Genomic DNA, 56,138 nt, shown 5'->3' with positions numbered 1-56,138 from the left:
TCGGTGGCGGCGACCACGAGGATCGCGCCGTCCATCTGGGCCGCGCCGGTGATCATGTTCTTGATGTAGTCGGCGTGACCCGGAGCGTCGACGTGCGCGTAGTGGCGCTTCGGCGTCTCGTACTCGACGTGCGAGATGTTGATCGTGATGCCGCGCTGGCGCTCCTCGGGAGCGGAGTCGATCGACGCGAAGTCACGCTGGACGTTGGTCGCGGACGGGAACTTGTCCGCCAGAACCTTCGAGATCGCCGCGGTGAGCGTGGTCTTTCCGTGGTCGACGTGACCGATGGTTCCGATGTTGACGTGCGGCTTGGTCCGCTCGAACTTGGCCTTAGCCACTGTGGGTCCTCCTCAGGACTTAGGTGCAAGCATCCGCATCCGGGCGGCCGCACGGGGCGGCACGAGGACAGGAGGACTTGCGGGGGTTTTGTGTACGTATGTTACCGGCAGTGGTCGTGCGGCCGTCCCGCTGCGACAGGGGGCGCGCTGCACTCGGCAGCAAACCCGCACGACACTACCAGGCCGCCGCCGTTCCGGGGAACGGCGACGGCCCAGGGGCGGAGCTACTCGCCCTTGTTCTTCTGGACGATCTCCTCGGCCACGGCCTTGGGGACCTCGGCGTAGGTCTCGAACGTCATCGAGTAGACGGCGCGGCCCGAGGTCTTCGAGCGCAGGTCTCCGATGTAGCCGAACATCTCGGACAGCGGGACGTTGGCCCGGATGACCTTGATGCCGGTGGCGTCCTCCATCGACTGGATCATCCCGCGACGCGAGTTGATGTCGCCGATGACGTCGCCCATGTACTCCTCGGGAGTACGGACCTCGACGGCCATGAGCGGCTCGAGGAGGACCGGCTGCGCCTTGCGCGAGGCCTCCTTGAACGCGATCGAGCCGGCGATCTTGAACGCCATCTCGGAGGAGTCGACGTCGTGCGCCGCTCCGTCGACCAGGGTCGCCTTCACGCCGACCATGGGGTAGCCGGCGAGCACGCCGACCTGCATGGCGTCGCGGATGCCCGCGTCGACGGAGGGGATGTACTCGCGCGGGACGCGGCCACCGGTGACGCCGTTGACGAACTCGTAGGTCTTGTCGGCCTCGACCTCCATCGGCTCGATGGTGATCTGGACCTTCGCGAACTGGCCGGAGCCACCCGTCTGCTTCTTGTGGGTGTAGTCGTACTTCTCGACCGTGCGGCGGATCGTCTCGCGGTACGCGACCTGGGGCTTGCCCACGTTGGCCTCGACGTTGAACTCGCGCTTCATGCGGTCGACCAGGATGTCGAGGTGCAGCTCGCCCATTCCCTTGATGACCGTCTGACCGGTCTCCTGGTTCTGCTCCGTGCGGAAGGTGGGGTCCTCCTCCGCGAGCTTCTGGATCGCGGTACCGAGCTTCTCCTGGTCCGCCTTCGTCTTGGGCTCGATGGCGACCTCGATGACGGGCTCCGGGAAGGTCATCGACTCGAGCACGACCTGCGCGGCCGGGTCGCTCAGGGTGTCACCGGTGGTGGTGTCCTTGAGGCCGATGACGGCGTAGATGTGGCCGGCGGTGACCGAGTCGACCGGGTTCTCCTTGTTGGAGTGCATCTGGAAGATCTTGCCGATGCGCTCCTTCTTGCCCTTGGTCGAGTTGATGACCTGGGCGCCGGAGTCGAGCTTGCCCGAGTAGACGCGGACGTAGGTCAGGCGACCGAAGAACGGGTGCACGGCGACCTTGAACGCGAGCGCCGAGAAGGGCTCGGTCGAGTCCGCGTGGCGCATGATGACCTTCTCCTCGTCGCGGACGTCGTGCGCCTCGATGGCGGGGACGTCGAGCGGGGAGGGGAGGTAGTCCACGACAGCGTCGAGCATCGGCTGGACGCCGCGGTTCTTGAACGCCGAGCCGCAGAGCACCGGGTAGATCTCGGAGTTGACGGTCATCTTGCGGATGGCGCCCTTGATCTCCGCGACGGTGAGCTCCTCGCCGCCGAAGTACTTCTCGAGCAGCTCGTCGGAGGTCTCCGCGACGGTCTCGAGGAGCTTCTCGCGGTACTCCGCCGCCTTGTCGGCGAGGTCGGCCGGGATCTCCTCGATCTCGTACTTCGCGCCGAGCGCGACGTCACCCTTCGAGTCGCCGCGCCACGTGAGCGCGCGCATCTCGACCAGGTCGACGACGCCCTCGAAGGAGGACTCCGCGCCGATGGGCAGCTGGATGACCAGCGGCTTCGCGCCGAGGCGCTTGATGATCGTGTCGACCGTGTAGTAGAAGTCGGCGCCGAGCTTGTCCATCTTGTTGACGAAGCAGATGCGCGGGACGTCGTACTTGTCGGCCTGACGCCAGACGGTCTCGGACTGGGGCTCGACGCCCTCCTTGCCGTCGAAGACGGCGACGGCGCCGTCGAGGACGCGGAGCGAGCGCTCGACCTCGACCGTGAAGTCGACGTGACCGGGGGTGTCGATGATGTTGATCTGGTTCTTGTTCCAGAAGCAGGTCGTCGCGGCGGACGTGATCGTGATGCCGCGCTCCTGCTCCTGCGCCATCCAGTCCATCGTCGCGGCGCCGTCGTGGACCTCGCCGATCTTGTGCGTGATACCCGTGTAGAACAGGATGCGCTCGGTGGTGGTGGTCTTGCCGGCATCGATGTGGGCCATGATGCCGATGTTGCGGACCTTGTTCAGGTCGGTGAGCACATCTTGTGCCACGGAGTTCCTCCGATAGGTGATGGAGCCAGCGCACCGGGTTCATGGCCGAATGGCTGGGATTCTGGTGGTGGCGGTCGCCCGGTCGCGGGGATCGGGCGATCCGCCGCCGGGACCGGGCCCGCAGCGGTGACGCCGCGGGCCCGGTGGTCGCGGTCGCCCGGAGGCGGCCGCGGGGTGCGCTACCAGCGGTAGTGCGCGAAGGCCTTGTTCGACTCGGCCATCTTGTGGGTGTCCTCGCGACGCTTGACAGCGGCGCCCAGACCGTTCGACGCGTCGAGGATCTCGTTCATGAGACGCTCGGTCATCGTCTTCTCGCGACGGGCCTTCGCGTAGCTGGTGAGCCAGCGGAGCGCGAGGGTGTTGGCGCGGTGGGGCTTGACTTCGACCGGGACCTGGTAGGTCGAGCCACCGACGCGGCGGCTGCGGACCTCGAGGGTCGGGCGGACGTTGTCGAGCGCCTTCTTGAGGGTGACGACCGCGTCCTGGCCGTTCTTGCCGGCGACGCCCTCGAGGGCACCGTAGACGATGCGCTCGGCGAGGCCCTTCTTGCCGTCCAGGAGGATCTTGTTGACGAGCTGGCTGACGATGGGGGCGCCGTAGACGGGGTCTGCGACGACGGGGCGCTTGGGAGCGGGGCCCTTACGAGGCATTACTTCTTCTCCATCTTCGCGCCGTACCGGCTGCGAGCCTGCTTGCGGTTCTTGACGGCCTGGGTGTCCAGGGCGCCGCGAACGATCTTGTAGCGGACACCGGGGAGGTCCTTGACGCGACCGCCGCGCACGAGCACCATCGAGTGCTCCTGCAGGTTGTGGCCCTCGCCGGGGATGTAGGCGGTGACCTCGGTGCCGTTGGAGAGCTTCACGCGGGCCACCTTGCGGAGGGCCGAGTTCGGCTTCTTGGGCGTGGTCGTGTAGACGCGCGTGCAGACGCCGCGCTGCTGGGGGTTGGCCTTCAGGGCGGGCGCCTTGGTCTTGGTGACCTTCGGCGTGCGTCCCTTGCGGACCAACTGCTGAATCGTTGGCACTGGTTTTGCTCCTTGAATGCTGCACGGTGACAGCGGATCGATGGTCGACATTCGGCCCTCCCGTCTCCGGGAACGGCCGAGTTCATCTGGACCCGACGCACCCCGCGGCCCCGCGAGCGGGACCGGGAGGGTGAGGGGTATGCCGTGGGGGCCGCCCGATCGGACGAACCCGCGGATCCTCGCGGACCCGGTGGAGCGAAGTGCGGCGACCGCATCGACCCGGAGGCACGACACGAGCGCACGGCAAAGCGCACACCCGAAGAATATTACGGGGAGTGACGGGGCCGGTCAACCGAGCGGCGTTCGCCCTGGGAGATGCCGCAGCGCCGCGCTGAGCCGCGCCGGGACTCCGTCGTCACTCCCGCTCGTCGCCCTCCCAGCCCCAGTGGGGGCTGCGGCCGCCGGCGTCGCGACGGGCCAGGAGCAGGAGGAACACGAGCTGGACGGCGGCCGCGAGCACGCCGGTCGCGATCGCGAAGACAGTGGGCGCGTGGTCGAGGATCCAGCCGAGGATCTCCCCCGGCTCCTGGCGGCCGAGCCCGTAGAGCGCTCCGCCGGTGACGAGGAAGAGCAGGTAGACGACGACCCCGGTCAGCAGCGACGGGCCGAGGACGCGGTGGACGGCGGGACGGGCGGCGAGGGTCACCATCGCGACCAGCACGGCGACGACGCAGACCGCCACCGACACCGGCCCCAGCAGCGGACCGGCGTCGCGCTCGGGCACGACGTCCTGGTCCAGCAGGAGGCTGAGGACCCCGAACGCGCAGACGACCAGGGCGAGGTAGAGGAACGCGGCGAAGCCGGCCAGCGCGAGGCCGTAGCCCAGGCCGGCTCCGCGGCCCTGCCCCTGCCCCTCCGGAGTCACGACTGCGCGGCCGCTTCGCGCTCGGCGTTGCGGCGCTTGACGCCCCGGGCACGGCCCGCGATCGCGGCGCCGCCCCAGACGCTCGCCTCCCGGCCGAGGACGCCGGCGGCGAGGACCGCCGCGAGTACGGCGGGATCGCGGACGTAGTCGAGCGCGAGGGAGCGGTCGATCGGCAGGGCGAGCGGTCCGACGGCGCTCCAGCCGCCGACCAGCGCGGCCGCGGCCGTGAGGAGGGCGACGAGGAAGCCGCCGAGGACGTAGGCCCACCAGCCCGCGCGGTTCACGACCAGCACGATCAGCGCCAGGCCGACGAGGAACGCGGCCACCGGGGCGAGGAAGAGCGCGGTCGGCGCAGCGTCGAGCGCGAGGGCGACCGGGTCGCCGCCGACGCGGTCGACCAGCAGGCGGATCGCCGTCAGGGCGACGAGGTACAGGACGGCGAAGACCGCGGTCGTCAGTAGGGCGAGCGCGAGGCCCGCGAGGCGGTTGCCGGAGCGCCGGACCGGCTCGGGCTCGGCCTCGACCGGCCCGAGGGCGCTGGGGGCTGACGCCGCGACGGCCGGGGCGACGGGCTCGACGGTCGGCTGCCGGCCCGTCACGGGTTCGGGCCAGACGTACTCCCGGGTCGGCTGGGGTCCGGTTCCGCCGGACGTCTCGGTCGCGGAGGGGATCCGCGTGGTCTCGGCGTCGCTGCTCCAGGTCACCCGGACAGCATAGGCACGCCTTCCGCCGCGCCCGGTGCGCCGCGCGGCTCCCCGTCGACGGGGGACAGCGCCGACCGTCTACTCGAGCGGGTGGAGGAGGCGGTGCAGGAACTGCCGGGTGCGAGTCTCTCGCGGCTCCCGGAGGATCTGCGCAGGGGCGCCCCGCTCGACGACCACGCCGTCGGCCATGAAGACGACCTCCGAGGCCACCTGCCGGGCGAACTCGAGCTCGTGCGTCACGACGAGCATGGTCCAGCCCTCCCCCGCCAGCTCCCGCATCAGCGAGAGCACGTCGCCGACCAGCTCCGGGTCCAGCGCCGAGGTGGGCTCGTCGAAGAGGAGCAGATCGGGCCGCAGCGCGAGCGCCCGGACGATGCCCACGCGCTGCTGCTGACCGCCGGAGAGCTCGAAGGGGTAGGCGCTCCCCCGGCCGCCGAGGCCGACGCGCTCGAGCAGGCGCTCCGCCTCCGGGACCACCTCGGACGCGGGACGGCGCTGCACTCGCAGAGGCCCCTCCGTCACGTTCTGGAGGACGGTCAGGTGCGGGAAGAGGTTGAAGTGCTGGAAGACCATCGCGGAGTGGTCGCGCAGCCCGGTCAGCGCCTTCCGTCCGACGCCGCGGTCGAAGTCGAGGACGCTGCCGTCGGCGAGCTCGACCACCCCGCCGTCCGGCACCTCGAGGCTGTTCAGCGAGCGCAGGACGGTGGTCTTGCCCGAGCCGGACGGCCCGATCAGGGCGACGACCTCGCCGCGATGGACCTCCAGGTCGATGCCGCGCAGCACCTCCACTCCGCCGAACGACTTGCGGAGGCCGCGGGCCGTGAGCACGGGCCGGGCGTCGGTCGGAGTGTCAGCGGGCGACATAGCGGTCCAATCGCTTCTCGAGCAGGCCCTGGCCGCTGGAGAGCACCAGGCAGATGAGCCAGTAGATCAGAGCGGCCTCGAGGTAGAGGAGCATGAACTCGCTCGACGCGGTGGCGATCTTCTGCGCCTGCCGGAAGAGCTCGGTCACCAGGATGAGGGAGGCCAGCGAGGTGTCCTTCACCAGCGAGATGAAGGTGTTCGACAGCGGCGGGACGGAGACGCGCGCGGCCTGCGGGAGGATGATGCGCCGCAGCGAGAGCGAGCGGCTCATGCCGATCGTGTGCGCCGCCTCCCACTGCCCCTTCGGGACGCTGAGGATCGCCGCGCGGATCACCTCCGCCGCGTAGCCGCCCACGTTGAGGGCGAACGCGATGGTGGCGCTGGGCCAGGGGTCGATCTTCAGTCCGAGGCTCGGCAGCCCGTAGAAGATCACGAACAGCTGCACCAGGAGCGGCGTGCCCCGGATGACGGAGATGTAGGCGCGCGCGATCCAGGAGAGGATCCGCACCCGCGAGAGCCGCATCAGGGCGACCGCCAGCGCGAGCACGAGCCCGATGGCGAAGCTCGCCAGCGCGAGCGGGATCGTCCCGACGATGCCCCCGGAGAGGATCGGCCAGAACGACCGGAGGACGAGGTCCATTGTGTTCTCCCGCCTTCGCGGGAGGATCCGCGGTCGGCTCGATCGGGTGGTGGCGTCGGGGGCGGATCATGTCCGCCTCCTGGGGAATGCTGGCACGCTTCGCGCCGGGGCGGGCGCCCTTGCGGGCAGACCCGCTGCGTGAGCCGCTCCGCCGCTCCCCCGCGACGGGACCGCTCACGCACGAAACGGCCCCTCCCGGAAGGGGAGGAGCCGTCTCGAGGTGGGGCTACTGGGAGACGTCGGCTCCGAAGTAGCGCTCGGAAATGGAGGCGAGGGTGCCGTCCTCGCGCAGCTCGTCGAGGGCGGAGTCGACGGCCTCGACGAGGTCGTCCGAGCCCTTCGGGAAGGTGAAGGCGCTCTCGGAGGTGTCGTCGGTGGTGACGGCGACCTTGAGGCCCGCGGCCTGGTCGGGGTAGGTCGTGGACCAGTCGAGCCAGGTGAGGCGGTCGTTCACGGTCGCGTCGACGCGGCCCTGCTCGACGAGGGCGATAGCCTGCGCCCAGCCCTCGACGCCCTCGACCTCGGCGCCGTTCTCCTGCGCGACGGTGTACCAGTTGCTCGAGAGCGACTGCGCGGTGGTCTTGCCGGAGAGGCCGGCGAGGTCGGTGATCGAGGTGTCGCTCGAGGGGACGATCACGACGCCGGGGCTGACCGAGTACGGCTCCGAGAAGTCGTACTTCGCCTCGCGCTCGTCGTTGATCGAGACCTGGTTCGCGATCACGTCGAAGCGCGCTCCGTCCAGGCCCGCGAACATGGCGTCCCACTGCGTCTCCTGGAAGTCGGGCTCGACGCCCAGCTTCTCGGCCACGGCGGTGATCACGTCGACGTCGTAGCCGGTGAGAGCTCCGGTCCCGCCGTCGGCGTGGAAGGAGAAGGGCGGGTAGGTGCCCTCGGTGCCGATGGTGAGCTTCCCCGACTCCTCGACCTCGGCCAGGGTCAGGCCGGAGCTCGCGGAGGCGGTGCCCTCGCCGCTCGAGCCGGAGACCACGTCGTCGGTCGAGGCGGGCGCGCAGCCGGCGAGGACCAGGGCGGCGGCGGCGGCGGTCGTGCCGAGCAGGACGCGCAGGGAGGTGCGGGCGGAGAGGGTCACGGTGTTGTCCTTCGGTGCATCACGGAGTCGTGGCGGTCCCGCTGCGCCGGATGCGGCGCGGGGATCGACGAGGGGACGGGTCGTCCCGGGGCGGACCGCTGCTCGGCGGAACCGCCCGGAGTGACGATAACCAGTGGAGGGGGCGGCCCTATTCCCGGATGTCGCCGTGTGACGCCGGGAGTCCGGCCAGGAAGTGCTCGGCACCGGCGACCTCGTCGCTCGTGAGGCCCGCCGCCGACTCCGGACGCACCAGGTGGAAGGGGGTGCTCTGCTCGCGGGCCCAGTCGTAGGCGTCCTCGTGGAGGTTGTCGTCGATCCACACCACGGCGTCGATCGCGCCGCGCTCGGCGGCCGCCTCCAGCCACACCGCGACGGGCTGGAGCTTGCCCGTCCGGCCCGGGAACCGCGGGTCGCGCGGGAGGCCGCCGTCGAAGACGATCGCCTCCGTGCCCGCCGGCAGCCCGAGGTCCTGGGCGAGGACCCGCGTCAAGCGCGGCGGCCAGGTCGTGGCCCACACGATCGTGCCGACCGCGGCCAGGCGGGCGACGAGCGCCGCCCGCTCCGGCTCGAGCTCCAGGCGGTGCGAGCCCGAGGCGCGATCGCTGCGGACGGAGGGGTTCAGGACGCCGTCGACGTCGAGCAGGATCAGGGCGGCCATGCCTGTCACCGTAGCGGCGGCGGGGCGGATCGCGCGAGGAGCGCTAGCGTGACGGGATGCCTCCGTCCCTCCTGCTGCCGGGAGGCCGCACAGCTGTGCTGGGGCCGGATCCCGTGCGGCCGGAGGCGCTGCTGCTCACGGTCGACGGCGCGGAGCAGTCGCTGATCGATCCGGGCGATCCCCGTGCTCTGCACCTCGAGTACCTCGCGCGCCTCGGCGCGGTGGTCGACGCCGCCGCCCCGCCCGGCGAGCCGCTGCGCGTGCTGCACCTCGGAGCCGGAGCCCTGGCCCTGGCCCGGTACGTCGCCGCGACCCGGCCGGGCTCCGAGCAGCTCGCGGTGGAGAGCGCGGCGGGACTCGTGGAGTTCGTGCTCGAGCACGCGCCGCTCCCCCGCGGCGCGCGCGTCCGGCTCCTCACGGCCGACGCCGCAGGGCCCCTGCCGCCCTGGAGCGCCGACCTCGTCGTGCTCGACGTCTACGACGGGGACGAGATACCGGAGGCGTTCTACCGCGCGTCCGTCCTCGCTCCGCTCGCCGCCCGGGTCGGCGCCGACGGGCTCCTCGCGGTCAATGTCGCCGACGACGCCGACCACCGGAGGCTGGACCGCCTGCGCGGGGTCGTCCGGGAGCTGCTCCCGGTCACCGCCGCGGTCGGATCGACGGCCTTCGTCGAGGGGCGCACCGGCGGGAACGCGATCCTGCTCGCCTCAGGCTCGGCGCTCGCCGACCACGTCGCCGGCCGCCTGCTGCGCGCCGGCCCGCACCCGGTCTCCGCCGCGGCGGATGGCGACGTCGTGGTCGCCGAGGTGGCGGTAGAAGTCGACCCGTGAGTCGAGAGTGACGCCGGTCTCGAGGTACTTGGCGCGGATCCGCTTGATGTAGGTGCGGACGGTGTGCTCGGCGACGCTGAGGTCGACTGCCACGGTGCGGACCGCGGCACCCGCTCCGTAGGCGCGCATCACACGGCTCTCCTGCGGGCTCAGCACCGGGCGGCGCTCCTCGCGCCCGTGCACGAGCCGGTGGCGGGCGGTGTCCGAGATCCAGGTCCGGCCGGAGGCGACCGAGACGACCGCCGCCGCGAGCTCGCTGGGGTCGTCGCCCTTCCAGACGTAGGCCGCCCTCTCCCGTCGCAGCACGGCCCGCACCGGCTCCAGGGAGTCGGAGGAGGAGAGCACGACGAGGCCGACGGTCCGGGCCGCCGCACGCTCGAGGGTGTCGGCCACCTCCTCGCCGGGCACGCCGTCCAGGTCGAGGACCGCGATGCGGTCGACGCCCTCCTCGTCGTGGGAGAACTGCGGCAGCAGCTGCGCGAGCAGCGCCTGCAGCGCGGCGCGCTCGATCGCTGGTCCGTCGACGACGGCCAGCGTGAACCGATCGAATCCGGTCACGGGGGTCCCCTAGCAGGGGCAGGTTCGGGTCCGCCCCGGCTGCACCGTAGCGGTCCGCGACGTCGTCGTGCACGTGATGGGACATTCCGTCTCAGTGGGAGGACGCCCCCAGAGCACTCCGGATCGGCTCACGGAGCGCGTGGAGGACCACCCGCGGCACCGTCTCCGGCTAGTGTCCCTCTCCATGGACGACAGCGCAGAGGGCTCCCGGCGGGCCCGGAGGATCCCCGCGGAGCAGGTCCGCAGCCGCATGATCGCCACGGCGCGCGACGTCGTCTCCGACCACGGCCTCACGGTGAGCTTCGCGCACCTGCCCATGGAGGAGTACATCCGCCTGGCCGGCGTGCCGCGCAGCTCCGTCTACCGGATCTGGAGCACGCGCGAAGAGTTCGTGGCCGACCTGGTCGGCGAGGTCTTCGTGCGGGACCGGTACGCGGAGGGCGCCGATCCCGAGGCCCAGCAGGAGATGCGCGAGGTCTACGAGCGCTCCACCGATCTGCTCTCCACGGCCGCCGGCCGCCGCCGGGTCGCCTGGGAGACCATCCGCATCGGCGCGCGGGCCAATGCCGAGTCGCTCCGCCGCTCCGCCGACTGGTCGTCGTACAACGCGCTGCTCGCCTGCACCTTCTCGATGGAGGAGGGGCCTGCACGCGACGCCGTGCGCGCCACGGCGAAGCGGATCGAGGGCATGCTCACGCGCCGGATGCGCGACTTCTACGAGGAGACGCTGCAGGTCTTCGGCGGGACGATGCGCCCGGGATTCACGACGCTCCAGCTCGCCCACCTCACCGCGATCGTGATCGACGGGCTCGCCCACCGCGGCCGGCTCCTCGACGACGACCTCGACACTCCGGTGACCGCCCCCGGCCTCGACGGCGAGCCGGTCGAGTGGACCCTGGCGGCCTGGACGATCCGCTCGATCGTCGACGGGATGCTGGAGCCGGTCGCGGAGGACTGAGCGGACCTCGCGACCCGGATCACTCGTCCGGTTCGGTGAACCCGTCGATCAGCAGCAGCACCGACACCACCGCCAGCGACGGTCCGTCGGGATCGGCCGGGTCGAGCGGGCCGGTCACCAGCTCCGGTGCCGCGATCCGCGCGATGCACAGACCCTCGATCAGGGCCGAGACGGCGGAGGCGAGAGCGGCGGCGCCGCGGTCCGGGCGCAGCCGGAGCCCCGCCTCGGCGAGGGTGTGCTCGTAGTACTTCGCCATGTTGTCGATGAAGTGCAGCTGGCGGGACCGCAGAGCGGATCCGATGGCGGTCCGCGCCGGCTCCTCGTGCGAGCCCACCGCGCCGGCGAGAGCGATGAAGTTGCGCCAGTGCTGCGACGAGAAGACGTTGTCGACGTTCGCGTCGACGGCGACCCGGACGGAGGCGATCAGGGCCTCGCGGCGCTGCGCCGGGGTCGGCTCGGGGTCGAGGCTGCGGTGGAGGTGGGAGTTCCCGGCCCGCAGGGACGGCTGGTCGAGGCGGGTGGCGAGGACCCGCTCCGGGATCGCGGCGATCAGCTCGTCGTAGAACGACTGGCGAGTGGGCCAGATCCGGTACACGGTGCTGCGCGGAACACCCGCCGAGCGGATGACGTCCTCGAGGGGCAGGTGGGCGACTCCGACGCGCAGGCCCTCGGCGCGGACGACCGCGAGAGCGGCGTCCAGCAGGCGGGTGCGGACCTGCTCGCGGGTCAGGCGGGGAGGACGCGCCGCCTCCTCCGCATCGAGGGGGTCGTCGCTCATCAGGCCTCCGGCGCCGGGATGCACGGAGGAGCCTCCGACATCTACTGTCCAGCCGAGCGTACCCGGAGGGAGCGCGGAACGTGAGAGGAGATCGGAGACGGGCGCGGCCCGCGCATGCGGCTCGGGTGCCGCGCGGGCCGCGCTGCCTGTCCCCCAGGCGGCCTCCCCATGGGCCGGTCCGACCGTATGCTTCCCGACAGACGTCCGTCAACTGACGCGACATGGTGTCTCCTCGGCGGTGTCCGCCGACCCGTCACTACGACCGCCTCCGGGACTCCTCCGCCGCCGGGAGCGCCCTCGCCGCGGTCTGCGCTCGAGAGGCGTGCGGAGCGGACAGCTCGCCCGCGACGACGTCCGACACGACGCCGGTGGCGTGCTCGACGAGGTCGAGGTTCCGGGTCAGCCGCGCGTGGTGGCACGGGCTCGCGTCGACGTCGACCACGAGCTTCGCGAAGCGCAGAGCATCGCCGAGCCGCGCGAACGGCGAGAGCTCGGCGACGAGGGACGGCACGTCCGCCGCGGCGAGGTAGGTGTAGCGGCAGGTCGAGACCACGTAGTCGTCGACTCCGGCCGTCGCCGATCCGGTCGCGACCATGATGTCGCCGAGGTCGACCGGCGCGGTGGCGAGGCCGAGCGCCACCGCGGCGGTCACCTGGATGTCACCCACCAGCGCCGTCACGTGCACGCCGGCGGGCCAGGGCGGCAGGGAGCCGAGCTCGGTCGATCCCGTCCGCAGGCCCTTGCCCGCCGCCGAGGCGAGGGCGTCGATCATCGGCACTCCCGTGCACTCCCCCGCGTACTCGGCGTCCTCCGAGACGGCGTCCCCGCAGGAGGCGAGCATCGCCGAGACGCTCAGCCGGCTCTGCGGGTCCAGTCCTGCGATCACCGCGGGGCTGACCTGGCCGGAGTCGTCGACCATCCGTCCGAGGCGCTCCGCGACGTCGGATCCCGTGTTCGGGGTGCCGAAGGTGAGGACGGACGAGACCATCGAGGCGACGGCGGTCCCGTCGACCGAGCCGCTCAGCGCCTGGCGGGCGGCGAGCCCTCCCATCGAGTGCGCGACGACGACGGCGCGGTGCCCGGTCGCGGAGACGAGGCAGGCGATCGAGGAGGCGAGCGCGTCGCTGATCCCCGGGTCGGTGACCCAGCGCGCGGCGAGCCGGCGGTAGTCGAAGGTGTAGACCGCGGCGCCGTCGATCTGCTGCAGCCGGCCGAGGAGGGACGTCTCGGGAGCGTCGAGCGGAGCGGTCGCCGACTCCGACGACACCATGTCGACGAGATGGGAGAAGGCCCCTGTGCGGTCGGCGTCGTGCGTCGCCGTGCCCAGCCAGCCGTGCAGCATCACGATGGGGACCAGCGCGGCGGCGGAGCGCGGCCGGACGTCGTCGCCCGCGAGCACGGGAGCCAGCTCCGCGACGCCGCAGGACGAGGGTGCGACCGCCTCTGCCGCCTCCGCCCGCACCGCGGGCACCACGACGACGCCGACCACCACGAGCAGTGCGGCCAGCACGACGATCACGAGTCTCATCCGCGCGTTTCCTCACGTGCCGCGACCAGGACGGGGAACGGGTACAGGCTCGACCCGACGAGCACCCATCGAGTCAATCACCCCGCTCCTGCGGGGAAGGCCGCTCGTCGCGAACGGGCGGCCCCCCGTGCGGGTGACCGCGGGTCGGGGATGACGAAGGCCCCGCCGGTGTCCCGACGGGGCCTTCGATCGTTCAGCTCACCTGGATCAGCTGTAGTTGCCCGGCTCGTAGCCGTCGCTCGAGAACGAGTCGAAGTCGACGAACGAGAGGTCGGCGTCGCTGAACGCGGCGTCGTCGGCGAAGATGCGGTTGGGGTACCGCTCGGCCTTCGCCTCCTCGGTCGCCTCGACCGACACGTTCCGGTACTTGGGCAGACCGGTTCCCGCCGGGATCAGCTTTCCGATGATCACGTTCTCCTTCAGGCCCATCAGCGGGTCGCGCTTGCCCTCCATGGCCGCCTGCGTGAGGACGCGGGTGGTCTCCTGGAAGGACGCGGCCGACAGCCACGACTCGGTCGCGAGCGAGGCCTTGGTGATGCCCATGACCTCCTGGCGGGCGGACGCGGTCCGCTTGCCCTCGGTCAGAGCCGCACGGTTGACCTCGCTGTAGCGCGAGCGGTCGACGAGCTCGCCCGGCAGCAGCTCCGTGTCGCCGTGGTCGACCACGGTGACCTTGCGGAGCATCTGACGCACGATGACCTCGATGTGCTTGTCGTGGATCGGCACACCCTGCGAGCGGTAGACGCCCTGGACGCCGCCCACCAGGTGCTTCTGGACCTCGCGGACGCCCAGCACGCGCAGGACCTCCTTGGGGTCGACCGTTCCGACGTGCAGCTGCTGCCCGAGCTCGACGTGCTGGCCGTCCTCGACGAGGAGCTGCGAGCGCTTGAGCACCGGGTAGATGACCGCCTCGTCGCCGTTGTCCGGCTGGAGGATGACGCGGCGGGCACGGTCGGTGTCCTCGATGGTGATCCGGCCGGCGGCCTCCGCGATCGGCGACGCGCCCTTGGGGGTGCGGGCCTCGAAGAGCTCCTGCACGCGGGGAAGACCCTGCGTGATGTCGTCGGCCGAGGCCGATCCACCGGTGTGGAAGGTGCGCATCGTGAGCTGCGTGCCGGGCTCGCCGATCGACTGGGCCGCGATGATGCCGACGGCCTCTCCGATGTCGACGAGCTTGCCGGTGGCGAGCGAGCGGCCGTAGCAGGCCGCGCAGACGCCGACGGCGGACTCGCAGGTCAGGACGGAGCGCACCTTGATGTGGCGCACGCCCGCTCCGACCAGCTTCTCGATGAGCACGTCGCCCACGTCCTCGCCGGCCTCGGCGACGAGCTCGCCGGCCTCGTTCGACGCCGGGGTGGCGAGCGAACGGGCGTAGACGGAGTTCTCGACGTTGGAGTCCTTGATCCAGGCGCCGGTGGCGTCCTGGAGCATGATCGGCAGGTCGAGGCCCTTCGAGGTGCCGCAGTCCTCCTCGCGGATGATGACGTCCTGCGAGACGTCGACGAGTCGACGCGTCAGGTAGCCCGAGTCCGCGGTGCGGAGCGCGGTGTCGGCCAGGCCCTTGCGGGCACCGTGCGTGGCGATGAAGTACTCGGCGACCGACAGGCCCTCGCGGTACGAGGAGATGATCGGTCGGGCGATGATCTCGCCCTTCGGGTTGTTCACCAGGCCTCGCATGCCGGCGATGTTGCGCACCTGCAGCCAGTTGCCGCGGGCACCGGAGGTGACCATGCGGTTGATGGTGTTGTCCGTCGGGAAGTTCGCGCGCATGGCCTTGGCGACCTCGTCGGTCGCCTCGGTCCAGATCTTCACGAGCTCCTGGCGGCGCTCGGCCTGAGTGGTCAGACCCTTGTCGTACTCGGACTCGACCTTCGCGGCCTTCTTCTCGTAGCCCGCGATGATCTCGGGCTTCGACGGAGGCGTGAGGATGTCGGACAGCGCCACGGTGACACCCGAGCGGGTGGCCCAGTAGAAGCCGGCGTCCTTGATCCGGTCGAGGGAGGCGGCGACCTCCACCTTCGGGTAGCGCTCCGCGAGGTCGTTGACGATCCCGGAGATGGTCGTCTTGTCGGCGACCTGCTCGAAGTAGGGGTAGTCGACCGGCAGCGCCTCGTTGAAGAGGGCGCGGCCGAGCGTGGTCTCGAGGAGGACCGGCGCGGTGACCTTGCCGTTCTCGTCGATCTCGACGCCCTCGGGTGCCTGACCCTGCGCGAAGTACACGTCCGACATGCGGATCCTGACCTTCGAGTTCAGGTGCAGCGAGCCCTGGTCCTTCGCGAGGATCGCCTCCGAGACGGAGGAGAACGCGCGGCCCTCGCCGGCGGCGCCCTCGCGGATCGTCGTCAGGTGGTGGAGGCCGATGATCATGTCCTGCGTGGGCAGGGTGACCGGACGGCCGTCCGAGGGCTTGAGGATGTTGTTCGACGCGAGCATCAGGATGCGCGCCTCGGCCTGGGCCTCGACGGACAGCGGCAGGTGGACGGCCATCTGGTCGCCGTCGAAGTCCGCGTTGAACGCGGCGCAGACGAGCGGGTGCAGCTGGATCGCCTTGCCCTCGACCAGCTGGGGCTCGAAGGCCTGGATGCCGAGACGGTGCAGCGTGGGCGCACGGTTCAGCAGGACGGGGCGCTCGCGGATGATCTCCTCGAGCACGTCCCACACCTGCGGGCGCGAGCGCTCCACCATGCGCTTGGCGGCCTTGATGTTCTGCGCGTGCGACAGGTCGATCAGGCGCTTGATCACGAACGGCTTGAACAGCTCCAGCGCCATCTGCTTGGGCAGACCGCACTGGTGCAGCTTGAGCTGCGGGCCGACGATGATGACCGAGCGTCCCGAGTAGTCGACGCGCTTGCCCAGCAGGTTCTGGCGGAAGCGACCCTGCTTTCCCTTGAGCATGTCGCTCAGGGACTTGAGGGCGCGGTTGCCGGTTCCGGTGACGGGGCGGCCGCGGCGGCCGTTGTCGAAGAGGGCGTCGACCGCCTCCTGGAGCATGCGCTTCTCGTTGTTCACGATGATCTCGGGGGCACCGAGGTCGAGCAGGCGGCGGAGTCGGTTGTTGCGGTTGATCACGCGACGGTAGAGGTCGTTCAGGTCGCTGGTCGCGAACCGGCCTCCGTCGAGCTGCACCATCGGGCGCAGCTCCGGCGGGATGACCGGGACGACGTCGAGGACCATCGCGGCCGGCGAGTTGCCGGTGGCGAGGAACGAGTTGACGACGCGCAGGCGCTTGATGGCGCGGATCTTCTTCTGACCCTTGCCCTCGGCGATCTGCAGGTGCAGCGTCTCGGCCTCGGCCTGGAGGTCGAACTGCTCGAGGCGCTTCTTGATCGCCTCGGCGCCCATGTAGGCCTCGAAGTAGACGCCGTACCGGTCGACGAGCTCGTTGAAGACCGCGTCCTCGGGCTTGAGGTCGCCGACCTTGAGGGTGCGGAACTGCTCCCACACGCTCTCGAGCCGCGCGATGTCCTCGTCGAAGGACTTGCGGATCTGGCCCATCTCCTTCTCGGCGCCGTCCTTGGTGCGGCGCTTCTGGTCGCTCTTGGCGCCCTCCGCCTCCAGGGCGGCGAGGTCGGTCTCCAGGCGCGCCAGGCGGTCCGCGATGCGGGAGTCGCGCTGGTCCGAGAGGGTCTTGATCTCGAGCCGGAGCTCGTTCTCGAGCCCGGGCATGTCGGCGTGACGGCCGTCGTCGTCCACGTCGATGATCATGTACGCCGCGAAGTAGATGACCTTCTCGAGGTCCTTCGGCGCCATGTCCAGCAGGTATCCGAGGCGCGAGGGGACGCCCTTGAAGTACCAGATGTGGGTGACGGGGGCGGCGAGCTCGATGTGGCCCATCCGCTCGCGGCGGACCGAGGACTTGGTGACCTCGACGCCGCAGCGCTCGCAGACGATGCCCTTGAAGCGGACTCGCTTGTACTTGCCGCAGGAGCACTCCCAGTCGCGAGAGGGTCCGAAGATCTGCTCGCCGAACAGGCCGTCCTTCTCGGGCTTCAGGGTGCGGTAGTTGATGGTCTCGGGCTTCTTCACTTCACCGTGCGACCAGCGACGGATGTCATCGGCCGTTGCGAGGCCGATGCGCAGCTCATCGAAAGTGGTTACGTCGAGCAATGTTTTCTCCTTGTCGGAAAACAGGGTGTCTCGTCAGAGACGGGAGGTCGTCAGATGCTGGCGCGGATCAGATGTCGTCGACGGAGGACGACTCGAACCGGGAGGAGATGTTGATGCCGAGCTCTTCCGCGGCGCGGTAGACCTCGTCATCGGTGTCGCGCAGGCTGACCGCGGTGCCGTCGGCCGAGAGGACCTCGACGTTCAGGCACAGGGACTGCATCTCCTTGATGAGGACCTTGAAGGACTCCGGGATGCCGGGCTCCTGGATGTTCTCGCCCTTGACGATGGCCTCGTACACCTTCACGCGGCCGAGGATGTCGTCCGACTTGATGGTGAGGAGCTCCTGGAGGGCGTAGGCGGCGCCGTACGCCTCGAGGGCCCACACCTCCATCTCGCCGAAGCGCTGTCCGCCGAACTGCGCCTTACCACCGAGCGGCTGCTGGGTGATCATCGAGTACGGGCCCGTCGAGCGCGCGTGGATCTTGTCGTCGACGAGGTGGTGCAGCTTCAGGATGTACATGTAGCCGACCGAGACCGGGTCCGGGAAGGGCTCCCCGGAGCGGCCGTCGAACAGCTGCGTCTTGCCGGACGAGCCGATCAGGCGCTCTCCGTCGCGCGTCGGGGTGGTGGAGTCGAGGAGCCCTGCGAGCTCCTCCTCAGCCGCGCCGTCGAAGACGGGGGTCGCGACCTTGGTGCCGGGCGCCGCCTCGCGGGCGTGCTCGGGCAGGCGCGCGGCCCACTCCGGCTGACCCTCGACCTTCCAGCCCTGCTTCGCGATCCACCCTAGGTGGATCTCGAGGACCTGGCCGAAGTTCATGCGGCCGGGGACGCCGAGCGGGTTGAGGACGATGTCGACCGGGGTGCCGTCGGCGAGGAACGGCATGTCTTCGACCGGCAGGATCTTCGAGATGACGCCCTTGTTGCCGTGGCGGCCGGCGAGCTTGTCGCCCTCGGTGATCTTGCGCTTCTGGGCGATGTAGACGACCACGCGCTGGTTGACGCCCGAGCCGAGCTCGTCGTCGCCGTCCTGCGCGTCGAACACCTTGACGCCGATGATCGTGCCCTGCTCGCCGTGGGGCACCTTCAGCGACGTGTCGCGGACCTCGCGGCTCTTCTCGTTGAAGATCGCGCGGAGCAGGCGCTCCTCGGCCGAGAGCTCGGTCTCGCCCTTGGGCGTGACCTTGCCGACGAGGATGTCGCCGGGGCGGACCTCGGCGCCGATGCGGATGATGCCGCGCTCGTCCAGGTCGGCCAGGAGCTCCGGGCTGACGTTGGGGAGGTCGCGGGTGATCTCCTCCTTGCCGAGCTTGGTGTCGCGGGCGTCGACCTCGTACTCCTCGATGTGGATCGAGGAGAGGACGTCGTCCTTCACCAGGTTCTGGCTGAGGATGATCGCGTCCTCGAAGTTGTGGCCCTCCCACGGCATGAACGCGACGAGCAGGTTCTTGCCCAGCGCGAGCTCGCCGTTCTCGGTGGCGGGGCCGTCGGCGACGACCTCGCCGACCTCGATGCGCTCGCCGGCCGAGACGACCACGCGGTTGTTGTACGAGGTGCCCTGGTTGGAGCGGTCGAACTTGCGGAGGAAGTAGGTCTGCGTGCCGCCCTCGTCCAGCTGGACGGTGACGGAGTCGGCGGAGACCTCCTGGACGACACCGGCCTTGTCGGCGGTGATGACGTCGCCGGCGTCGATGGCCGCGAAGCCCTCCATGCCGGTTCCGACGACGGGCGACTCGCTGCGCAGCAGCGGGACGGCCTGACGCTGCATGTTCGCGCCCATGAGCGCGCGGTTCGCGTCGTCGTGCTCGAGGAACGGGATCAGCGAGGTCGCGACCGAGACCATCTGGCGCGGCGAGACGTCCATGTAGTGGACGCGCTCGGCGTCGACGAGCTCGACCTCTCCGCCCTTGGGGCGGACGAGGACCTTGCCCTCCGCGAAGCGGAAGTCCTTCGTGAGGGGGGCGTTCGCCTGGGCGACCAGGTACTCGTCCTCCTCGGACGCGGTGAGGTAGTCGATCTGCGAGGTGACGGTGCCGTCGACGACCTTGCGGTACGGGGTCTCGATGAAGCCGAACGAGTTGATGCGCGCGAAGGACGCGAGCGATCCGATCAGGCCGATGTTCGGGCCTTCCGGGGTCTCGATCGGGCACATGCGGCCGTAGTGCGAGGGGTGGACGTCGCGGACCTCGACGCCGGCGCGCTCACGGGAGAGACCGCCGGGGCCGAGCGCCGACAGGCGGCGCTTGTGGGTCAGACCCGCGAGCGGGTTGTTCTGGTCCATGAACTGCGACAGCTGGCTGGTCCCGAAGAACTCCTTGATCGCGGCGACGACGGGGCGCACGTTGATCAGGGTCTGCGGGGTGATCGCCTCGATGTCCTGCGTGGTCATGCGCTCGCGGACGACGCGCTCCATGCGGGACAGTCCGGTGCGGACCTGGTTCTGGATCAGCTCGCCGACCGCGCGGATGCGGCGGTTGCCGAAGTGGTCGATGTCGTCGACGTCGAGACGCAGCTCGACCGGCTCGCCGTCGCGCACGCCGGGGAGGGCGGTGCGGCCGTCGTGCAGGGCGACCAGGTACTTGATGGTCGCGATGATGTCCTCGACCGTGAGCACCGAGTCGGACAGCGCCTTGTCGATGCCGAGCTTGCGGTTGATCTTGTAGCGGCCGACCTTCGCGAGGTCGTAGCGCTTGGAGTTGAAGTAGAAGTTGTCCAGCAGCGCGCGGGCGGCCTCGGCGGCGACCTGCTCGCCCGGACGGAGCTTGCGGTAGATGTCGCGGAGGGCGTCCTCCTTGGTGAGGATGTTGTCCTTCTCGAGGGTCAGCTCGATCGACTCGTAGCCGGCGAACTGCTCGAGGATCTCCTCGCTCGTCAGGCCGAGGGCCTTGAGGAACACGGTGACCGACTGCTTGCGCTTACGGTCGATGCGCACGCCGACCTGGTCGCGCTTGTCGATCTCGAACTCGAGCCAGGCTCCACGGCTCGGGATGACGCGGGCGGAGTAGATGTCCTTGTCGGACGTCTTCTCCTGCTGGCGCTCGAAGTAGACGCCGGGGCTGCGCACGAGCTGGGACACGACGACACGCTCGGTGCCGTTGATGATGAACGTGCCCTTCTCGGTCATCAGCGGGAAGTCGCCCATGAAGACCGTCTGGGTCTTGATCTCACCCGTGAGGTGGTTCATGAACTCGGCCTCGACGTACAGCGGAGCGGCATAGGTCTTGCCGCGCTCCTTGCACTCCTCGATCGTGTACTTCTCGGGCTCGAGGTACGGGTTCGTGAAGCTCAGCTGCATCGTCTCGCTGAGGTCCTCGATCGGGGAGATCTCCTCGAAGATCTCGTCGAGGCCGGAGTTGGCGGGGAGGTCCTCCCGGCCGGCGGCCTTCGCCTCGGCGACGCGGGTCTTCCACGCCTCCGAGCCGACGAGCCAGTCGAAGCTCTCGGTCTGCAGCGCGAGCAGATCCGGAACGGTCAGGGTGTCGCTGATCTTGGCGAACGAGAGACGCGAAGCTCCGCGTCCGTTCTTGGGTGAGGTGGTGGTCGCGGTGGACGCAGCAGCCAAGGAAGGAACCTCCGTAGACCCTCGCGGGTCTCAATCTGTGGGATGTGTGGAGTGGGCTCCCGCCGGACGGGCCGCCACCCCTGCCCGCACGCCGTGCGGACCGAGGCGACTCGGTCTTGGGGGCGGGGCTAGAGTGTGGCAACGGCATCCACCATCTGATGCCGGGTTCCGGTGACCTGCCGACCGCGATATGAGGGCATGGGTACTCGGGAGCGCAAAGTACGAATATAGCCGCATCGCGCCACGCCGCGCAAGTGCGGATGCTTGCGCCGCCCCGCGGGGTCCGGTATACGAGGCCACGGCCTCCCGGATCGATCCGACCGGGCCGGGCGCGGAGCCCCGCCGTCCCGCCGCCGCGGCAGACTGGTCGGATGCAGGAACGCACCGGCCGCCGACGCGGAGACGACTCCGAGCACCCCCGCGCCGTGCTCGCCAGCGGGTACACCGCGCGGATCGAGCCCGACCGCCACTCGCCCGAGGCGGCGACCCTGGTCGTCGACGGCACTCCGCAGTCGCACGTCGACCTCGCGGATCCGACGCACCTCTCGTTCGAGTACGTCCGCCGGATCGGCCACGCGATCGACCTCGTCGCCCCCGAGGGCGAGAGCGTCACGGCGCTCCACCTGGGCGCCGGAGCGCTGACCCTCCCCCGCTACGTCGCCGCGACCCGGCCGGGCTCGCGCCAGCAGGTCGTCGAGATCGAGGGCGCTCTGGTCGAGCTGGTGCGCGAGGCGCTCCCGCTCCCCCGCGGGGCGCAGATCCGCATCCGCCAGGGCGACGCCCGCGAGGTGCTCGGCAAGCTGCCGCCCGGGCTGCGCGGCACGGTCGACGTGGTCGTCGTCGACATCTTCTCGGGCGCGCGCACTCCCGCGCACGTGACCAGCGCCGAGTTCTACGGGGCGATCGCGCCGCTGCTCGCCCCCGGCGGCCTGGTCGCGGTGAACGTGGCCGACGGCGGCGCGCTCGCCTTCGCCCGCGCCCAGGCCGCGACGCTCGCCTCCGTCTTCGCGCACACCGCGATCATGACCGACACCCAGATGCTCAAGGCCAAGCGCTTCGGGAACGTGGTGATGCTCGCCTCGGCCGATCCGCTGCCGCTCGACGGCCTGCCGCGGCGCCTCGCCTCCGACCCCGCCCCCTCCAAGCTGGTGCAGGGGCGGGAGCTCGAGAACTTCATCGCCGGCGCCCTCGTCGTCACGGACGCGACCGCCACCCCGTCGCCGCTGCCGGCGCGGAGCATCTTCCAGGTGCGACGGGGCTGATCCGGGCCGCGCGTCGGGGCGCCGTCCGGGGACCCGCCGGTACACTCGACGCCGGGGTCAGCGACCCCGACCGTCCTCTCGTCCGCCGCGCGCGACGACCCGGATCCGCACTCCACGAGGAAGCATCGCCCTGAGCATCATCATCCGCCACGACCCCGCGACCCTCCACGAGGAGATCGACGTCGACGCCGCCCAGGAGCGCCTGGAGGAGATCGGCGCGCTGCGCAGCCTCGCCGCGCTCACCGAGAAGGCGGAGCTGCTGCGCCTGCTCGGGCGCGTCGACGAGGCGTGGGACCTCGCGAACGAGGCCGTCCGCCGCACCCGCTTCTCCGGCGACCGCGCCGAGCTGCTCACCGCCCGCGTCCGCCGCGCCCGCCTCATGCAGCTGCGGGGCCGCACCGACGAGGCCCTCTCGGAGCTCGCGCTCTGCGTCGAGGAGGCGCGCACGCACGAGTGGCACCTCGAGCACTCCTTCGCGCTCAAGCACCGCGGCCTCACCTTCTTCGAGCTGGGCGAGTACGGCCGGGCCATGCGCGACTTCGACGCCGCGACCGCGCTCGGCGAGCGCGTCGGGGTCCCCGAGGAGGAGCTCGAGGTCGCGCGCCTGGGCTACGCCGCCGCCTCCGAGTTCCAGGACGGGACCGACCGCGAAGCCCGCACCGACGGCACCGCCCGCGGCCGCCGCCGCGCCGACGGCGACGAGTCCTAGGAAGCGCCACCGGTGGCCGACCTCGAGGACGTGGCCCGCTGGGCCGACGCGCTGATCGAGGAGCACCTCGACCCCTCCTGGTCCTTCGCGCTCGACCACGCGCGCACCCGCGGCGGCGCCTGCCACTGGACGCGCCGCCGAATCACGGTCTCGCGCCACCTCGCCGCCCGCTGGAGCGACGAGGAGGTCCGGCAGACACTCCTGCACGAGGTCGCTCACGCGCTCGCGGGGCCCGACGCCGGGCACGGACCGCAGTGGCGGCGGATCGCGGCGCGGCTCGGCTACACGGGATCGCGCACCCACAGCAACCCGACCGCGGACGAGCTCGCGCCGTGGGTCGGCACCTGCCCGGGCGGACACCTCTTCTACCGCCATCGCCGGCCCACCCGGCCCCTGGCCTGCGGCCGCTGCGCGCGCCGGTTCGAGGCCGCGAACGCGATCCAGTGGCGGCGCCGACCGGTCCCGGCGCCGTGACCGCGGACGAGGCCCCGCACGGCGGGCGCACGCCGGTCACCGGGCAGTGGCTCCCCGAGGCCGACGGCCGGCGCTGGTGGTTCGACTCCGGAAGCCTCGCACTCGACTTCGCCACGACGGGAGCACTGCCTCCGGGAGCGGCCGAGCACCTCGACTCCGACGCCGCCCTGGCCGCCTGGCTCGCCGAGCGCTTCGAGGCGGTCGGCCCCGAGAGCCGGGACGCGCGCCTGGACGACGCGCTGATGCTCCGAGGCGCGATCGCCCGGCTGGCCGTCGCGGCCGAGGCCGGCACCGCGCTCGACCCGCGCGACGTCGACGTGGTCAACCTGGTCGCGGCGATGCCCGACATCCCACCGGTGCTGGGCGGAGGGTCGCGGCAGGCAGGACGGCTCCACGCGGCGGGCAGGCAGGCGCTCGCGTCCATCGCCCGGGAGGCCGTGGGGCTGCTGGGCCCGGCCGTGGCCGGACGGCTGAGGCGCTGCGCGGATCCGGAGTGCCGGATGCTCTACCTCGACACGTCCCGCGCCGGCTCGCGCCGCTGGTGCTCGATGCAGCGCTGCGGGAACCGGTCGAAGGTCCGGGCGTACCGGGCGCGCGCCGCTGCCCCGCGCGGCTGACGCACCGCCGCGGCACCGGGAGCGGCACCGCGGCGGGACGGGTCAGTCGGAGACGCGGACCGAGCGGTCGAAGGCGACGTAGCCCGAGAAGTCCTTGCCGACGCGGTCGAACGCCGTCGGGTAGGGGTGCGGGTACGACCAGGCCTTGTCCTTCTGCAGGCCGTCGCCGGTCTGCACCGAGAAGTACTGGCACTCGCCCTTCCACGGGCAGGTGTAGGGCGTGGGGCTCTCGACGAGCACGCCCTCGGCGATGCTCGACGGCGGGAAGTACCAGTTGCCCTCGATCGAGATCAGGTCGGAGTCGAGGGCGTCGGCGAGGACGACGTCGTTGAGGACGGCTTTCATGCGGGCCAGCTTTCGGTCGGGGCGGGGGGCGGAGGGACCGCCTCCGCCGAACGCTACGCCGGGGGCGGGCGAGTGGTCGAGGCGGCGGCTCGGATCCGCAGGGGCTTGTGCGCTCCGCGGACGCCCTGCACCGCTCGGAGGCCGCGCCCGCCGGAGCGGCGGGTCAGCGGAGGACCGCCACCTCGTCGACGGCGTCGACCCGGGCGGCGGCGCGGACCTCGTCCGCCCTCCCCTCGGCGGCGAGCAGGCGGCCGGACTCGGACGCGGTGAGCAGATGCGCGCACGCCCGGCGCAGGCCCTCGTAGGACGCGCAGGCCACCGCGGCCTCGGGCGAGACGTGGTCGATGCCCAGCCCGATGAGCGCGTCGACGACGGCGCCGGCCGCCAGCTGGTCCTCCATCGCGAACCGCGCCGCTCCGCTGTCGTCGACGTCGCCGAGTGCGATCACGTTGACGCTGGTGCGCCCGCCGTTCTCGTGCTGGCGCTCCAGGATCCAGCGGGCGACGGCCGAGCGGTCGGCCAGGCCCGCGCGGACGACGCGGCCCTCCACTCCCCCGAGGTCGGGGCTCTCGCCTCCGGGCAGAGCGTCGACGAGCACCGTGACGTGGGCGGGGGCGAGCACGCGGAGGGCGCGGGCCCCCCACTCGAAGCGGATCTGGTAGGTCGACTGGTCGACGGAGGCGGCGGGAGCGGTCACCCTGACACGGTAGCGAGCCCCGGAGGCGCATACACGTCCGGGGCTCCGCGCGCACCCGGTTCCCGCGCAGGGGCGGGCGGAGGAGGATGTCCCTCGTGAAGGTGATGCTCAAGCACGTGCTCGACACCGACGCCGACTCCGCCTGGCGCGCCCTGCAGAGTCCGGCCGTGTTCCGGGAGGTGATGTCCCCGCTCCTGACCGCCGCGTCGCTGGACGAGGGCGGCTTCCGCCCGACCTGGGGGCTCGGCTCCCACGAGGTCGCGATGGACGCCCTCGGGATCGTGCCGATGGGCGCGCAGGAGATCGACCTCTCCTACCGCCGCGTCCCCTCGATGCCCGACGTGCGGATCCTGCGCGACAGCGGCGGGCCCCTCACGGGCTCCCTCCGCCTCATCACCGCGTGGGACCACCGCATGGCCGTGGCCCCGCTCCCTGACGGGCGCACGCTCTTCCGCGACCGCCTCGAGTTCTCGGCGGGTCTCGCCTCGGCCGCGCTCTGGCCTTCGATGTGGGCGTTCTGGCAGTGGCGCGGCATCCGCATCCGCTCCCTCGCCCCGTCCTGGCGCCACGATCTCGGTGCCGACACCCGCCCGCGCGGGGAGTCCGCCGCATGAGCCCCGACGGCGTCGCCGAGGAGGAGACCGAGCTGTCGCGCTCGGAGCTCCTGCGCCTCCAGTGGCCCTCCGCCGACGAGGAGGAGCAGGACGACGACGACGTCTCGCCCCGCCGCCGCCTCACGAACGCGGTCGAGGTGTCGGACTGGCGCCGCCACGTCCAGGCCCTCTACGCGGAGGTGCGCCGGCTCTCGAACGTGGACCTGCTCGCCGCGCACGCGTCCTGGATCCGCGGGCGCAACGCGCTCTTCGCGCAGCACCCCTCCACCCCCCTCCTCCCGGCCGACCGTGCGCACTTCCGCTCGCTGCCGATCGCGCCCTACGACGCGGCCTGGCGCTTCGAGCTCGAGGTGGCCCCCGCCGAGGATGCGCGGCGGATGGACGTGGAGACCGGCACCGACGGCACCGTCCCCTTCGAGCTGATCGGCACGGTCGAGGTGCCGGACGCCGGCAGCCTCGACGTCTGGCGCCTGGCGTCCTACGGCGGAGGCCTGTTCCTGCCGGTCAAGGACGCCCTCGCGGGGACACCCGGCGGCACCTACGGCGGCGGCCGCTACCTCCTGGACACCGTGAAGGGCGCCGACCTCGGCCCGGGCTCCGCCCCGGGGACGCTGGCGCTCGACTTCAACTTCGCCTACAACCCCTCCTGCGCCTACGACCCGGCCTGGGCCTGCCCGCTCGCCCAGGCGGGCAACCGGCTGCCGGTCGAGGTGCCGGTCGGCGAGCGCTACCGGGGCTGACACCGACCCTGGACGTTCTCGGAGGGGCGGCCGATAGCCTCCGGGCGGCGCCGTCGTGCGCCGGAAAGCAGGAAAGCCGCATGCCCCGTCCCGTCCTCCTCGTCACCGGAACCTCCACCGGCATCGGCCGCGCCACCGCGATCGAGGCCGCGCGCGCGGGCTGGCGGGTGGTCGCCACCGTGCGGGATCCGGAGCGGGCGGAGGGCCTGCGCGCCGCCGCCGCCGAGGCCCGCGTCGAGCTCGACCTGCGGGCGCTCGACCTGACCGACGCGGACTCCGTCGCCGGCTGCCTCCGCGCCGTGGAGGAGGAGCTCGGCGGTCTCGACGCCCTCGTGAACAACGCCGGAGCCGGCCACCTCGGCACCCTCGAGCTGGAGGATCCGGAGGAGCTGCGCCGCGTGATGGAGGTCAACTTCTTCGGCACCGTCGCGGTCACCCGCGCCGCGCTGCCGATGCTGCGCTCGTCCCGCGGCCGCATCGTCACCGTCTCGAGCGTCGGCGGCGCGATCGGGCAGCCGTTCAACGAGGACTACTGCGCGGCGAAGTTCGCGGTCGAGGGGTTCTTCGAGGCGCTCGCCCCGGTCGCCGCCTCCGTCGGCGTCCACGTGTCGCTGATCGAGCCGGGAGCGGTCCGCAGCAGCTTCGTCGAGAACGTCGGCATCGACGCGGCGGCGATGCTCGCGCAGGCCGGCCCCTACTCGCCGGCGCTCGGCGCCTACCTCGACCGCGCCGCGTCGTCCTTCTCCTCGACCCACGCGCAGGACCCGTCCGACGTCGCCGCCGTCATCCTGAAGACCCTGCGCGACCCGGAGCCGGCCTTCCGCGTGCAGACCTCGGACTGGGCGGGCGACTTCGTCGGGACCAAGCTGAGCGACCGCGACGGCTCCCGCGTGCAGGCCGCGATGCGCGGATGGATCGGCATCCACTAGAGTGGGATGGTGTGAGCGCAGCGACTGCGCTCCCCCGCGTCGTAGAACGCCCCTTGTCCCCTAGGACTCTGACCGTCGAGGATCCGTCCCGACCATCTGGCGCACGTGCATGAGGCCACCGGCCGCGCGCACCGAATCGTACGGCGAACGGATGTGACCACCGTCACCTTCGCCCGAACGCCGATCACCCGCGCCCCGGCCACCGCCCGCGCGTCCTCGATCGGCATGATGCCCCCGAAAGGCACCAGTCCATGTCGAACAGCCCCCTCTCCTTCAGCGCCCTCGGCGTGCCGGCCCCCCTCGTGGCCGCGCTCACCGCGAGCGGCATCACCGAGCCCTTCCCGATCCAGGTCGACACGCTGCCTGACACCCTCGGCGGACGCGACGTCCTCGGCCGCGGCAAGACCGGCTCCGGCAAGACCCTCGCCTTCTCCATCCCGATGATCGCCCGACTCGGCGGCTCGCTCGCCGGCGGACGCCGCCGCCCCGGCCGCCCGCTCGGACTCGTCCTCGCGCCGACCCGCGAGCTCGCCACGCAGATCACCGCCGCGATGCAGCCCCTCGCCGACGCGTACGGCATCGTCACCACCACGATCTTCGGAGGCGTCTCGCAGCAGCGCCAGGTCGCCGCGCTCAAGCAGGGCGTCGACATCGTCGTGGCCTGCCCGGGCCGCCTCGAGGACCTGATGAAGCAGGGCTTCGTGAACCTCGACGCCGTCGAGATCACCGTCCTCGACGAGGCCGACCACATGGCCGACCTCGGCTTCCTGCCGGTCGTCACGCGCATCCTCGACAAGACCCCCCGCGGCGGGCAGCGCCTGCTGTTCTCCGCGACGCTCGACAACGGCGTGGACAAGCTGGTCAAGAAGTACCTCCAGAACGAGGTGCTCCACTCGGTCGACGAGGCCAACTCGCCCGTCGCGCTGATGACCCACCACGTGTTCGAGGTCGACGGCCTCGACGCCAAGAACGCTCTCGTGAAGACGCTCGCGTCCGGCACCGGCCGCCGCATCCTCTTCATGCGCACCAAGCACCACGCGAAGAAGCTCGCCAAGCAGCTCACCGGCCAGGGCATCCCCGCGGTCGACCTGCACGGCAACCTCTCGCAGGTCGCCCGCGACCGGAACCTCGCCGCGTTCGGCGCCGGCACCGTCAAGGTCCTCGTCGCCACCGACGTCGCCGCCCGCGGCGTGCACGTCGACGACGTCGAGCTCGTCATCCACGTCGACCCGCCGATGGAGCACAAGGCGTACCTGCACCGCTCGGGCCGCACCGCCCGCGCCGGCAGCGAGGGAGACGTCGTCACCGTCGTCCTGCCCACGCAGCGCAGCGACGTGAAGACCCTCCTCCGCAAGGCCGCGATCCAGGTCGCGCCCCAGCAGGTGACGGCCGACTCGGCCGCCGTCGCGAAGCTCGTCGGCGACGTCGCTCCGTACGTCACCCCCAGCGCCGTCGTCGAGCCCGTCCGCAGCCAGTCACAGGGCGGACGCTCGCAGGGCGCCAACGCGCAGCGCAAGCGCGCGGCCCGCACCGAGGGCACCGCCGCACCCCGCGGCGGACGCTCGACGGGTGCCGCGACCGGCGGAGGCGACCGCCCCCGCCGCGACCGCACCGCCGCCGAGGGACCCGCCCGCGGCGGCGCCCGCGGAGGCCGCAGCCGCTCGGCCGCCGGTGCCCCCTCGACCTCGGGCGGATCGCGCTCGTTCTACAGCACCGCGACCGGCGGAGCGGCCTCGGCCGCTCCCGCCCGCGAGTCCGCCGGCGGCGGCGCCCGCCGCGGCGGCCGCCGCGCGCAGGGCTGAGTCCGATTGTGCGCCGCGGAGCGGCGCACCGCGGTCGGCTTCAAGCACGGTTGCGATACGCAGAGCATGTCGCGACCGGGGGCTGAGCGTTCGGTGATCGCACCTCAGCGCTCGTCCTGATCAGGACGCCGACATCACGAAGGGCCGGGGCCCGCGACTACTGGTCGCGGGCCCCGGCCCTTCGTCGTTCCCGCTTCACCTCTTCGAGCGGAGTCCCGCGCAGGGGCGCCGCCTCTCCTCGCCCGGTCACAGAGGTCCCGTGGTTGCCGGATCCACGAGCCGAACGGCCGAGTCGCGTGCCGGCGAATCGGTCCAGGCGGACGCACGATGCTCCAGCCGGCCTGCTGTCCCTGCGAGCCGACCGCGGCGCGCCGCTATCGGCGCAGGAAGCACCGCGGCCGATCCGCGCCGCTAGGACAGGCGGCCGACGGAAGCGAGCGCGGCGCGGATCAGCGCGCCCCGCCCGCCCTCCATCTCGGCGGAGATCGCGTCGGAGCAGGCCTCGTCGGGGGTCATCCAGGTGAGCTCGAGGGCGTCCTGGCGGGGGTCGCAGGTGCCGGTGACGGGGACGACGTAGGCGAGGGAGACCGCGTGCTGGCGGTCGTCGGTGAACGGTCCCATGCCGGGCATCGGGAAGTACTCGGCGACGTGGAAGGGGAGCGGGCTCGCCGGGAGGAGGGGGAAGGCCATCGGGCCGAGATCCTTCTCGAGGTGGCGGAACAGCGCGTCGCGCAGCGTCTCGCCGTACATCACGCGGCCCGAGACGATCGTGCGGGTGATCTGGCCGGAGGGGGTCGCGCGCAGGAGCACGCCGACCTCGGTGACCTGCCCGAGCCCGTCGACCCGGACGGGCACGGCCTCCACGTACAGCAGCGGGAGCCGCCGGCGGATCTCGGCGAGTTCGTCGTCGGACAGCCACCCGGAGTTCGGGTCAGGGGTGCGCACGCTCATGCAGCCATTCTCACCCTTCGCGGCTGGTGTTCCGACCGGCGGCGGCGATCCCGCACTCAGGGGGATGATGGTGCGATGGGAATCGACGCGAACGCGGTGCTGTGGTCCTCCTCCGAGCGCGACCGCGTCGGCAGGCCCCTCCTGGTGCTGCTGCACGGCTACGGCTCGCACGAGGGGGACCTGTTCTCGCTCGGCGCCTACCTGCCGCTGGAGCCGGTCCTCGCGTCCCTCCGGGCGCCTCTCGCCCTGGGCGGCGGGGCGAACGCGTGGTGGCCCCTCCGTGTCCCGCTGGTGCCGGACGAGCCGCGGGCCGATCCCGAGGCCGTCGAAGCGGCGGCGGCGGGGGTGATCGAGTGGCTCGACGGTTTGGAGCACCCGGGCCCGGTGGGGCTGCTGGGCTTCTCCCAGGGCGCCGCGCTGGCGGTGCAGCTGCTGCGGCGCGCGCCGGGCCGCTTCGCCTTCGCGGTCGCCCTGTCCGGGTTCGTGGTCCCGCTCGCCGAGGGCGACGACGCGGACGAGCGGCTCGCCCGCGAGCGTCCGCCGGTGTTCTGGGGCCGCGGGACGCTCGACACGGTGATCCCGGAGGAGCTCGTGCGGGACGCGGCGGCCTGGTTCCCGGAGCACACGTCGCTCGACGCCCGGGTCTACGAGGGCGTCGCCCACGGAGTCGGGCAGGCCGAGCTCGCCGACATCGGCACGTTCGTGCGTCTCGGCTTCGCCTGACGGACGGGCTCCCCCGCGTCAAGGGCTCGCCCCCGGGCCGCGGCCCCGGCAATGTCGGAGGTGGCAGGGAGGATGGATGCATGCCGGACGTCCTCGAGCGCTTCTCCCCCGCCACGCGCGCGTGGTTCGAGGGCGCGTTCCCGGCGCCGACCGCCGCCCAGGAGGGCGCCTGGTCGGCCATCTCGAGTGGAGCGCACGCCCTCGTGGTCGCTCCCACCGGCTCCGGCAAGACGCTCTCGGCCTTCCTCTGGGCGATCGACCGGCTCGTGCAGGGCCCGCCGCCGGAGGATCCGCAGCACCGCACGCGCGTGCTCTACGTCTCGCCGCTGAAGGCTCTCGGCGTCGACGTCGAGCGCAACCTCCGCTCGCCGCTCGTCGGCGTCACCCAGACGGCGCTGCGGCTGAGCGCCGAGGGCATCGGCAGCGCGCCGGCCACGGTCACCGTCGGGGTGCGGTCGGGAGACACGCCCGCCGCCGAGCGGCGCGTGCTGCAGAAGACGCCGCCGGACATCCTGATCACGACCCCCGAGTCGCTCTACCTCATGCTCACCTCGGCGGCGCGCGAGTCGCTCCGCGGCGTCGAGACGGTCATCGTCGACGAGGTCCACGCGGTCGCGTCGACCAAGCGCGGGGCGCACCTCGCCGTCTCCCTCGAGCGGCTCGACGCCCTGCTCCCGAAGCCGGTGCAGCGCATCGGCCTCTCGGCGACGGTGCGTCCGCGCGAGGAGGTGGCCCGGTTCCTCGCCGGCCGCTCCCCGGTCGCGATCGTGGCTCCGGCGTCCGAGAAGCAGTGGGACCTCAGCGTCGTCGTCCCGGTCGAGGACATGTCCGAGCTGGGGACGGCGGCTCCGCAGGACGGATCGACGATGGGGGCCACCGGTCCGCAGAGCGGGTCGATCTGGCCGCACGTCGAGGAGTCGATCGTCGACCGGGTCCTCGCGCACACCTCCTCCATCGTCTTCGCGAACTCCCGCCGCCTCGCCGAGCGGCTGACCGCCCGGCTCAACGAGATCTACGCCGAGCGCCGCGAGCTCGCCGCGGAGCGGGCGCGCGAGGCGGGCGAGCCCGTCGCCGTCGGGGCCCTGCTCGCCGAGGCGGCCTCCTCCTCCGTCCGCCGCTCCCCGGCCGAGGCGATGGGAGCGGCCGGGGGCACGAGCGGCAGCGGGCAGTCCGCGCCCGACGAGGAGCCGCTGCTCGCACGCGCCCACCACGGCTCGGTGAGCAAGGAGCAGCGCGCGATCATCGAGGACGACCTGAAGTCCGGCCGCCTGCGCTGCGTGGTCGCGACCTCGAGTCTCGAGCTGGGGATCGACATGGGCGCGGTCGACCTCGTCGTCCAGGTCGAGACGCCGCCCTCGGTCGCGAGCGCCCTGCAGCGCGTGGGTCGAGCCGGCCACCAGGTCGGCGAGGTCTCGCGCGGGTCCTTCTACCCCAAGCACCGGGCCGACCTTCTCCACTCCGCCGTGACGACGGAGCGGATGCGCTCGGGCCTGATCGAGGCGATCGCCGTCCCCGCGAACCCGCTCGACATCCTCGCGCAGCAGACCGTCGCCGCGACGGCCCTCGAGAGCCTCGACGTGGACGACTGGTTCGACACCGTCCGCCGCAGCGCCCCGTTCGTGTCCCTGCCCCGCTCCGCCTACGAGGCGACCCTCGACCTGCTCTCGGGCCGCTACCCCTCCGACCAGTTCGCGGAGCTGCGGCCGCGCCTCGTCTGGGACCGCGACGCGAACACGCTCACCGGCCGGCCCGGCGCCCAGCGCCTCGCCGTCACCAGCGGCGGCACCATCCCCGACCGCGGGCTCTTCGGCGTGTTCATGGTCGGCGAGCCGGGCTCGACCGGCAATCGCGTCGGCGAGCTCGACGAGGAGATGGTCTACGAGTCCCGCGTCGGCGACGTCTTCGCGCTCGGAGCCACCAGCTGGCGCATCCAGGAGATCACCTACGACCGCGTGATCGTGACGCCGGCGTTCGGTGAGCCCGGGCGCCTCCCGTTCTGGAAGGGCGACTCGCAGGGGCGCCCCGCCGAGCTCGGCGAGGCGATCGGGGCGTTCACCCGCGAGGTGGGCGCCGCCGCCCCCGAGACGGCCCGCGAGCGCTGCACGGCGGCCGGGCTCGACGAGTACGCGACCAACAACCTCCTCTCCTTCCTCGACGAGCAGCGCCTGGCCACCGGGCAGATCCCGGACGACCGCACCCTCGTGCTCGAGCGCTTCCGCGACGAGCTGGGCGACTGGCGGCTGGTGCTGCACTCCCCGTACGGGATGCAGGTGCACTCGCCGTGGGCGCTCGCCATCGGCGCTCGCGTCCGCGAGCGGCACGGGGTCGACGGAGCGGCGATGGCCGGGGACGACGGCATCGTCGTGCGGATCCCCGACACGGAGTCGGAGCCGCCGGGCTCCGAGCTGTTCCTGTTCGAGCGCGAGGAGCTGGAGCAGCTGGTCACGAGCGAGGTCGGCGGCTCCGCCCTCTTCGCCGCCCGGTTCCGCGAGTGCGCGGCGCGGGCGCTCCTGCTCCCGAGGTACAACCCGGGCAAGCGCTCCCCGCTCTGGCAGCAGCGGCAGCGGGCGGCGCAGCTGCTCGACGTCGCCCGCACCTACCCGACCTTCCCGATCATCCTCGAGACCGTCCGCGAGTGCCTCCAGGACGTCTACGACCTGCCCGCGCTGCTCCGGCTCGCCGCACGGCTGGACGGGCGCGAGCTGCGGATCCTCGAGGTCGAGACGCCGACCGCCAGTCCGTTCGCGCGGTCCATGCTCTTCGGCTACGTCGCTGCCTTCATGTACGAGGGCGACAGCCCGCTCGCCGAGCGCCGCGCGGCGGCGCTCTCGGTCGACGCGACGCTCCTCGGCGAGCTGCTCGGCCGGGCGGAGCTGCGCGAGCTGCTCGACCCGGCCGTCCTCGCGCAGATCGAGCGCGAGCTGCAGCGCGTCGAGCCCGAGCGCCGCCTCCGCGGGCTCGAGGGCGCCGCCGACCTGCTCCGGCTGCTCGGCCCGCTGACGCTCGACGAGCTCGGGGAGCGCCTGGTCGACGAATCGGTCGCCTCGGCGGACGTCGCGAAGGCGCCCGCGATCGAGCGCGCGGTGCTCGAGGCCGACGTGGCCGCGCTCGTGAAGGCCAAGCGCGTCCTGCCCGTGGGCCTCGGCGGTGAGCAGCGGTACGCCGCGATGGAGGACGCCTCCCGGCTCCGCGACGCTCTCGGCGTGCCCCTGCCGATCGGCGTCCCCGTCGCCTTCATCGACCCCGTCCGCGATCCGCTCGGCGACCTCGTCGCCCGCTACGCGCGCACCCACGGCCCCTTCACCGCCGCCGCCGTCGCCACCCGCCTGGGCCTCGGCGTCGCGGTCGTCACCGACACCCTGCGCCGCCTCGCGGGCGAGCGCCGCGTCTCGGAGGGCGAGTTCCGCCCCACAGGCACCGGGACCGAGTGGTGCGATGCCGAGGTGCTGCGCCGCCTGCGCAGCCGCTCTCTCGCCGCGCTCCGCAAGGAGGTGGAGCCGGTGGACGCGGCCGCGTACGCCCGCTTCCTCCCCGCCTGGCAGCACGTCGGCGGCTCGCTCCGCGGTATCGACGGCGTGGCCTCCGTGATCGACCAGCTGGCCGGCGCGCCCATCCCCGCGTCCGCCTGGGAGTCGCTGATCCTGCCCGCCCGGGTGCGCGACTACTCCCCCGCGATGCTCGACGAGCTCACCGCGACCGGCGAGGTCCTCTGGGCCGGCGCGGGCACCCTGCCCGGCAACGACGGCTGGGTGAGCCTCCATCTCGCCGACACGGCAGGGCTGACCCTCCCCGTCCCCGCCGCCGAGTCCGTGACCCTGACCGAGCTTCAGCAGGAGATCGTCGGCGTGCTCGGCTCGGGCGGCGGCTACTTCTTCCGCCAGCTCTCCGACGCGGTCGGCTCCACCGACGACGCGGGCCTCGTCGAGGCCCTGTGGGAGCTGGTCTGGGCCGGGCTCGTCACGAACGACACCCTGGCGCCGCTGCGCACCCTCGTCGGCTCGACCGGCGGCGCGCACCGCCAGCCGCGCGCCCCCGCCCGCGCCCGCGCGCCCCGGGGCCGGATGACCGCCCGCCCCACGATGGCCACCCGCGTGGGGCCGCCGACCGCCGGCGGCCGCTGGTCGATCGTGCCGCTCGCGGAGTCGGACGCGACGATCCGCGGGCACGCGCTCGGCGAGACGCTGCTCGAGCGGTACGGGATCGTCACCCGCGGCTCCGTGCAGGCCGAGGGCGTCCTGGGCGGCTTCGCCCTCGCCTACAAGGTGCTGAGCGGCTTCGAGCAGCAGGGCCGCGCCCGGAGGGGCTACTTCATCGAGAAGCTGGGAGCAGCGCAGTTCGGCACCGCCGGCAGCGTCGACCGGCTCCGCACGTTCGCCCCGCAGGACGAGGCGCAGGAGCGCTCACGTCCGGTGCTCGCGCTCGCGGCGACCGACCCCGCCAATCCGTTCGGCGCCGCTCTGCCGTGGCCGCAGGGCGAGGGGCACCGCCCCGGTCGGAAGGCCGGCGCGCTGGTCGCCGTCGTCGACGGAGCGCTCGCGGTCTACCTCGAGCGCGGCGGCAAGACCGCCCTCACCTTCACCGCCGACGAGGCGGCCCTCGCCGACGCGGCCGGCGCCCTCTCGCAGCTGGTCCGCTCCCGCGGGGTCGAGAAGCTGACCGTCGAGAAGATCGACGGCGTCTTCGCGCTCGGCACGCCCTTCGGCGACGCCCTCGTCGCCGCCGGCTTCGTCGCGAATCCGCGCGGCCTGAGGATGCGCTCGTGAGCGCCGGAGGGAGCCCGCGTGCCCGAGGGTGACACCGTCTACCGATCCGCCCACAACCTCGCCGAGGCGCTGGACGGCGAGGTCCTGACCCGGTGCGACGTCCGCGTGCCGAAGTACGCGACTGTCGACCTCACCGGCGAGACGATCGACGAGGTCGTCCCCCGCGGCAAGCACCTGCTGATGCGGGTCGGCGACGCGCTGATCCACTCCCACCTCAAGATGGAGGGGAGCTGGCACCTCTACGCCCGCGGCGGAGGCGAGCGGCCGAAGTGGCACCGGCCGGCGTTCCAGGCCCGGATCGTCCTCGAGACCGAGGACTGGCAGGCGGTCGGCTTCGAGCTCGGACTCCTCGAGATCGTCCCCCGCTCGGCCGAGGAGGACGTGGTCGGCTACCTCGGCCCCGATCCGCTCGGCGCCGACTGGGATGCGGACGAGGCGCTGCGGCGCCTGTCCGCCGATCCGGAGCGGCCGATCGGGCTCGCGCTGCTCGACCAGCGGATCATGGCCGGACTCGGCAACGTCTACCGCGCCGAGCTGTGCTTCCTGCGCGGCGTGCTGCCCACGCGCCCGGTCGGCGGGAGCGGCGACCTCGTGCGCACCATCGCGCTCGCGAAGCGGCTCATCACCATGAACCGCGAGCGGATCGAGCGCACGACGACCGGCAACCTGCGCCCGGGCCAGCAGCTCTGGGTCTACGGCCGCGACCGCAAGCCGTGCCGGCGCTGCGGCACTCCGATCGAGCGCGGTGAGCTCGGCGACGACGAGCTGCAGCTGCGGGTCACCTACTGGTGCCCGCACTGCCAGAGCTGAGGGGCTACTCCTCGACCGCGGAGCGGCGCCCGGGGACGTGCTTCTCGTGGACGCCGACGTCCGTCAGGCGCTCGATGCGGTCGACGTGGCGGCCGGGCTCGCCGCCGTCCGCGACGATCCAGCTGCCGACGAGGAGGAACCCGTCGCGGCCGCCGGCCGTCAGCGGGCCCGTGATCGTGAACGACCCGAGCGCCGGAGTCGAGAACGCCACGCGCACCGGATCCCCGTGCTCGAGCCCCTCGGCCGAGCGCTCCCCGCCGACCTCGTCGGCGTCCGGAGCCAGGGCGATGCTCTGGATCTCGGTCCCCGTGCCGAGGAAGACGTCCGCGACGACGAGCTCGCCGCCGACGGCCTGCCGGACGACCCCCTCGATCCCGTAGAGGCCGTAGCGCGGTGAGCGGACGAGGACGCGCACCGAGTCGCCGATCGCGACCTCGGCGAGAGCACCCCGGATCGAGGCGACGTCCCTCCGCGCGGGAGGGGCGGACAGGGCGTCGAGGATCGGGCTGGGCATCCGATCAGGGTAGCCGCTCCGGGAGCGCACCCGCCCGGCGGATCGGCGGCGGATCCCGGGCGGCCGGGGCGTCGGGTCGCCTGGGCCGCCGACGCCGCGCGCGAGCGACGGAGCGCCGGCCGGAGGGCTCCGGCACCGCGAGACCCCGGCACTGCGGCGACACTGGCACCGCCGGGAGACGCCGGTACTGCGGCAGGCACCGGCACCGCCGGGAACGACGAAGGCCCCGCCTGAGCGGGGCCTTCGGACGATGCGGAGTCGGTGGGATTTGAACCCACGGAACCCAATAAAGGGTTCTCCACCTTAGCAGGGTGGTGCACTCGACCGGACTATGCGACGACTCCTGAGCGCCCGCTGGCGGACGCACGACGACCATCATAACCGCACGCGCGAGGGCCTCGCGACACGGGCGCCCGCCCCTCCGCGGGAGGGCGAGAAGCCGCCTACTGGTCCGACAGGGGCCGGCCGATGGTGCAGGTCTCCTGCTGCGCGGTCTGCCCGGAGACGTCGCTCGGAAGGGTGACCGGCCCGTCGGGTGCGCTCGTCGCGGGGGCGTCGGTCGCGGGGGCGTCGGTGGCCGGCGACTCCGTGGCCGCCGGAGCGCCGGTCGCCCCGGGCTCCTCCCCCGTCGACTGCGAGCCGCCGCCGGTGGTGCCGCTCAACGCGATCGGCTGGTCGGCGAGGAGAGCCGCGTTCAGCGCGGACGCCGCGTCCTCGCTCGGGTACACGCCGTTGCCGTCGATGAAGGTCGGGTACTGCACGAAGACCACGTTCGCGAGGTCGACGTCCTTCACCGCGAGGCCGATCGACACGAGGGTGTTCACGTTCTCGAGCGAGGTCGAGAGCTGCATGTTCGAGACGGCCGCCTTCGCGAGGCCGTAGAGGTTCACCGGGTTCGAGAGCGTCGACGCGCTCTTCACCTTGCGCACCAGCGATGAGAGGTACACCTGCTGGCTCGAGATGCGGGTGAGGTCGCTGCCGTCGCCGACGCCGTGCCGGGTGCGGAGGAACGCCAGCGCCTCGGCGCCGACGAGCGTGTGCGTGCCCGCGTCGAGGTTCAGGCCCGTGTACTCGTCCTGGATCGGGGTGGCGACGCAGACGTCCACTCCGCCGACCGCGTTCGACATCTCGATGACGCCTTCGAACTGGATGAGCGCCGCGTAGGGGATCTCGAGCCCGGTCAGCTGTTCGACCGTCTGCACGGTGCACGCCAGCCCGCCGGCCTCGAGCGAGGTGTTGATCTTCGCCGAGTCCACCGCGTCCGAGACGGCGCCGGTGGCCGGGTCGGTGCAGGAGGGGATCGGGACGTAGAGGTCGCGGGGGAAGCTGACGACCTCCACGGTCGAGTGGTCGGCCGAGATGTGCATGAGCATCGTGACGTCGTTGAGGTTCTCGGCACGCTCGCCGTAGGCCCCGGCGGCCGATCCGTCGGCGCTGTCGCTGCCGGCGAGCAGGATGTTGACGCCGCCCTCGATCGCCCCGATCCCGGGCACGTCGCCCCCGCCCGAATCGATCCCGAGGTCGACGGAGGGACGCGCGCTCCCGGCGATCAGCGAGGCGGCGATCGCCACGATGCAGACCGCGCTGAGCACGCCGACGCCCACGCAGGCCGCGAGGATCCGCGCGGCGAAGCGCACGCCGCTCGGGCGGCGCAGGCGGCCGTGCCGTGCTGCTGTGGTCCGGGTGGACGCGCGTTCGCTCATCGGGTCGTACTCTCTCTCGGCTGCGGGACGCGTGTCGTCCCGGAGTCAGCGCGCGAGGTGGAGAGCACCCGTGGTGCCGCCCGCCCTCGGCTCAGCCGAAGAAGCCGACCGAGCAGGTCTGCTGGTCGGCGCTCTGGCCGGTGACCGATTCTGGCAGGGCAACCTTGGATCCGTCCTCGGGAGTCGCTGCAGGAGTGCCGGGTGCCGCCTCGGCCGTCGCCAGCGGATCCGCGGTCGCCGGGCCCGACGGAGCGGCGGTGTCGGCCGGAGCCGCCGCCTCGCCCTCCACGGTCGCGCCGGCGCCCGTGCCGCCGGTGATGGCGATCGGCTGATCGGTCTGCAGGGCGCTCGCCAGGACGTCGCCCGCGGTGCGGTCCGGCTCCACCCCGCTCGGAGTCGCCCCGGTCGGGTACTGCGCGAAGACGACGTCCGCGAGGTCGACGTCCTTCAGCGCGAGTCCCATCTGGACCATCGTGTTCACGTTGTCGAGACCGGTCGAGAGCGTCATGTTGCCGAGCGCCGCCTTCGCGAGACCGTAGAGCGCGACCGGGTTGAGGAGGGTGTCCGCGCTCTTGATCCGGCGCACGAGCGCCGAGAGGAAGACCTGCTGGTTGCTGATGCGGGTCAGATCGCTGCCGTCGCCGATGCCGTGGCGGCTGCGGAGGAACTGCAGCGCCGCCATGCCCTCGAGCGAGTGCACGCCCGGCTCGAGGTAGGTGTTCGTGTAGGGGTCCGCGATCTCGGTCGCGACGCAGACGTCGACTCCGCCGACCGCGTTCGACATCTCGATCACGCCGTTGAACTGCACGACCGCGCCGTAGTCGACCCGGACGCCCATGAGGTCCTCGACGACCCCCGCCACGCAGCCGAGGCTGACGTCGCTGCCCATCGCCTCGTTGATCTTGGTGTCGTACCGGGCGGGGATCGTCTCACCCGTGGCGGCGTTCACGCACTCCGGGATGTCGACGTACATGTCGCGGGGGAAGCTCACGACCGTCGCGTTGCTGTGGTCGGCCGAGACGTGCATCAGCATGTTGACGTCGTTGAGGACGCTCGTCTCCTCATCGGGGTCGCCGTAGGCGTCGCCCTGGCCCTTCCGCGAGTCGCTGCCGACGACGAGGACGTTGAAGCCGCCCTCCAGTGCGCCGATCTCCGGGGCGCCTCCGGCCTCGACGCTGGAGCCGGCCGCGCCCGGGTGCAGGTCGACCGAGGGCTGCACGGACTGGACGATCAGCGTCGCCGCGATCGCGACCACCGACACCGAGGCGACCACGCCGACACCGCCCACGAGGGCGGCTCCCTTCACCAGGGTCCGCGCGAGGGTGTGCCGCTTCTGGCGGCCGTGCCGCACGAAGGGGCGCGGCGTGCGCGGAGTGTCGCGAGTCTGTGTCGAAGGGCCCGTGCGGCGCATCCGTCTCCCGGTGTCGAGGCGTCAGTGGTGCGGAGGTGAGGGCCGGGCGTCGATCCCGGGCGTCGCGCAATCCTATACAGAGGGGTGGCGCGTTCCGAAGGAGAGCGGGCGGCCCTCAGTCGTCGCGCGCCAGGACTGGCGTCGGAAGGCGCCGGCGGGAAGCGACGCGAAGAACGGGACGGCGTGGCGGACGGCGCGGCGGACGGCGTGGCGGAGGGCGTGGGATTCGAACCCACGAGACGTTTCCGCCCACCAGTTTTCAAGACTGGCTCCATCGGCCGCTCGGACAGCCCTCCCGGCCGCTCCCGCAGGAGCGACACCCGATAGTAACCGCCGAGCGCGCGGGACCGTGGTCAGCGCAGCGCCGAGAGCGCGATCGCCACGCCGTCCTGGTGGACCGAGGGGATCACGGCGGAGGCCACGGCCCGCACCTCGTCGGGCGCCTGCCCCATCGCGAGCCCTGCGCCCTCGGCGGCGGCCCAGGTGAGCATCTCGATGTCGTTGCGGCCGTCGCCCAGCGCGACCACGTCGCTCCGCTCGATGCCCAGCTCCTCGCGGACGACCTCGAGCGCGGTGGACTTGTTGACGCCGTGCGGGGCGATGTCGAGCCAGGCGGTCCAGCCGATCGCGTAGCTGACCTGGTGCAGGCCCATCTCCTCGACCAGCGAGGTGAACTCCTCGATGCCGGTTTCGGGCGAGATCACGACGACGCGGGTGCACAGCCGACCGAGCAGCTCCTCGAAGGGGACGTGGGTCGTCTCGGCACCCATCACGGCACCACCCGGGAACGCCTCGGTGTAGAAGAAGGCGCCGTCCGCGTCCTCGACGGCGTAATGCGCGTCGGGGAGGGAGCGGCGGATGGTCTCCAGGACCTCCGTCGGGTCGAAGGTCTCGACCGTCTCGGGGACGTAGGCACCGGACTCGTCCCGGCGGAGCGTGACCGCTCCGTTGCAGCAGATCACGTACTCGGGCGAGATCCCGAGGCGCTCGACGACCGGCAGGGTGGAGGAGGGCGAGCGCCCGGTGGCGAGCATCACCTCGTCGCCCTGGGCGGCCACGCGGGTGATCGCGTCCGTCACTGCGCGGGTGATGGTGCCGTCCTCGTGCATGACGGTGCCGTCGATGTCGAGGGCGACGAGGCGGCGGCCGGAGGCGCGGGCCGCGCTCATGCGACGGGCTCGAGCACCTCGAGGCCGCCGAGGTGGGGCCGCAGCGCCTCGGGGACGAGCACCGAGCCGTCCGCCCGCTGGTGGGTCTCGAGGAGGGCGACGATCCAGCGGGTGGTCGCGAGCGTGCCGTTGAGGGTTGCGACCGGAGCCGTCCTCCCCGACTCGGTGCGGTAGCGGGTGTCGAGGCGGCGGGCCTGGAACGTGGTGCAGTTCGAGGTCGAGGTCAGCTCGCGGTAGGTCTCCTGCGTGGGGACCCACGCCTCCACGTCGAACTTGCGCGCCGCGCTCTGGCCGAGGTCGCCGGCCGCCGTGTCGATGACGCGGTAGTGCAGGCCGAGGCTCTGCAGGACGTCCTCCTGGTACGAGAGCAGGCGCGCGTGCTCCGCCTCGGCGTCCTCGGGGAGGGTGTAGACGAACATCTCGAGCTTGCTGAACTGGTGCACGCGGATGATGCCGCGGGTGTCCCGTCCGCCCGAGCCCGCCTCGCGGCGGTAGCAGGTGCTCCAGCCCGCGTAGCGCTTCGCGCCGCCGGAGAGGTCGAGGATCTCGTCGGCGTGGTAGCCGGCGAGGGCGACCTCGCTGGTGCCGGTGAGGTAGAGGTCGTCGTCGCGGAGGCGGTACACCTCGTCGTCGTGCTCGCCGAGGAAGCCGGTGCCGTCCATGATCTCGGGGCGCACGAGGGTCGGCGTGATCAGCGGGGTGAAGCCGGCGGCGAGCGCCTTCTCGAGGCCCAGGTTCATCAGCGCGATCTCGAGGCGGGCGACCAGGCCCTTGAGGAAGTAGAAGCGCGCGCCGCTGACCTTCGCGCCGCGCTGCATGTCGATGCCGTCCAGCAGCTCGCCGAGCTCGAGGTGGTCGCGCGGGGCGAAGTCGAAGACGGGGCGCTCGCCGACCGTCCTGACGAGCTCGAACGACTCCTCGCCGCCCGCGGGGACGCCCTCGATGATCGGGTTGGCGATGCGCTTCACCAGCACGGTGAAGGCGTCGTCGGCCTCGGACGCCTCCTGCTGGGCCTGCTTGGCGGCGGCGGCGAGGCGCTGGGCCTCGGCGACGAGGGCCGCCTTCTCGTCCTTCGGAGCCTTGGCGACGGTCTTGCCGAAGGCGTTCTGCTCGGCCCGGAGCCGCTCCGCCTCGGTGATCGCCGCACGGCGCACGCGGTCGGCCTCGAGCGCCTCGTCGACCAGCTCGACGGAGTCGCCGCGCGCCTCCTGCGAGCGCTTCAGGACGTCCGGGTTCTCGCGCAGAAGTACGGGATCAATCACCCCAGCAGTGTAGAGGAGGGCCGGGACGGGCCGCCGCCCGCGCGTACCCCCGGGACCGGCTGAGCATCGGCCGCGAGGAGGCATCCGATCGCGCGGACGGCTGCGAATGTGAGTCGTCCCCCCGAGAACGTCCCCCCGCGTTCGACACCCCTGCTCCCCTGAAGGCTCTCCCATGCACGCCACCCCCCTCATCGACGCGACCCCCGGCGTCGTCCTCGAGCGCGACGGCTCCGTCGCCCGGATCACCCTCAACCGCCCCGACGCCCTCAACGCGATCGACCTCGGCACCGCGCGACTGCTGCTGAGCACCGTCGCCGACCTCGACGCCGACGCCGGCTGCTCCGTCATCGTGATCGCCGCGGCCGGCCGCGCGTTCTGCACGGGCGGCGACATCTCGGCGATCATGGGGTCCGAGAACCCGGACCACTACCTGCGCGACGTCGCGACCACGACCGCCCAGGTGATCCGCCTGCTCGAGGACAGCCGCGCCGTCGTCGTCTGCGCGATCGACGGCATGGTCGCCGGCGCCGGCATCGCCTTCGCTCTGGCCGCCGACATCGTGATCGCGACTCCCGCCGCCCTCTTCCTCAGCGCGTACGGCGACGTCGGGCTCGTCCCGGACGTCGGAGTCACCGCCGCGCTCCCCCGCGTCGTCGGCCGCCGCCGCGCCCTGGACTTCGTGCTGTCGGGCCGCCCGGTCCGCGCGGCCGAGGCGCTGGAGTGGCAGCTCGTGACCGAGGTCGTGCCGCGCGCCGACCTCGCCGGCCGCGTCGACGAGCGCGTGCGCGCCCTGGCGGCGAAGCCGGCGCACGTCGCGTCCGCCGCCCGCCGCCTCCTGCGCACCGACCCGCTCGACCGCGCCGAGCGCATCGTCGAGGAGACGGACACCCTGGTCGAGTTCCTGGCGGTCCCCGCCACGCGCACGCTCCTGGACGCCGAGCACGAGCGCCAGGCCCGCCGCGCCGCCCGGGCGACCGCCTCGCTCTGACCCGGGGCGAGCGTCCGCGACGACGCTCCGGCCCGGGCCGGGCGGACGTCCGCCCGACGGCCCGCGGATCGGCCGGGCGTTCTCCTCCGATCTCGGCTACGGTGGTCCCCGCGAAGGGGAGTAGTTCCCACCGTCCGCCGAGCGGACGACGAGGCGCGTCGACATGCTGGTCCGGGACGATCCGGGCCCGGCGCTCCACCCCGGCTCCGGCCGGGGCGAACGAGACCTTCGGTCAGTCGACGCACGTCCTGACCGGTCCTCTCGCGCGGGTCGGCGGACCTGAGCCAGGAGATCGCATGGCGACCACCGCCCCCACCCCCAGTCCCGCACAGGTGCGCCGCTGGCGCCGCTACCTCGCCGACGAGCTCGCCGAGGCCTCCGTGTACCGCGACCTGGCCGGCCGCCGCTCCGGCGAGGAGCGGGAGATCCTGCTCGCGCTCGCCGTGGCCGAGGGCCGCCACGAGGAGCACTGGCGGGAGCTGCTCGGCTCCGCGGCGGAGCCCGCGCCCCGCCCGGACCTCCGCACGCGCTTCCTCGGCTTCCTCACCCGCCGCTTCGGCTCCGTGTTCGTCCTCGCCCTGATCCAGCGCGCCGAGGCCCGCTCCCCCTACGCCGACGACGACGATGCCACCGAAGCCATGGCCGCCGACGAGCGGATCCACGGCGAGGTCGTCCGCGGGCTCGCCGAGCGCGGCCGGAACCGCCTCTCCGGGACGTTCCGCGCGGCGGTCTTCGGAGCGAACGACGGCCTGGTCTCGAACCTCGCCCTCGTGCTCGGAGTGGGGGCGAGCGGAGTCGGGACGGGCGTCGTCCTGTTCACGGGCATCGCGGGCCTGCTCGCCGGCGCCCTCTCGATGGGCGCGGGCGAGTTCGTCTCGGTGCGCTCGCAGCGCGAGCTGCTCTCGGCCTCCAGCCCGGACCTCGACGCGAACCGCATCGTCCCCGATCTGGACGTCGACGCGAACGAGCTCGCCCTGGTCTACCGCGCTCGCGGGATGACCCAGGAGCAGGCCGACGCGCGTGCCGCCTCCGTCTTCACGGGCCTGCGCGGCGGCGCCGTCACCTCCCCCATCACGCTGGGCGGTCCCGCAGGAGACCCCGACGTCGACGAGCACGAGTCGATCGGCACGGGCATGGGCGCGGCGCTGTCGAGCTTCTGCTTCTTCGCCTCGGGCGCGATCATCCCGGTGCTGCCCTACCTGCTCGGCCTGACGGGGCTCGCCGCGGTGGTCGTCGCATGCGTGCTCGTGGGCATCGCCCTGCTCGCCACCGGCGCGGTCGTCGGGCTGCTCTCGGGCGCCCCGCCGCTGGCCCGGGCGCTGCGCCAGCTCGGGATCGGCTACGGCGCGGCCCTGGTGACCTACCTCCTCGGCCTGCTCTTCGGCGCGTCCGGAGTCTGAGCCTCGGCCTCGAGGAGCTGCGCGGACTCGCGCGGCTCCTCGGCGCGGGGCCGCACGGCGACGCCGCGCCACCGCAGCGCGGCCACTCCGACCGCCAGCAGCAGCGACGCCGGCAGGCAGCCCAGCAGGGGGATGCAGGAGTAGTAGAGGAGCTGCCGCTGGATCCACGCGGGCGAGGGCACGTCGGAGTCGCCGTAGTAGGGCGGAGGCGGCGAGGAGTAGCCGGCGTAGAGGAGCGCGAGGCCGATCAGGGTCCCCGCGAGGCCGGCGAGCAGGAGCACGAGGAGCCACGGGTTCCGCAGCAGGGGCGCCTCGCGCACGGGCTCGGCGGGAGCAGCGGGAGCGGGGTCGGCGGCCGGCTCCGGCAGGGGTGCGGGCGCGGTCTCGGCGCCGAGGCGGTGCGACCGCCGGCCCTCGGCGGCTCCGGCGATGTCGGGCAGGGCCATGATGCGGCGCGGTCCGGGCACGGACGAGGAGCCGGGGCGGACCACGCGCGACTCCGGGAGCGCGGGACGAGCGGCGGCTCCGGACGTGGCGGCGGGAGCGCCGGGGGCGGCACCCGAGCCGGGCCTCGCGAACGCCCGCTCGTCGCCTCTCAGACGCTCCACCGGTCCCGAGAACCCGCGCTGGAAGGCCGGGTCGTAGCGCGGGTCGACCCGTTCGTCGTCGTCAGTCATCGTCGCGACCCGTCATCGTCGTCCCCGGTCATCGTCGACCTCCGGCTCGTGGGAGAGGATCCCGCGCAGCCAGTCGCGGGCCTCGAGGAACACCTCGTCGTCGTAGCGTCGCACGGAGGTGACCGGGCGGCGGTCAGCGCGCGGATACGAGCCGAGGAAGATCACCTTCGGGCTGAAGCGCCGCAGCCCCATCAGCGCGTCGGCGACCCGCTCGTCCTGGACGTGCCCGTCGAGGTCGATGACGAACCGGTACCGGCCGAGGGCGTCGCCGATCGGCCGCGACTGGATCATGCTCAGGTTCACCCCGCGGGTCGCGAACTGCTCGAGCATGTCGAGCAGGGCGCCCGGCTGGTCGGCCGGGAGCTCGGCGATCACGCTGGTCTTGTCGGCGCCGGTCGGCTCGGGCAGCGCGTGCGAGCGCGAGACGTGCACGAAGCGCGTGACGGCGTTCGGGTTGTCGCCGATCCGCTCCGCCAGCACCGCGACGTCGTGGTGGGCGATGATCCCGGGAGGGGCGATGGCCGCGTCCGCGGGAGATCCGCCCAGCAGGTCGACGGTGGCCTGGACGTTGCTGGAGGCCGGCAGGTGCTCGTGGCTGGGGATCTCACGGTCGAGCCACACCCGGCACTGCCCGTAGGCGACGGGGTGCGCGGCGACGGTGCGCACCTCCTCGAGGCTCGTCCCCGGGCGGCCGACCAGGATGAACGACACCGGCACCAGGTACTCGCCGACGATGCGCAGCCCCGGGATCCGCGCCAGCGCGTCCTGCGCGGCCGTCACTCCGCCCTCGACCGAGTTCTCGATCGCGATCACCGCGCCGTCGCTGCGGCCGGTGACCAGATCGCTCAGCGCCTCCCCCACGTTCGCGACGCTGCGCCACAGCTGTCCGCGCGCCTCCGGGACCTGCGCGAGGGCCGCCTCCGTGAACGTGCCGCTGGGCCCGAGATAGCTGTAGGCACGGGTCTCGGGGGCGCTGTCGGGCATGGCGCAAGCCTAGCCAGCCGCGGTACCCCTGGAGGGGGCTGGACTGCCACTATGGACCGCATGACCGATCGCGCAGGGAAGCCGGCACAGGCCTCCGATCTCATCGACGTCGAGGCCCTCGTGAGGGCGTACTACGAGAAGAAGCCGGACGTCTCCGACCCGGCTCAGAAGGTGGTGTTCGGCACCTCGGGCCACCGCGGATCCTCGTTCGACACGGCCTTCAACGAGGACCACATCGCCGCCGTCACCCAGGCGATCGTCGAGTACCGGACCGAGCAGGGCATCACCGGCCCGCTGTTCATCGGCGCCGACACGCACGGGCTCTCCCGCCCGGCCCTCACCACCGCCCTCGAGGTCCTGGTGGGCAACCAGGTCCGCGTGCTCGTGGACGAGTTCGACGACTTCGTGCCGACCCCGGCGCTCAGCCACGCGATCCTCCGCTACAACAACGACCCCGCGCACACCGACCGGGCCGACGGCATCGTGGTCACCCCCTCGCACAACCCGCCCCGCGACGGCGGCTTCAAGTACAACCCGCCGCACGGCGGCCCCGCCGACTCCGACGCGACGACCTGGATCGCCGACCGGGCCAACGAGCTCATCGCCGACGGCAACCGCGGCGTGACCTCGGCCGAGCCCTCCGCGGTCGAGACCTACGACTACCGCACGCACTACGTCGCGGACCTGGCGAACATCATCGACCTCGACGCGATCCGGAAGGCCGGCGTGCGGATCGGGGCCGACCCCCTCGGCGGCGCCTCCGTGCACTACTGGCAGCTGATCGCCGAGATGCACGGCCTCGACCTGACCGTGGTGAACGGGGAGGTCGACCCGGCCTGGGGCTTCATGACCCTCGACTGGGACGGCAAGATCCGGATGGACCCGTCCTCCCCCAGCGCGATGGCCTCGGTGGTCGCGCGCGCCGGCGACTTCGACATCCTCACCGGCAACGACGCCGACGCGGACCGGCACGGCATCGTCACCCCCGACGGCGGGCTGATGAACCCCAACCACTACCTGGCCGTCGCGATCGACTACCTCTACCGCCACCGCACCGGCTGGCGCGAGGACGCGGCGATCGGCAAGACGCTGGTCTCCTCCTCGATCATCGACCGGGTCGCGGAGTCGCTGGGCCGGCGCCTCTGGGAGGTCCCGGTGGGCTTCAAGTGGTTCGTCCCCGGGCTGGTCGACGGCTCGGTCGGCTTCGGGGGCGAGGAGTCCGCGGGCGCCTCGTTCCTCCGCTTCGACGGCACCGTCTGGACCACCGACAAGGACGGCATCCTCCTCGCGCTGCTCGCCTCCGAGATCGTGGCGGTCACCGGGAAGAGCCCGTCGGCGCTCTACCGCGAGCTGACCGAGCGCTTCGGCGACCCGGTCTACGAGCGCGTGGACGCGGTGGCGACGAAGGCGCAGAAGGCGGCCCTCGGCAAGCTGGACGGCGACGCGATCGCGGCGACGACCCTCGCCGGGTCCGAGATCACCGCGAAACTCTCGAAGGCGCCCGGCAACGGCGCGGCCGTCGGAGGCGTCAAGGTCGTCACCGAGGACGCCTGGTTCGCCGCGCGCCCCTCCGGCACCGAGGACGTCTACAAGATCTACGCCGAGAGCTTCCGCGGCCTCGACCACCTGCACGAGGTCCAGGCCGAGGCGCGCACGATCGTGGACGCGGCGCTGAACTCCTAGGCGCTGCGCTCAGTCGCCCGAGAAGGCTCGTTCCCGACCAGGAGAACGAGCCTTCGGGCGACTCAGCGGCGGCGAGGCGGGGGCCGGCTACCAGCGCGGGTGGACGGTGGGGCGGAAGTGGGTGTCGTAGAGGGCGTTCACGGCCTCCATGAAGGCGGGGCCGAGGGGCGCGGCGGAGGCGGCGGCCGCGTTGGCGCGGGCCTGCTCGGGTGAGCGGGCGCCGGGGATCACCGAGGTGACGCCCTCCTGCTGGATGATCCAGGCGAGCGCGGCCGCCGCGGGGGCGAGGCCGTGGTCGTCGGCGAGGCGGGAGAACTCCTGCGCGGCCTCCACGCCGGTCGCGAAGTCGACGCCCGAGAAGGTCTCGCCGACGTCGAAGGCGGAGCCGTCGCGGTTGTAGCTGCGGTGGTCCTCCGGCGCGAACACGGTCTCGGTCGTGTAGCGGCCGCTGAGCAGGCCCGAGGCGAGCGGGACGCGCGCGAGGATGCCGACGCCGGCCTCGCGGGCGGCGGGCAGCACCTCGTCGAGCGGCTTGAGGCGGAACGCGTTCAGGATGATCTGGACGCTCGCGACGTTCGGGCGGGCGATGGCGGTCAGCGCCTCCTCCGTGCGCTCTACCGAGACGCCGTAGGCGGCGATCGCGCCCTCGGCGACGAGGGTGTCGAGGGCGTCGTAGACGGCGTCGTCGGAGTAGACGGAGGTGGGCGGACAGTGCAGCTGCACCAGATCGAGGGTGTCGACGCCGAGGTTGGCGCGCGAGCGGTCGGTCCAGGCGCGGAAGTTGTCGAGCACGTAGTTGGCGGGGATCTGCTCCGCGCGACGGCCCATCTTGGTGGCGACGAAGACCTGCGCGTCGGGGTGCGCCGCGCGGTAGGCGCCGATCGTCCGCTCGCTGCGGCCGTCGCCGTAGACGTCGGCGGTGTCGAAGAGGGTCACCCCCGACTCCACCGCGGCGTCGAGCACGGCGAGGGCGTCGGTCTCGGCGACGTCCCCCCAGTCGGCACCGAGCTGCCAGGTTCCGAGGCCGACGACGGAGACGGGGGCGCCGGTGCGTCCGAGGATTCGAGTTTCCATGCCCCCACCGTAGGTGCGGCCGAGCCCGCGGCGGACCCCCTTGCGCGTGCTCTAACGTCGAGGGCATGCCCCTCCTCGTGCTCGGAAGCGCCAACCTCGACCACGTCCACCGGGTCGCCCGCATCCCCGCTCCCGGAGAGACGGTGCTCGCCCTCGACGCGAGCACCTTCCCGGGCGGCAAGGGCCTCAACCAGGCCGTCGCGGCCGCACGGACCGAGCCCGGCACCGTCTTCGTCACGAGCCTCGGACGCGACTCGGCGGGAGACCGGCTCGTCGCGGTCCTCGGCGAGGAGCCGCTGGAGCTGCGCGCCCGCCGCGGCGACGTCCGCACCGGCACCGCGCAGATCACCGTGGACGAGCGCGGGGAGAACGCGATCGTCGTCGACTCCGGAGCGAACGCCGCCCTGGTCGGGTTGACCGCCGAGGAGTCGGCCCTTGTGGCGGCGGCCGACACCCTGCTCCTCCAGCTCGAGATCCCGACAGCGACGGTGACGGAGGCGGCCCGCGCCGCGCGCGCCGGCGGCACGGTGTCGATCCTGAACGCTGCCCCGATCGGACCGCTGCCGGAGGAGCTCCTGGCGGTGCTCGACGTGCTGATCGTCAACGAGCACGAGGCCCGCGAGCTCGCCGCCGATCGCGGCATCACCGCCGCCGACGACGACGCGCTCGCCGCCGCCCTCACCGCGCTGGTGCCGCTCGTGCTGGTCACCCTCGGCTCCGACGGCGTCGTCGTGGCGGTCCGCGACCGCGGGCCGGTGCGCACCCCGGCCTTCCGAGTGGAGGCCGTGGACACCACCGGCGCCGGCGACACCTTCTGCGGCGCCTTCTCGGCCCGGCTCGCCGCCACGGGAGCACGGCTCGACGATCCGGAGCAGCTGGTCGCCCTCACCCGCTGGGCGAGCGCGGCCGCGGCGATCTCGGTCACACGCGCCGGAGCGGCGGTGTCCGCGCCGACGGCGGCCGAGACGGACGCGTTCCTCGCCGAGCGCGCCTGAGGGGGAAGCTCCTCAGGGGGAGACGGCGCGGACACCGACCCCGGGCGGACCGCAGCACCGTCGATCCGGTCGGCAGGGTGCACTCCGGAGGAGGGAAGCAGGGACCGCCCGGCCCGGCTCCGCTCCTCGCGGCGGGACGTCCCGCCCGGCGGACAGCCGCGCCCGCTCCCCGATCCGGCTAGTCGATCGCGGCGACCCGGACTGTCACCCGCGGCCGCAGCTCCGGATGCACCCGGACGCACCACTCGCGCACCGCGGCTCCGATCGCGCGCGCCACGTCCGGCGCGGACGCCTCCGCGGTCACGCAGAGGTCGACGGCCACGGACACCTCGTCCCCCGCGACGCGGACCAGGACCGGATCGGCGAACGTGCCGCCGCTCGCGGTGCCCAGCGGCTCGACCACGATCCCGGTCGCGCTCAGCGCCGTCGCCGCATGCGCGAGCACGTCGCGCACCTCGGGCCTGGCCGGCATCAGGGTCGCGACGCCGTCCAGGGCGCGCAGCTCCGCGGCGAGCGCGGACACCGGATCGACCGGGGCCGCCGCCTCGAGGCCGCTCACGACTCCTCCGTCCCGGGGACGTAGACGTCCTCCACGCGGACGTCGATCCTCGACACCCGCAGCTCGGTCTGGGTCAGCAGCCGCGAGTGCACGCGCTCGCGCACCTGCTGGGCCGCCTCGGCGATCGGCACCCCCCAGAAGACCGAGATCGTCAGCTCCACCACGACCTCCGCGCCCGGCTCGGCGATGTCGCCGACCAGGCGGCAGCGGCCGACCAGCACGCCGGCGACGCTGTCGCCCGCCTCGCGCACGAGTCCGCGGACCGCTCCCTCGGTGATCGTGAGCGCCACGTCGGGCTGGACGCTCGCCAGCGGGATGTCGCGTCCGGCCCGCGACTCGCGGCGCACCTGGGTGAGGATCGAGCCGAACCAGCTCTCCTCCGGCGCGGGCAGGCGTGCGGCGTCGTCGTCGATGAGCGCGCCGGAGAGGGCGCGCACGCGCTCGAGGGCGCGCAGAGTGCGCCGGTGCTCCGGCGACTCCTCGATGGCGGGGTCGTACGGAGTGCGCCCGCGGTCGAGGTAGTCGCTCAGCTCGTCGATGCCGATGCCGTCGCCCTCCTGCTCCGTCGCGTCCGCCTCCTGCTCGAGCGCGGGCGGCAGCACGACGTCGTGCTCCCCCGCGCGCTCGGGCCCGTCGCCGGGACCCTGGTCCGCGTTCATCGCGTCTGCTCCCTCATCGCCAGTCCTCCATCGCCACGACCAGCGACTCGCGCGCGCGGGCGAGCTTGCCCCGCACGGCGGTCACCGTGAGACCGAGGTGATCGGCGATCTCGTTGTACGACTCCCCGCCGACCTCGCGCAGCACCCAGCACTGCCGCTGCGACTCCGGCAGCTCGGACAGGGCGTGCGCGAGAGCCCGCATAGCGTCGCTCTGCTCGGCGGCCTCGAACGGGCCGGGCTCTCGGGCCGGGGGATGCTCCACGGCGTCGACGTCGTCGGTCGGGCGGCGCTGGCGCAGCAGGTCGACGCTGGAGCGGCTGACGATCCGCATCATCCAGCTGCGCACGCTCGCCGGCTCCTTGAGCTGCGGGAGCTGCGCCCAGACCGTGATCAGCGCGTTCTGCACGGCGTCGGAGGCGTCGGCCTGCGAGCCGGTGAGGCGCCAGGCGTAGGCGCGGAGGATCGACTGGTGCCGCTTGACGAGCACCTCGAAGGCGCGCACGTCGCCCTCGGCGGAGCGCTCGGCGAGCAGCGCGTCGCTCGCCGCTTCCAGTCCGGGCACGGCGCCTCCTCCCTCTCCGCTCACGCGGCCTCGGGCCGCCTCTCAGGTGACGCTCAGGAAAAAGTCCACCGAGCACCGTGACGAACGCCGTCCGGGCTCCGTCTCACTCATGAAAGCACAGCCCGACCGGATTCCCGCCGGGCCTTCGACCCCGGTCTGCTCAGCAACGGCAGCCGATGAGACGTCCAGGAGACCTCATGAGCGACACCACGCGCACCCCCTCCACCACCCGCGTCGACAAGAGCTCCGTCGACACGGTGACGAGCCTCGGCGGCTCCCGGACCTCCGGCACCGCCCAGGGCACCACGGTCATCGACGACAGCGTCGTGGCCAAGGTCGCCGGCATCGCGGCCCGCCAGGTGCCCGGCGTCTTCGCCCTCGGCAACAACGCCGCCCGTGCCTTCGGCGCGATCCGCCAGGCCGTCGGCGGCGCCGACCACGCCCAGGGCGTGAGCGTCGAGGTCGGCGAGACCCAGGTCGCGGCCGACGTCACCATCGTCGTCGAGTACCCCGTGCCGATGCAGAAGGTCGCCGACTCCGTCCGCGCCGCCGTCTCCGAGGCCATCACCGAGCTGGTCGGCATGGCCGTCTCCGAGATCAACGTCGCCGTCGTCGACGTGCACATCCCCGGCGACGACAAGGACGACGAGGCCACCGAGAGCCGCGTCCGATGAGCGACTTCCAGCGCCCCGCGCCCACCGCCCCCGGCGGCCGCAGCACCGTCCTCGGTGTCGTGGTCGGCGCGATCCTCGCCTTCGCGGCCCTGATGTTCGGATTCTGGGGCTTCGTCCTCACCGCCCTCTTCATGGCCCTCGGCGTCGTGATCGCCCGCATCGCCGACGGCACCCTCGACGTGCGCAGCCTCGTGGACGTGTTCCGCGGCCGCACCACCTCCCGCTAGGAGCCCACCGTGACCGCTCTCGACACGCGTCCCGCATCGCCGGTGGCGGGCACCGTCACCATCACCGTCCGCTCCATCGAGCGCGCCGCCGTGGCGATCGTCCACGAGGAGCTGGGCGTGGAGGTCTCCGCGATCCGCGTCCGCCTCTCCGATGACCGGGGCGGCCTCGCCCTCGCGGTGACCGCGCCGGTCGTCGTCGAGCCGGGCACCGCCCCGGCCGGCGGCTCCCTGCTCGAGCGCCTGCACGGCGATCGCACCCGCATCGCCTCCCGCATGGAGGCGCTGACCGGGCGCACCGTCAGCCGGATCGACATCCGGGTCACGGGCACCCGCACCCGAAGCACGAGGAGAGTCGCATGAGCCCCGCACCGTCGGCGCCCGACACCCGCTACAGCCGCTACCTCCGTCGCGAGACCCACAAGTCCCGCTCCGCCGCGCAGATCGTCGTCCTGGTGCTCATCGCCCTGGTCGCGGCCTACGTCGGCACGGAGGCGGTGCTCGCGATCCTCGGCGCCGCGCCCCTGCTCGCCGCACCGTCCGCCCTGCTGGGCGCGATCGTCGAGGTCGCGTCGCTGGCGAACCCCGCCCTCATCGGCGTGGCCGTCGGCACGGGCGTCCTCGCCCTGGTCCTGCTGGTGCTCGCACTGGCGCCCGGGGCCCGGGCCCGCCACACCGTGGACGACGACCGCCTCGCCGTGGTCGTGGACGACGGCGTGATCGCCTCCTCCCTGGCTCGGGCAGCCCGCACGGCCGCCCACTCCCGCCGTGAGGACACCCGCGCCTCGCTCGGCCGGCGCACCGCACTGGTCGAGGTGACCCCCGCCTCCGGCATCGCGGTCGACCGCGACGCCGTGCAGAGCGCCGTCGACGAGGAGCTCGCCCGCATCGGCGCGAAGCCCGCCCCGCGCTCCACCGTCCGCGTCTCGACCTCCGGGAGGATCTGATGACCACGAGCAACCGCTTCGTCAACCGGCTCGTCCTGCTCGTCGTGGGCCTCGTGCTCGCGCTGGTCAGCGCCGGAGCCGTCCTGATCGCCGTCTCGCAGCCGGTCCGCGACTCCGTCCTCTCCTTCGCCGACGGCGAGGGCGCGGCCCTGGTCTCGCGCCTCTCCCCCGAGGAGGGCACCGCTTGGAGCGATGCCGCCGTCCTGTGGCCGCTCTACGCCGTCGTCGGGATCTGCCTCCTCGGCATCGTCCTCGCGCTGGTGATGGCCTTCGCCCACGGTCACGGCCGCACCGGCACCGTCCTCCGCGACGAGGCCGAGGGCACGCCCGCCGGAGGGATCGAGATCGCGACCGGCTTCGCGGAGGACGTCCTCGAGACGGCTCTCGCCGGGCGGACGGAGCTCCTCGACGTCACGGTCGCGGCCTACCGCCACGGCTCCGAGACCGCGCTGAAGGTGCGCGTCCTCCCCCGTGGCGGCGTCTCGCCCCGCACCGTGGTCGACGCCGTGCACCAGGAGGTCGACGCGCTCGACGCCCTGCTCGGCGCCCGCCTGCCGGTCCTGCTCGAGGTCGCCTCGAGCGCCCGGGCCGGCTTCTCCAAGGAGGACCGGGTCGCCTGACCCCGGTCCCGCAGCTTCCCCGGCACCCGCCGGCGGATGGTCACACCGAACAGAAGGAGCCCCTCATGGGTGCAGACGACAAGATCCGCAACGCAGCCGAGAACCTGGTCGGCAAGGCCAAGGAGGCCGTCGGCAAGCTGACGGACAACGAGCGCCTCGAGGCCGAGGGCCAGGCCGACCAGACCAAGGCCCACACCAAGAAGGTCGGCGAGGACGTCAAGGACGTCTTCAAGAAGTGATCTGACCGGAACCTCGACGGGGCCGTCACCGCATCAGCGGTGGCGGCCCCGTCGTCGTGCGTGGAGCGGGTGCGTCGAGCGTCAGACGCCCCAGAACATGATCCGGCCGGCGGAGGCCGCGTCGATGCTCTGGTCGTGGTTGTCGGCGGTGTGCGAGGAGTAGAGGATCCTGTCGCCGTCGACGCTGGTCACGACGCCCGTGTGGTCCCAGTCGCCCGAGCCGTCCCAGTCGAACTGGACGATGTCGCCCGGCTTCACCCGGCTCCGCTCGGAGTCGGGGATCGCGGTCGCGCGCTCGGGGTGCGCGGCGAGGTAGGCGTTGAACGCTGTCGACGACGCCCAGGCGGAGCTGTACCCGCCGGAGGAGGAGTAGCTCCATTCGCCGTCCATCTCCCAGCCGCGGGCGATCAGCGACTGCGAGGTGAAGTTGACGCAGTCGTTGCCCGAGATCACGCCGTACTGGGCCGAGTTGTAGTCGTTCCAGTAGGTGGAGAGGTAGTCGAGCTGCGAGGCCAGGCGGCTCGCGTCCAGCGCGGCCTGGGCCTTCGCGGCCTCGATCGCCGGGTCGGGCGTGTAGGCGAAGGTGATCGCCGAGGCGACGACCTTCGTGCTGGCGAGCACGCCGGTCGCGGCGGGGCTGGGAGTGGCGGTCGCGGTCGGGGCGGCGAGGTCGGTCGAGGCCTCGGCCGTCGTGCCCTCCGCGGCGCCCGACGTGTCGACGGCCGGCTGCACCGCGTCGGCCGGGGTCCCGTCGACGGTGACCGCCGCGGCGGAGTCGGTGACCGCGTCGAACGTGATGGCCTGACCGTCGGCGTCGAAGAAGGCGACCGGGACCTCGCCCGCTGCCTCTCCGTCGGCCGGAGGGGCGGTGACCGTGATCTGGTCGGGGTTGTCGACCGCGACGCTGCCCTCGGCCTCGCCGAAGCGCACGGTGGCGACCGAGTCCAGGTTCGATCCCTCGAGCGTCACGCTCGTGCCGCCGGCGACGGTGCCGGAGGTGGTGGAGACGGAGCTGAGGACGACCCGGGCGGAGGCGGTGGTCGCGGGGAGCACGGCGACGCTGGTCGAGGTCGGAGCAGCGGAGGGCGTCGCGGTGGCCGACTCGGCCGAGGAGCCGGTGCCGACGGTGAGGCTCAGGCTCGACGCGACGGCCACGACGACGAGCCCGCCGGAGACGGCGAGCGCCAGCGTGCGCGGGGACGGGCGGAAGAAGGAGGCCCCGCGGCGGGCGGGCGCGGTGCGGAGCCGGTGCCCCTCCGCTTCGCGGCGGTCGCGGCGGGACGAGAACGATCCCTCCGGGGCGGGGTGCACCGGGGCGGGAGCCGAGGGCTGCGCGGGAGCGGCGGCGGGTGCGGCGGGCCGGATGCGGCCCTCGCGCTCGCGGGCCTCGCGGCGGGTCAGCGGAGCGCCGGGGGTCGGCGACCTCGTGGATCTCGGCGTCCGGACGTGCGGCGCGGGCGGCCTCGACGAGGGTGCGCCGGATCGAGGCCGGGTCCTCGAAGCGCGGGTGGTGGTCGG

Annotated in this window: 52 protein-coding genes and 2 tRNA genes (1 of these 54 running past the window's edge); 22 read left to right on the top strand and 32 right to left on the bottom strand. The window is 72.7% G+C overall.

From position 1 onward, the window contains the following. From tuf to C5D36_RS12480, 11 genes are all read right to left on the bottom strand, one after another. Positions 1 to 338, bottom strand: the 5' end (the start) of a protein-coding gene (gene tuf, locus C5D36_RS12530; RefSeq protein ID WP_104224570.1) for an elongation factor Tu. Its footprint begins 856 nt before the window's first position; 338 of the gene's 1,194 nt are visible here — the first part of the coding sequence; its start codon is at positions 336 to 338; its stop codon lies beyond the left edge, outside the window. Between the two features lie 224 nt (positions 339 to 562). Beyond that, positions 563 to 2,677: an elongation factor G gene (gene fusA / locus C5D36_RS12525; RefSeq protein ID WP_104224571.1), complete on the bottom strand. Its 2,115-nt coding sequence runs from the start codon at positions 2,675 to 2,677 to the stop codon at positions 563 to 565. A 179-nt stretch (positions 2,678 to 2,856) separates the two neighbouring features. Beyond that, entirely contained in the window at positions 2,857 to 3,327 is a 471-nt protein-coding gene (gene rpsG / locus C5D36_RS12520; protein WP_068251443.1) for a 30S ribosomal protein S7, read from the bottom strand. Then, positions 3,327 to 3,701 carry a 30S ribosomal protein S12 gene (rpsL, locus tag C5D36_RS12515; RefSeq protein WP_011186743.1) on the bottom strand — a complete coding sequence of 125 codons (375 nt, stop codon included), beginning with the start codon at positions 3,699 to 3,701 and terminating at the stop codon, positions 3,327 to 3,329. The genes rpsG and rpsL overlap by 1 nt, the downstream gene beginning before the upstream one ends. Before the next feature lie 355 nt (positions 3,702 to 4,056). Further along, the gene (locus C5D36_RS12510; protein ID WP_104224572.1) at positions 4,057 to 4,566 is read right to left on the bottom strand and encodes a DUF6121 family protein; all 510 of its coding nucleotides are present in this window, start codon (positions 4,564 to 4,566) and stop codon (positions 4,057 to 4,059) included. Then, complete coding sequence (locus tag C5D36_RS12505; RefSeq protein WP_104295964.1) at positions 4,563 to 5,270, bottom strand: hypothetical protein; 708 nt, start codon at positions 5,268 to 5,270, stop codon at positions 4,563 to 4,565. Before C5D36_RS12505 ends, C5D36_RS12510 begins: the two co-directional genes overlap by 4 nt. Positions 5,271 to 5,348: 78 nt before the next feature. Continuing rightward, positions 5,349 to 6,134, bottom strand: a complete 786-nt coding sequence (locus C5D36_RS12500) for an amino acid ABC transporter ATP-binding protein (RefSeq protein ID WP_104273242.1) — start codon at positions 6,132 to 6,134, stop codon at positions 5,349 to 5,351. Then, the gene (locus tag C5D36_RS12495) at positions 6,121 to 6,774 is read right to left on the bottom strand and encodes an amino acid ABC transporter permease (protein WP_104224574.1); all 654 of its coding nucleotides are present in this window, start codon (positions 6,772 to 6,774) and stop codon (positions 6,121 to 6,123) included. Before C5D36_RS12495 ends, C5D36_RS12500 begins: the two co-directional genes overlap by 14 nt. Positions 6,775 to 7,000: 226 nt before the next feature. Further along, positions 7,001 to 7,864, bottom strand: coding sequence for an amino acid ABC transporter substrate-binding protein (locus C5D36_RS12490; RefSeq protein WP_374953606.1), 864 nt, complete (start codon positions 7,862 to 7,864; stop codon positions 7,001 to 7,003). A gap of 148 nt (positions 7,865 to 8,012) precedes the next feature. Further along, the gene (locus C5D36_RS12485) at positions 8,013 to 8,522 is read right to left on the bottom strand and encodes an HAD domain-containing protein (RefSeq protein WP_104233923.1); all 510 of its coding nucleotides are present in this window, start codon (positions 8,520 to 8,522) and stop codon (positions 8,013 to 8,015) included. A 707-nt stretch (positions 8,523 to 9,229) separates the two neighbouring features. Then, entirely contained in the window at positions 9,230 to 9,910 is a 681-nt protein-coding gene (locus C5D36_RS12480; RefSeq protein WP_104255699.1) for a LuxR C-terminal-related transcriptional regulator, read from the bottom strand. Between the two features lie 184 nt (positions 9,911 to 10,094). Here C5D36_RS12480 and C5D36_RS12475 point away from each other — a divergent pair, with 184 nt between their 5' ends. Beyond that, positions 10,095 to 10,868, top strand: a complete 774-nt coding sequence (locus C5D36_RS12475) for a TetR/AcrR family transcriptional regulator (RefSeq protein WP_146083740.1) — start codon at positions 10,095 to 10,097, stop codon at positions 10,866 to 10,868. Positions 10,869 to 10,887: 19 nt separating this feature from the next. On the opposite strand, the gene C5D36_RS12470 is transcribed toward C5D36_RS12475, so the two are convergent. From C5D36_RS12470 to rpoB, 4 genes are all read right to left on the bottom strand, one after another. Next, positions 10,888 to 11,646, bottom strand: coding sequence for a TetR/AcrR family transcriptional regulator (locus tag C5D36_RS12470; RefSeq protein ID WP_104295963.1), 759 nt, complete (start codon positions 11,644 to 11,646; stop codon positions 10,888 to 10,890). A gap of 256 nt (positions 11,647 to 11,902) precedes the next feature. Next, entirely contained in the window at positions 11,903 to 13,174 is a 1,272-nt protein-coding gene (locus tag C5D36_RS12465) for a triacylglycerol lipase (RefSeq protein WP_104295962.1), read from the bottom strand. Between the two features lie 207 nt (positions 13,175 to 13,381). Continuing rightward, complete coding sequence (locus C5D36_RS12460; protein WP_104295961.1) at positions 13,382 to 17,281, bottom strand: DNA-directed RNA polymerase subunit beta'; 3,900 nt, start codon at positions 17,279 to 17,281, stop codon at positions 13,382 to 13,384. 67 nt (positions 17,282 to 17,348) lie between these two features. Then, complete coding sequence (rpoB, locus tag C5D36_RS12455) at positions 17,349 to 20,840, bottom strand: DNA-directed RNA polymerase subunit beta (RefSeq protein ID WP_104224581.1); 3,492 nt, start codon at positions 20,838 to 20,840, stop codon at positions 17,349 to 17,351. 371 nt (positions 20,841 to 21,211) lie between these two features. On the opposite strand from rpoB, the gene C5D36_RS12450 reads away from it, so the two are divergent. From C5D36_RS12450 to C5D36_RS12435, 4 genes are all read left to right on the top strand, one after another. Further along, positions 21,212 to 22,102, top strand: a complete 891-nt coding sequence (locus tag C5D36_RS12450) for a spermidine synthase (RefSeq protein ID WP_104295960.1) — start codon at positions 21,212 to 21,214, stop codon at positions 22,100 to 22,102. A 379-nt stretch (positions 22,103 to 22,481) separates the two neighbouring features. Beyond that, positions 22,482 to 22,811: a hypothetical protein gene (locus C5D36_RS16915; protein WP_181027192.1), complete on the top strand. Its 330-nt coding sequence runs from the start codon at positions 22,482 to 22,484 to the stop codon at positions 22,809 to 22,811. Between the two features lie 12 nt (positions 22,812 to 22,823). Beyond that, positions 22,824 to 23,285: a SprT-like domain-containing protein gene (locus tag C5D36_RS12440; RefSeq protein ID WP_104263210.1), complete on the top strand. Its 462-nt coding sequence runs from the start codon at positions 22,824 to 22,826 to the stop codon at positions 23,283 to 23,285. Further along, positions 23,282 to 23,902, top strand: coding sequence for a CGNR zinc finger domain-containing protein (locus tag C5D36_RS12435; RefSeq protein WP_104295971.1), 621 nt, complete (start codon positions 23,282 to 23,284; stop codon positions 23,900 to 23,902). The genes C5D36_RS12440 and C5D36_RS12435 overlap by 4 nt, the downstream gene beginning before the upstream one ends. 42 nt (positions 23,903 to 23,944) lie before the next feature. On the opposite strand, the gene C5D36_RS12430 is transcribed toward C5D36_RS12435, so the two are convergent. Next, positions 23,945 to 24,247 carry a DUF427 domain-containing protein gene (locus tag C5D36_RS12430; RefSeq protein ID WP_104295959.1) on the bottom strand — a complete coding sequence of 101 codons (303 nt, stop codon included), beginning with the start codon at positions 24,245 to 24,247 and terminating at the stop codon, positions 23,945 to 23,947. Between the two features lie 163 nt (positions 24,248 to 24,410). Then, positions 24,411 to 24,944, bottom strand: a complete 534-nt coding sequence (locus C5D36_RS12425; protein WP_104295958.1) for a 2-phosphosulfolactate phosphatase — start codon at positions 24,942 to 24,944, stop codon at positions 24,411 to 24,413. A gap of 86 nt (positions 24,945 to 25,030) precedes the next feature. Between C5D36_RS12425 and C5D36_RS12420 the strand changes: the two genes are divergently transcribed. The 4 genes from C5D36_RS12420 to C5D36_RS12405 all read left to right on the top strand — a co-directional run bounded on the left by C5D36_RS12420 (position 25,031) and on the right by C5D36_RS12405 (position 29,029). Continuing rightward, on the top strand, positions 25,031 to 25,558 hold the full coding sequence (locus C5D36_RS12420) for a hypothetical protein (protein WP_244248113.1): 528 nt from the start codon (positions 25,031 to 25,033) through the stop codon (positions 25,556 to 25,558). After that, a complete protein-coding gene (locus C5D36_RS12415; protein ID WP_104295957.1) occupies positions 25,555 to 26,298 on the top strand; it encodes a DUF1684 domain-containing protein in 744 nt (247 codons plus the stop codon). The genes C5D36_RS12420 and C5D36_RS12415 overlap by 4 nt, the downstream gene beginning before the upstream one ends. A gap of 80 nt (positions 26,299 to 26,378) precedes the next feature. Further along, the gene (locus tag C5D36_RS12410) at positions 26,379 to 27,227 is read left to right on the top strand and encodes an SDR family oxidoreductase (protein WP_104250888.1); all 849 of its coding nucleotides are present in this window, start codon (positions 26,379 to 26,381) and stop codon (positions 27,225 to 27,227) included. 251 nt (positions 27,228 to 27,478) lie between these two features. Beyond that, on the top strand, positions 27,479 to 29,029 hold the full coding sequence (locus C5D36_RS12405) for a DEAD/DEAH box helicase (protein WP_104295956.1): 1,551 nt from the start codon (positions 27,479 to 27,481) through the stop codon (positions 29,027 to 29,029). Positions 29,030 to 29,440: 411 nt separating this feature from the next. Here C5D36_RS12405 and C5D36_RS12400 read toward each other — a convergent pair whose 3' ends face one another. Further along, the gene (locus tag C5D36_RS12400) at positions 29,441 to 29,980 is read right to left on the bottom strand and encodes an NUDIX hydrolase family protein (protein WP_104225113.1); all 540 of its coding nucleotides are present in this window, start codon (positions 29,978 to 29,980) and stop codon (positions 29,441 to 29,443) included. Between the two features lie 75 nt (positions 29,981 to 30,055). On the opposite strand from C5D36_RS12400, the gene C5D36_RS12395 reads away from it, so the two are divergent. From C5D36_RS12395 to C5D36_RS12385, 3 genes are all read left to right on the top strand, one after another. Further along, the gene (locus C5D36_RS12395) at positions 30,056 to 30,703 is read left to right on the top strand and encodes an alpha/beta hydrolase (RefSeq protein WP_104295955.1); all 648 of its coding nucleotides are present in this window, start codon (positions 30,056 to 30,058) and stop codon (positions 30,701 to 30,703) included. 80 nt (positions 30,704 to 30,783) lie between these two features. After that, entirely contained in the window at positions 30,784 to 35,466 is a 4,683-nt protein-coding gene (locus C5D36_RS12390) for an ATP-dependent helicase (RefSeq protein ID WP_104295954.1), read from the top strand. An 18-nt stretch (positions 35,467 to 35,484) separates the two neighbouring features. Next, positions 35,485 to 36,276 carry a DNA-formamidopyrimidine glycosylase family protein gene (locus C5D36_RS12385; RefSeq protein WP_104295953.1) on the top strand — a complete coding sequence of 264 codons (792 nt, stop codon included), beginning with the start codon at positions 35,485 to 35,487 and terminating at the stop codon, positions 36,274 to 36,276. A gap of 4 nt (positions 36,277 to 36,280) precedes the next feature. On the opposite strand, the gene C5D36_RS12380 is transcribed toward C5D36_RS12385, so the two are convergent. The 7 genes from C5D36_RS12380 to serS form a co-directional block, all read right to left on the bottom strand. After that, entirely contained in the window at positions 36,281 to 36,790 is a 510-nt protein-coding gene (locus tag C5D36_RS12380) for a hypothetical protein (protein ID WP_104233937.1), read from the bottom strand. Positions 36,791 to 37,043: 253 nt separating this feature from the next. Beyond that, positions 37,044 to 37,134: transfer RNA gene (locus tag C5D36_RS12375), tRNA-Ser, on the bottom strand. A gap of 99 nt (positions 37,135 to 37,233) precedes the next feature. Then, positions 37,234 to 38,493 carry an LCP family protein gene (locus tag C5D36_RS12370; protein WP_104295952.1) on the bottom strand — a complete coding sequence of 420 codons (1,260 nt, stop codon included), beginning with the start codon at positions 38,491 to 38,493 and terminating at the stop codon, positions 37,234 to 37,236. A gap of 91 nt (positions 38,494 to 38,584) precedes the next feature. Then, on the bottom strand, positions 38,585 to 39,844 hold the full coding sequence (locus tag C5D36_RS12365) for an LCP family protein (protein ID WP_258062937.1): 1,260 nt from the start codon (positions 39,842 to 39,844) through the stop codon (positions 38,585 to 38,587). Between the two features lie 268 nt (positions 39,845 to 40,112). Next, positions 40,113 to 40,200 (bottom strand) — tRNA-Ser (locus C5D36_RS12360). A gap of 57 nt (positions 40,201 to 40,257) precedes the next feature. Then, positions 40,258 to 41,073, bottom strand: coding sequence for an HAD family hydrolase (locus C5D36_RS12355; protein ID WP_104295950.1), 816 nt, complete (start codon positions 41,071 to 41,073; stop codon positions 40,258 to 40,260). Continuing rightward, complete coding sequence (serS, locus tag C5D36_RS12350) at positions 41,070 to 42,335, bottom strand: serine--tRNA ligase (RefSeq protein WP_104233941.1); 1,266 nt, start codon at positions 42,333 to 42,335, stop codon at positions 41,070 to 41,072. Before serS ends, C5D36_RS12355 begins: the two co-directional genes overlap by 4 nt. Before the next feature lie 172 nt (positions 42,336 to 42,507). On the opposite strand from serS, the gene C5D36_RS12345 reads away from it, so the two are divergent. Both C5D36_RS12345 and C5D36_RS12340 read left to right on the top strand, forming a co-directional pair. Then, positions 42,508 to 43,323 (top strand): enoyl-CoA hydratase/isomerase family protein, encoded by an 816-nt coding sequence (locus tag C5D36_RS12345; RefSeq protein ID WP_104255682.1) that lies wholly within the window; start codon positions 42,508 to 42,510, stop codon positions 43,321 to 43,323. Between the two features lie 296 nt (positions 43,324 to 43,619). Continuing rightward, the gene (locus C5D36_RS12340; protein ID WP_104224963.1) at positions 43,620 to 44,723 is read left to right on the top strand and encodes a VIT1/CCC1 family protein; all 1,104 of its coding nucleotides are present in this window, start codon (positions 43,620 to 43,622) and stop codon (positions 44,721 to 44,723) included. On the opposite strand, the gene C5D36_RS12335 is transcribed toward C5D36_RS12340, so the two are convergent. Beyond that, positions 44,684 to 45,400: a hypothetical protein gene (locus C5D36_RS12335; RefSeq protein WP_104295949.1), complete on the bottom strand. Its 717-nt coding sequence runs from the start codon at positions 45,398 to 45,400 to the stop codon at positions 44,684 to 44,686. The two genes, C5D36_RS12340 and C5D36_RS12335, sit on opposite strands and share 40 nt — an antisense overlap. A gap of 12 nt (positions 45,401 to 45,412) precedes the next feature. Then, positions 45,413 to 46,384 carry a prephenate dehydratase gene (gene pheA / locus C5D36_RS12330; protein ID WP_104295948.1) on the bottom strand — a complete coding sequence of 324 codons (972 nt, stop codon included), beginning with the start codon at positions 46,382 to 46,384 and terminating at the stop codon, positions 45,413 to 45,415. 60 nt (positions 46,385 to 46,444) lie between these two features. Here pheA and pgm point away from each other — a divergent pair, with 60 nt between their 5' ends. Further along, a complete protein-coding gene (gene pgm / locus C5D36_RS12325) occupies positions 46,445 to 48,067 on the top strand; it encodes a phosphoglucomutase (alpha-D-glucose-1,6-bisphosphate-dependent) (protein ID WP_104226793.1) in 1,623 nt (540 codons plus the stop codon). An 87-nt stretch (positions 48,068 to 48,154) separates the two neighbouring features. Here pgm and C5D36_RS12320 read toward each other — a convergent pair whose 3' ends face one another. Continuing rightward, positions 48,155 to 49,141, bottom strand: coding sequence for an aldo/keto reductase (locus tag C5D36_RS12320; RefSeq protein ID WP_104226781.1), 987 nt, complete (start codon positions 49,139 to 49,141; stop codon positions 48,155 to 48,157). 65 nt (positions 49,142 to 49,206) lie between these two features. Here C5D36_RS12320 and C5D36_RS12315 point away from each other — a divergent pair, with 65 nt between their 5' ends. Further along, a complete protein-coding gene (locus tag C5D36_RS12315; RefSeq protein ID WP_104295947.1) occupies positions 49,207 to 50,136 on the top strand; it encodes a ribokinase in 930 nt (309 codons plus the stop codon). Positions 50,137 to 50,314: 178 nt separating this feature from the next. Here the strand turns inward: C5D36_RS12315 and C5D36_RS12310 are convergent, their stop codons facing one another. Genes C5D36_RS12310 through C5D36_RS12300 form a run of 3 tightly spaced genes read right to left on the bottom strand, consistent with a single transcriptional unit; the run spans position 50,315 to position 51,916 of the window. Next, the gene (locus C5D36_RS12310; RefSeq protein WP_104224958.1) at positions 50,315 to 50,695 is read right to left on the bottom strand and encodes a hypothetical protein; all 381 of its coding nucleotides are present in this window, start codon (positions 50,693 to 50,695) and stop codon (positions 50,315 to 50,317) included. Next, the gene (locus tag C5D36_RS12305; protein ID WP_104233947.1) at positions 50,692 to 51,354 is read right to left on the bottom strand and encodes an Asp23/Gls24 family envelope stress response protein; all 663 of its coding nucleotides are present in this window, start codon (positions 51,352 to 51,354) and stop codon (positions 50,692 to 50,694) included. The genes C5D36_RS12310 and C5D36_RS12305 overlap by 4 nt, the downstream gene beginning before the upstream one ends. Before the next feature lie 13 nt (positions 51,355 to 51,367). Continuing rightward, positions 51,368 to 51,916, bottom strand: a complete 549-nt coding sequence (locus tag C5D36_RS12300) for an RNA polymerase sigma factor (RefSeq protein ID WP_104224956.1) — start codon at positions 51,914 to 51,916, stop codon at positions 51,368 to 51,370. Positions 51,917 to 52,113: 197 nt separating this feature from the next. On the opposite strand from C5D36_RS12300, the gene C5D36_RS12295 reads away from it, so the two are divergent. From C5D36_RS12295 to C5D36_RS12270, 6 genes are all read left to right on the top strand, one after another. Continuing rightward, a complete protein-coding gene (locus tag C5D36_RS12295; protein WP_104255677.1) occupies positions 52,114 to 52,590 on the top strand; it encodes an Asp23/Gls24 family envelope stress response protein in 477 nt (158 codons plus the stop codon). Then, the gene (locus C5D36_RS12290) at positions 52,587 to 52,817 is read left to right on the top strand and encodes a DUF2273 domain-containing protein (RefSeq protein ID WP_104224954.1); all 231 of its coding nucleotides are present in this window, start codon (positions 52,587 to 52,589) and stop codon (positions 52,815 to 52,817) included. Before C5D36_RS12295 ends, C5D36_RS12290 begins: the two co-directional genes overlap by 4 nt. Positions 52,818 to 52,826: 9 nt before the next feature. After that, positions 52,827 to 53,177 carry a hypothetical protein gene (locus tag C5D36_RS12285; RefSeq protein ID WP_104224953.1) on the top strand — a complete coding sequence of 117 codons (351 nt, stop codon included), beginning with the start codon at positions 52,827 to 52,829 and terminating at the stop codon, positions 53,175 to 53,177. After that, the gene (locus C5D36_RS12280) at positions 53,174 to 53,761 is read left to right on the top strand and encodes a DUF6286 domain-containing protein (protein ID WP_104295946.1); all 588 of its coding nucleotides are present in this window, start codon (positions 53,174 to 53,176) and stop codon (positions 53,759 to 53,761) included. Before C5D36_RS12285 ends, C5D36_RS12280 begins: the two co-directional genes overlap by 4 nt. Continuing rightward, on the top strand, positions 53,761 to 54,381 hold the full coding sequence (locus tag C5D36_RS12275) for a hypothetical protein (RefSeq protein WP_104255675.1): 621 nt from the start codon (positions 53,761 to 53,763) through the stop codon (positions 54,379 to 54,381). Before C5D36_RS12280 ends, C5D36_RS12275 begins: the two co-directional genes overlap by 1 nt. 65 nt (positions 54,382 to 54,446) lie before the next feature. Further along, on the top strand, positions 54,447 to 54,620 hold the full coding sequence (locus tag C5D36_RS12270; protein WP_104226788.1) for a CsbD family protein: 174 nt from the start codon (positions 54,447 to 54,449) through the stop codon (positions 54,618 to 54,620). Between the two features lie 81 nt (positions 54,621 to 54,701). On the opposite strand, the gene C5D36_RS12265 is transcribed toward C5D36_RS12270, so the two are convergent. Then, positions 54,702 to 55,931 (bottom strand): amidase domain-containing protein, encoded by a 1,230-nt coding sequence (locus C5D36_RS12265; protein WP_104251326.1) that lies wholly within the window; start codon positions 55,929 to 55,931, stop codon positions 54,702 to 54,704. Positions 55,932 to 56,138: the final 207 nt, after the last annotated feature.

The sequence above is a fragment of the Rathayibacter sp. AY1C6 genome (assembly GCF_002931535.1).
GTDB lineage: Bacteria > Actinomycetota > Actinomycetes > Actinomycetales > Microbacteriaceae > Rathayibacter.
Note: the sequence above shows the minus strand (reverse complement) of the source record. Positions and strands in the feature narration are given on the sequence as shown.

Bases quoted from the DNA above. Each gene is read 5' to 3' on its own strand.
- rpsG (WP_068251443.1), bottom strand. From the start codon at position 3,327: ATGCCTCGTAAGGGCCCCGCTCCCAAGCGCCCCGTCGTCGCAGACCCC.
- C5D36_RS12500 (WP_104273242.1), bottom strand. From the start codon at position 6,134: ATGTCGCCCGCTGACACTCCGACCGACGCCCGGCCCGTGCTCACGGCC.
- C5D36_RS12495 (WP_104224574.1), bottom strand. From the start codon at position 6,774: ATGGACCTCGTCCTCCGGTCGTTCTGGCCGATCCTCTCCGGGGGCATC.
- C5D36_RS12485 (WP_104233923.1), bottom strand. From the start codon at position 8,522: ATGGCCGCCCTGATCCTGCTCGACGTCGACGGCGTCCTGAACCCCTCC.
- C5D36_RS12475 (WP_146083740.1), top strand. From the start codon at position 10,095: ATGGACGACAGCGCAGAGGGCTCCCGGCGGGCCCGGAGGATCCCCGCG.
- C5D36_RS12470 (WP_104295963.1), bottom strand. From the start codon at position 11,646: ATGAGCGACGACCCCCTCGATGCGGAGGAGGCGGCGCGTCCTCCCCGC.
- C5D36_RS12465 (WP_104295962.1), bottom strand. From the start codon at position 13,174: ATGAGACTCGTGATCGTCGTGCTGGCCGCACTGCTCGTGGTGGTCGGC.
- C5D36_RS12450 (WP_104295960.1), top strand. From the start codon at position 21,212: ATGCAGGAACGCACCGGCCGCCGACGCGGAGACGACTCCGAGCACCCC.
- C5D36_RS16915 (WP_181027192.1), top strand. From the start codon at position 22,482: ATGCAGCTGCGGGGCCGCACCGACGAGGCCCTCTCGGAGCTCGCGCTC.
- C5D36_RS12430 (WP_104295959.1), bottom strand. From the start codon at position 24,247: ATGAAAGCCGTCCTCAACGACGTCGTCCTCGCCGACGCCCTCGACTCC.
- C5D36_RS12420 (WP_244248113.1), top strand. From the start codon at position 25,031: ATGTCCCTCGTGAAGGTGATGCTCAAGCACGTGCTCGACACCGACGCC.
- C5D36_RS12415 (WP_104295957.1), top strand. From the start codon at position 25,555: ATGAGCCCCGACGGCGTCGCCGAGGAGGAGACCGAGCTGTCGCGCTCG.
- C5D36_RS12410 (WP_104250888.1), top strand. From the start codon at position 26,379: ATGCCCCGTCCCGTCCTCCTCGTCACCGGAACCTCCACCGGCATCGGC.
- C5D36_RS12405 (WP_104295956.1), top strand. From the start codon at position 27,479: ATGTCGAACAGCCCCCTCTCCTTCAGCGCCCTCGGCGTGCCGGCCCCC.
- C5D36_RS12400 (WP_104225113.1), bottom strand. From the start codon at position 29,980: ATGAGCGTGCGCACCCCTGACCCGAACTCCGGGTGGCTGTCCGACGAC.
- C5D36_RS12395 (WP_104295955.1), top strand. From the start codon at position 30,056: ATGGGAATCGACGCGAACGCGGTGCTGTGGTCCTCCTCCGAGCGCGAC.
- C5D36_RS12390 (WP_104295954.1), top strand. From the start codon at position 30,784: ATGCCGGACGTCCTCGAGCGCTTCTCCCCCGCCACGCGCGCGTGGTTC.
- C5D36_RS12380 (WP_104233937.1), bottom strand. From the start codon at position 36,790: ATGCCCAGCCCGATCCTCGACGCCCTGTCCGCCCCTCCCGCGCGGAGG.
- C5D36_RS12370 (WP_104295952.1), bottom strand. From the start codon at position 38,493: ATGAGCGAACGCGCGTCCACCCGGACCACAGCAGCACGGCACGGCCGC.
- C5D36_RS12355 (WP_104295950.1), bottom strand. From the start codon at position 41,073: ATGAGCGCGGCCCGCGCCTCCGGCCGCCGCCTCGTCGCCCTCGACATC.
- C5D36_RS12345 (WP_104255682.1), top strand. From the start codon at position 42,508: ATGCACGCCACCCCCCTCATCGACGCGACCCCCGGCGTCGTCCTCGAG.
- C5D36_RS12340 (WP_104224963.1), top strand. From the start codon at position 43,620: ATGGCGACCACCGCCCCCACCCCCAGTCCCGCACAGGTGCGCCGCTGG.
- C5D36_RS12335 (WP_104295949.1), bottom strand. From the start codon at position 45,400: ATGACTGACGACGACGAACGGGTCGACCCGCGCTACGACCCGGCCTTC.
- pheA (WP_104295948.1), bottom strand. From the start codon at position 46,384: ATGCCCGACAGCGCCCCCGAGACCCGTGCCTACAGCTATCTCGGGCCC.
- pgm (WP_104226793.1), top strand. From the start codon at position 46,445: ATGACCGATCGCGCAGGGAAGCCGGCACAGGCCTCCGATCTCATCGAC.
- C5D36_RS12320 (WP_104226781.1), bottom strand. From the start codon at position 49,141: ATGGAAACTCGAATCCTCGGACGCACCGGCGCCCCCGTCTCCGTCGTC.
- C5D36_RS12315 (WP_104295947.1), top strand. From the start codon at position 49,207: ATGCCCCTCCTCGTGCTCGGAAGCGCCAACCTCGACCACGTCCACCGG.
- C5D36_RS12305 (WP_104233947.1), bottom strand. From the start codon at position 51,354: ATGAACGCGGACCAGGGTCCCGGCGACGGGCCCGAGCGCGCGGGGGAG.
- C5D36_RS12295 (WP_104255677.1), top strand. From the start codon at position 52,114: ATGAGCGACACCACGCGCACCCCCTCCACCACCCGCGTCGACAAGAGC.
- C5D36_RS12290 (WP_104224954.1), top strand. From the start codon at position 52,587: ATGAGCGACTTCCAGCGCCCCGCGCCCACCGCCCCCGGCGGCCGCAGC.
- C5D36_RS12280 (WP_104295946.1), top strand. From the start codon at position 53,174: ATGAGCCCCGCACCGTCGGCGCCCGACACCCGCTACAGCCGCTACCTC.
- C5D36_RS12275 (WP_104255675.1), top strand. From the start codon at position 53,761: ATGACCACGAGCAACCGCTTCGTCAACCGGCTCGTCCTGCTCGTCGTG.
- C5D36_RS12270 (WP_104226788.1), top strand. From the start codon at position 54,447: ATGGGTGCAGACGACAAGATCCGCAACGCAGCCGAGAACCTGGTCGGC.